General features: G+C 38.8%; 50 protein-coding genes and 1 tRNA gene (2 of these 51 cut by a window edge). 34 read left to right on the forward strand and 17 right to left on the reverse strand.

What is annotated here, in order from left to right; translation table 11 throughout:
- The 5 genes from DK207_RS05580 to DK207_RS05600 form a co-directional block, all read left to right on the forward strand.
- Positions 1-934, forward strand: partial view of an autotransporter assembly complex protein TamA gene (locus tag DK207_RS05580; RefSeq protein ID WP_109440308.1) — the 3' portion only. The gene continues 1,772 nt to the left of window position 1, outside the view; only the last 934 of its 2,706 coding nucleotides appear in the window; its start codon lies beyond the left edge, outside the window; the stop codon is at positions 932-934.
- A gap of 48 nt (positions 935-982) precedes the next feature.
- Positions 983-5,491, forward strand: a complete 4,509-nt coding sequence (locus tag DK207_RS05585) for a translocation/assembly module TamB domain-containing protein (RefSeq protein WP_109440309.1) — start codon at positions 983-985, stop codon at positions 5,489-5,491.
- A gap of 130 nt (positions 5,492-5,621) precedes the next feature.
- Positions 5,622-6,008 carry a hypothetical protein gene (locus tag DK207_RS05590; RefSeq protein WP_171293633.1) on the forward strand — a complete coding sequence of 129 codons (387 nt, stop codon included), beginning with the start codon at positions 5,622-5,624 and terminating at the stop codon, positions 6,006-6,008.
- A gap of 259 nt (positions 6,009-6,267) precedes the next feature.
- Complete coding sequence (locus DK207_RS05595) at positions 6,268-8,907, forward strand: bifunctional aconitate hydratase 2/2-methylisocitrate dehydratase (protein WP_109440310.1); 2,640 nt, start codon at positions 6,268-6,270, stop codon at positions 8,905-8,907.
- A 115-nt stretch (positions 8,908-9,022) separates the two neighbouring features.
- The gene (locus tag DK207_RS05600) at positions 9,023-9,604 is read left to right on the forward strand and encodes a hypothetical protein (RefSeq protein ID WP_109440311.1); all 582 of its coding nucleotides are present in this window, start codon (positions 9,023-9,025) and stop codon (positions 9,602-9,604) included.
- Between the two features lie 149 nt (positions 9,605-9,753).
- On the opposite strand, the gene DK207_RS05605 is transcribed toward DK207_RS05600, so the two are convergent.
- Positions 9,754-11,211 (reverse strand): DASS family sodium-coupled anion symporter, encoded by a 1,458-nt coding sequence (locus tag DK207_RS05605; protein WP_109440312.1) that lies wholly within the window; start codon positions 11,209-11,211, stop codon positions 9,754-9,756.
- Between the two features lie 268 nt (positions 11,212-11,479).
- Between DK207_RS05605 and DK207_RS05610 the strand changes: the two genes are divergently transcribed.
- The 6 genes from DK207_RS05610 (at position 11,480) to DK207_RS05635 (ending at position 17,097) form a co-directional block, all read left to right on the forward strand.
- Positions 11,480-12,454: an ion transporter gene (locus DK207_RS05610; protein ID WP_109440313.1), complete on the forward strand. Its 975-nt coding sequence runs from the start codon at positions 11,480-11,482 to the stop codon at positions 12,452-12,454.
- Between the two features lie 90 nt (positions 12,455-12,544).
- A complete protein-coding gene (locus tag DK207_RS05615) occupies positions 12,545-13,162 on the forward strand; it encodes a LysE family translocator (RefSeq protein ID WP_109440314.1) in 618 nt (205 codons plus the stop codon).
- 317 nt (positions 13,163-13,479) lie between these two features.
- Complete coding sequence (locus tag DK207_RS05620; protein WP_109440315.1) at positions 13,480-14,436, forward strand: ABC transporter permease; 957 nt, start codon at positions 13,480-13,482, stop codon at positions 14,434-14,436.
- Positions 14,426-15,382, forward strand: a complete 957-nt coding sequence (locus DK207_RS05625; RefSeq protein ID WP_109440316.1) for an iron chelate uptake ABC transporter family permease subunit — start codon at positions 14,426-14,428, stop codon at positions 15,380-15,382. The genes DK207_RS05620 and DK207_RS05625 overlap by 11 nt, the downstream gene beginning before the upstream one ends.
- Positions 15,373-16,137 (forward strand): ABC transporter ATP-binding protein, encoded by a 765-nt coding sequence (locus DK207_RS05630; RefSeq protein WP_109440317.1) that lies wholly within the window; start codon positions 15,373-15,375, stop codon positions 16,135-16,137. Before DK207_RS05625 ends, DK207_RS05630 begins: the two co-directional genes overlap by 10 nt.
- Positions 16,138-16,146: 9 nt before the next feature.
- On the forward strand, positions 16,147-17,097 hold the full coding sequence (locus tag DK207_RS05635; RefSeq protein ID WP_109440318.1) for a siderophore ABC transporter substrate-binding protein: 951 nt from the start codon (positions 16,147-16,149) through the stop codon (positions 17,095-17,097).
- A gap of 44 nt (positions 17,098-17,141) precedes the next feature.
- Here DK207_RS05635 and DK207_RS05640 read toward each other — a convergent pair whose 3' ends face one another.
- Positions 17,142-18,362 carry an MFS transporter gene (locus DK207_RS05640; RefSeq protein WP_109440319.1) on the reverse strand — a complete coding sequence of 407 codons (1,221 nt, stop codon included), beginning with the start codon at positions 18,360-18,362 and terminating at the stop codon, positions 17,142-17,144.
- Positions 18,363-18,587: 225 nt separating this feature from the next.
- Between DK207_RS05640 and DK207_RS05645 the strand changes: the two genes are divergently transcribed.
- Complete coding sequence (locus DK207_RS05645; protein ID WP_109440320.1) at positions 18,588-19,379, forward strand: DUF4198 domain-containing protein; 792 nt, start codon at positions 18,588-18,590, stop codon at positions 19,377-19,379.
- Between the two features lie 45 nt (positions 19,380-19,424).
- Here the strand turns inward: DK207_RS05645 and DK207_RS05650 are convergent, their stop codons facing one another.
- Positions 19,425-20,084 (reverse strand): epoxyqueuosine reductase QueH, encoded by a 660-nt coding sequence (locus tag DK207_RS05650; protein ID WP_109440321.1) that lies wholly within the window; start codon positions 20,082-20,084, stop codon positions 19,425-19,427.
- Between the two features lie 244 nt (positions 20,085-20,328).
- On the opposite strand from DK207_RS05650, the gene DK207_RS05655 reads away from it, so the two are divergent.
- Positions 20,329-21,249, forward strand: a complete 921-nt coding sequence (locus tag DK207_RS05655) for a LysR family transcriptional regulator (protein ID WP_162540207.1) — start codon at positions 20,329-20,331, stop codon at positions 21,247-21,249.
- 86 nt (positions 21,250-21,335) lie between these two features.
- Here the strand turns inward: DK207_RS05655 and DK207_RS05660 are convergent, their stop codons facing one another.
- A complete protein-coding gene (locus DK207_RS05660) occupies positions 21,336-21,791 on the reverse strand; it encodes a DUF441 domain-containing protein (RefSeq protein ID WP_109440323.1) in 456 nt (151 codons plus the stop codon).
- A gap of 122 nt (positions 21,792-21,913) precedes the next feature.
- Positions 21,914-22,360: an Rrf2 family transcriptional regulator gene (locus tag DK207_RS05665; protein ID WP_109440324.1), complete on the reverse strand. Its 447-nt coding sequence runs from the start codon at positions 22,358-22,360 to the stop codon at positions 21,914-21,916.
- Positions 22,361-22,466: 106 nt separating this feature from the next.
- Between DK207_RS05665 and DK207_RS05670 the strand changes: the two genes are divergently transcribed.
- A complete protein-coding gene (locus DK207_RS05670; RefSeq protein WP_109440325.1) occupies positions 22,467-23,345 on the forward strand; it encodes an NAD(P)/FAD-dependent oxidoreductase in 879 nt (292 codons plus the stop codon).
- A 62-nt stretch (positions 23,346-23,407) separates the two neighbouring features.
- On the opposite strand, the gene DK207_RS05675 is transcribed toward DK207_RS05670, so the two are convergent.
- Positions 23,408-24,268 carry a hypothetical protein gene (locus DK207_RS05675; RefSeq protein WP_109440326.1) on the reverse strand — a complete coding sequence of 287 codons (861 nt, stop codon included), beginning with the start codon at positions 24,266-24,268 and terminating at the stop codon, positions 23,408-23,410.
- 451 nt (positions 24,269-24,719) lie between these two features.
- On the opposite strand from DK207_RS05675, the gene DK207_RS05680 reads away from it, so the two are divergent.
- Positions 24,720-25,280: a TetR/AcrR family transcriptional regulator gene (locus DK207_RS05680; protein ID WP_109440327.1), complete on the forward strand. Its 561-nt coding sequence runs from the start codon at positions 24,720-24,722 to the stop codon at positions 25,278-25,280.
- 84 nt (positions 25,281-25,364) lie between these two features.
- Here DK207_RS05680 and DK207_RS05685 read toward each other — a convergent pair whose 3' ends face one another.
- Positions 25,365-26,144, reverse strand: a complete 780-nt coding sequence (locus DK207_RS05685) for a ferredoxin--NADP reductase (RefSeq protein WP_109440328.1) — start codon at positions 26,142-26,144, stop codon at positions 25,365-25,367.
- A 100-nt stretch (positions 26,145-26,244) separates the two neighbouring features.
- Between DK207_RS05685 and tsaA the strand changes: the two genes are divergently transcribed.
- The 5 genes from tsaA (at position 26,245) to DK207_RS05710 (ending at position 31,340) form a co-directional block, all read left to right on the forward strand.
- Complete coding sequence (tsaA, locus tag DK207_RS05690) at positions 26,245-26,988, forward strand: tRNA (N6-threonylcarbamoyladenosine(37)-N6)-methyltransferase TrmO (RefSeq protein WP_109440329.1); 744 nt, start codon at positions 26,245-26,247, stop codon at positions 26,986-26,988.
- A 30-nt stretch (positions 26,989-27,018) separates the two neighbouring features.
- Entirely contained in the window at positions 27,019-28,797 is a 1,779-nt protein-coding gene (locus DK207_RS05695; RefSeq protein WP_109440397.1) for a GspE/PulE family protein, read from the forward strand.
- Positions 28,798-28,884: 87 nt separating this feature from the next.
- Positions 28,885-29,250, forward strand: coding sequence for a NirD/YgiW/YdeI family stress tolerance protein (locus DK207_RS05700; RefSeq protein WP_109440330.1), 366 nt, complete (start codon positions 28,885-28,887; stop codon positions 29,248-29,250).
- A 94-nt stretch (positions 29,251-29,344) separates the two neighbouring features.
- Complete coding sequence (locus tag DK207_RS05705) at positions 29,345-30,004, forward strand: response regulator transcription factor (RefSeq protein ID WP_109440331.1); 660 nt, start codon at positions 29,345-29,347, stop codon at positions 30,002-30,004.
- A gap of 4 nt (positions 30,005-30,008) precedes the next feature.
- A complete protein-coding gene (locus tag DK207_RS05710) occupies positions 30,009-31,340 on the forward strand; it encodes a sensor histidine kinase (RefSeq protein WP_109440332.1) in 1,332 nt (443 codons plus the stop codon).
- Between the two features lie 90 nt (positions 31,341-31,430).
- On the opposite strand, the gene hemP is transcribed toward DK207_RS05710, so the two are convergent.
- On the reverse strand, positions 31,431-31,601 hold the full coding sequence (gene hemP / locus DK207_RS05715) for a hemin uptake protein HemP (protein WP_004638676.1): 171 nt from the start codon (positions 31,599-31,601) through the stop codon (positions 31,431-31,433).
- Between the two features lie 176 nt (positions 31,602-31,777).
- Here hemP and DK207_RS05720 point away from each other — a divergent pair, with 176 nt between their 5' ends.
- Entirely contained in the window at positions 31,778-32,689 is a 912-nt protein-coding gene (locus tag DK207_RS05720) for an NUDIX domain-containing protein (RefSeq protein WP_109440333.1), read from the forward strand.
- 1 nt (position 32,690) lies between these two features.
- Here DK207_RS05720 and DK207_RS05725 read toward each other — a convergent pair whose 3' ends face one another.
- Positions 32,691-33,248, reverse strand: coding sequence for a tetratricopeptide repeat protein (locus tag DK207_RS05725; RefSeq protein WP_109440334.1), 558 nt, complete (start codon positions 33,246-33,248; stop codon positions 32,691-32,693).
- Positions 33,249-33,266: 18 nt separating this feature from the next.
- Positions 33,267-35,669 (reverse strand): penicillin-binding protein 1B, encoded by a 2,403-nt coding sequence (mrcB, locus tag DK207_RS05730; RefSeq protein ID WP_109440335.1) that lies wholly within the window; start codon positions 35,667-35,669, stop codon positions 33,267-33,269.
- Between the two features lie 221 nt (positions 35,670-35,890).
- Between mrcB and DK207_RS05735 the strand changes: the two genes are divergently transcribed.
- The 7 genes from DK207_RS05735 to DK207_RS05765 all read left to right on the forward strand — a co-directional run bounded on the left by DK207_RS05735 (position 35,891) and on the right by DK207_RS05765 (position 44,728).
- Positions 35,891-36,799, forward strand: a complete 909-nt coding sequence (locus DK207_RS05735) for an NAD(+) kinase (protein ID WP_171293634.1) — start codon at positions 35,891-35,893, stop codon at positions 36,797-36,799.
- Positions 36,796-37,068 carry a YeaC family protein gene (locus DK207_RS05740; RefSeq protein ID WP_004638685.1) on the forward strand — a complete coding sequence of 91 codons (273 nt, stop codon included), beginning with the start codon at positions 36,796-36,798 and terminating at the stop codon, positions 37,066-37,068. Before DK207_RS05735 ends, DK207_RS05740 begins: the two co-directional genes overlap by 4 nt.
- Before the next feature lie 210 nt (positions 37,069-37,278).
- Positions 37,279-40,128, forward strand: coding sequence for a type VI secretion system Vgr family protein (locus DK207_RS05745; RefSeq protein WP_109440337.1), 2,850 nt, complete (start codon positions 37,279-37,281; stop codon positions 40,126-40,128).
- Entirely contained in the window at positions 40,125-41,723 is a 1,599-nt protein-coding gene (locus tag DK207_RS05750) for a hypothetical protein (RefSeq protein ID WP_109440338.1), read from the forward strand. Before DK207_RS05745 ends, DK207_RS05750 begins: the two co-directional genes overlap by 4 nt.
- A 3-nt stretch (positions 41,724-41,726) precedes the next feature.
- The gene (locus DK207_RS05755) at positions 41,727-42,872 is read left to right on the forward strand and encodes an Imm72 family immunity protein (RefSeq protein ID WP_109440339.1); all 1,146 of its coding nucleotides are present in this window, start codon (positions 41,727-41,729) and stop codon (positions 42,870-42,872) included.
- 114 nt (positions 42,873-42,986) lie between these two features.
- Positions 42,987-44,036, forward strand: a complete 1,050-nt coding sequence (locus DK207_RS05760) for an Imm72 family immunity protein (protein ID WP_109440340.1) — start codon at positions 42,987-42,989, stop codon at positions 44,034-44,036.
- 95 nt (positions 44,037-44,131) lie between these two features.
- Positions 44,132-44,728: a hypothetical protein gene (locus tag DK207_RS05765; protein ID WP_109440341.1), complete on the forward strand. Its 597-nt coding sequence runs from the start codon at positions 44,132-44,134 to the stop codon at positions 44,726-44,728.
- On the opposite strand, the gene DK207_RS05770 is transcribed toward DK207_RS05765, so the two are convergent.
- Positions 44,725-45,723 (reverse strand): glycosyl transferase family protein, encoded by a 999-nt coding sequence (locus DK207_RS05770; RefSeq protein WP_109440342.1) that lies wholly within the window; start codon positions 45,721-45,723, stop codon positions 44,725-44,727. The genes DK207_RS05765 and DK207_RS05770 overlap by 4 nt on opposite strands.
- Positions 45,724-45,968: 245 nt before the next feature.
- Between DK207_RS05770 and DK207_RS05775 the strand changes: the two genes are divergently transcribed.
- A complete protein-coding gene (locus DK207_RS05775) occupies positions 45,969-47,114 on the forward strand; it encodes an acyl-CoA dehydrogenase family protein (protein WP_109440343.1) in 1,146 nt (381 codons plus the stop codon).
- A 56-nt stretch (positions 47,115-47,170) separates the two neighbouring features.
- Here the strand turns inward: DK207_RS05775 and DK207_RS05780 are convergent, their stop codons facing one another.
- Positions 47,171-47,794 (reverse strand): hypothetical protein, encoded by a 624-nt coding sequence (locus tag DK207_RS05780; protein WP_109440344.1) that lies wholly within the window; start codon positions 47,792-47,794, stop codon positions 47,171-47,173.
- 342 nt (positions 47,795-48,136) lie between these two features.
- On the opposite strand from DK207_RS05780, the gene pheA reads away from it, so the two are divergent.
- The 3 genes from pheA to DK207_RS05795 all read left to right on the forward strand — a co-directional run bounded on the left by pheA (position 48,137) and on the right by DK207_RS05795 (position 52,333).
- A complete protein-coding gene (gene pheA, locus DK207_RS05785; RefSeq protein ID WP_004638697.1) occupies positions 48,137-49,246 on the forward strand; it encodes a prephenate dehydratase in 1,110 nt (369 codons plus the stop codon).
- 72 nt (positions 49,247-49,318) lie between these two features.
- Complete coding sequence (locus tag DK207_RS05790; protein ID WP_109440345.1) at positions 49,319-51,568, forward strand: bifunctional prephenate dehydrogenase/3-phosphoshikimate 1-carboxyvinyltransferase; 2,250 nt, start codon at positions 49,319-49,321, stop codon at positions 51,566-51,568.
- Positions 51,569-51,862: 294 nt separating this feature from the next.
- Entirely contained in the window at positions 51,863-52,333 is a 471-nt protein-coding gene (locus tag DK207_RS05795) for an Lrp/AsnC family transcriptional regulator (protein WP_004638699.1), read from the forward strand.
- Positions 52,334-52,377: 44 nt separating this feature from the next.
- Here the strand turns inward: DK207_RS05795 and DK207_RS05800 are convergent, their stop codons facing one another.
- Positions 52,378-53,127, reverse strand: coding sequence for a YebC/PmpR family DNA-binding transcriptional regulator (locus DK207_RS05800; protein ID WP_109440346.1), 750 nt, complete (start codon positions 53,125-53,127; stop codon positions 52,378-52,380).
- Positions 53,128-53,268: 141 nt separating this feature from the next.
- Complete coding sequence (locus DK207_RS05805; protein ID WP_416224659.1) at positions 53,269-53,814, reverse strand: 1-acyl-sn-glycerol-3-phosphate acyltransferase; 546 nt, start codon at positions 53,812-53,814, stop codon at positions 53,269-53,271.
- A gap of 280 nt (positions 53,815-54,094) precedes the next feature.
- On the opposite strand from DK207_RS05805, the gene DK207_RS05810 reads away from it, so the two are divergent.
- Positions 54,095-54,171 (forward strand) — tRNA-Ile (locus DK207_RS05810).
- 254 nt (positions 54,172-54,425) lie between these two features.
- Positions 54,426-54,746, forward strand: coding sequence for a hypothetical protein (locus DK207_RS05815; protein WP_109440348.1), 321 nt, complete (start codon positions 54,426-54,428; stop codon positions 54,744-54,746).
- Between the two features lie 141 nt (positions 54,747-54,887).
- Here DK207_RS05815 and DK207_RS05820 read toward each other — a convergent pair whose 3' ends face one another.
- The 3 genes from DK207_RS05820 to DK207_RS05830 form a co-directional block, all read right to left on the reverse strand.
- A complete protein-coding gene (locus tag DK207_RS05820) occupies positions 54,888-55,181 on the reverse strand; it encodes a hypothetical protein (RefSeq protein WP_109440349.1) in 294 nt (97 codons plus the stop codon).
- A gap of 254 nt (positions 55,182-55,435) precedes the next feature.
- Positions 55,436-56,452 carry a fimbrial protein gene (locus tag DK207_RS05825; protein WP_109440350.1) on the reverse strand — a complete coding sequence of 339 codons (1,017 nt, stop codon included), beginning with the start codon at positions 56,450-56,452 and terminating at the stop codon, positions 55,436-55,438.
- Positions 56,449-57,671, reverse strand: the 3' end of a protein-coding gene (locus tag DK207_RS05830) for a fimbria/pilus outer membrane usher protein (RefSeq protein ID WP_109440351.1). It continues 1,330 nt past the right edge of the window; only the last 1,223 of its 2,553 coding nucleotides appear in the window; its start codon lies off the right edge, out of view; it ends in the stop codon at positions 56,449-56,451. The genes DK207_RS05825 and DK207_RS05830 overlap by 4 nt, the downstream gene beginning before the upstream one ends.

Here is a 57,671-nt window from a genome sequence, read left to right on the forward strand (position 1 = left end):
TGCTTTTGTGAACAAACATGGTCACTCTTTTGATGCCAATATGGAAGTTTCCGAAATTCGCCAATCTATTGATGGTCGTTATAGTATTCCTTATAAACATCCCCTGAATGATTACATTAACCTTGTTGGGGGTTATGAACGTGAGACTCGTGACAATATTGGTCCAAATGTTGGATTGTTAGTTGAGTCTGCGGTTCTTGGTGGTGAGCGCGTAATTAAAAACCCACTGGGTGATTGGCAACATACGTTTGGTCTGCGCTATCGTTTAGACCGCCTTACTGAAAAAGGTGATGTTGATATTTCTGAGTTGCCAGATGCCTTTAAGGCGGCAGGCACAAACTCTGAACAAGAGTCTTTATTACTGGGTTATGAGATTTCTAAAACCAATGCGAATACCCGTTTAAATCCGACCAAAGGCTTTAAACAGACTTACAAGGTTGAGCTGGGTACCGAATCGCTTCTTTCAGATGCCAATATGGCGATTTTGACAGCAGGTTGGCGATTTATTTATTCACTGGGTGAAAACGACGATCATCAATTTGTTGGACGTGGGGATGCAAGTTATATCTTTACGGATGATTTTAATAAGGTTCCATATAATTTACGCTTCTTTACAGGGGGCGATCAATCACTCCGTGGGTTCGATTATAAGAGCTTATCGCCAGAAGAAAATGGTTATAAGATCGGTGGTCAAGCATTGGGTGTGGGGTCTTTAGAGTATAACTATCAATTTAAGGATGGTTGGCGTGCTGCCGTTTTCTCTGATTTTGGTAATGCTTTTGATAAACAATTTAGTAACCCGACTGAATATAGTGTGGGGGTGGGTATACGTTGGAGATCGCCAATTGGACCGATTCGTTTAGATGTGGCATCTGGAATCTCTAATGATAACCGTCCGATTCGACTACACTTTTTTATCGGACCACAACTTTAAAAAACTTTTTAATAGCCCTTTTATGGGAAAAACGATTTCGGGTTGATTATGACGGAAGAAGTAGAACAGCAACAAACACCTTCAACAGGTCCAAAACGGGAACGGCATATTCTTCGAAGTATTTTGCTGATGGTGTTGATCATCCTTTTGTTATTGGTCAGTTCTATACTCGTCATGATGTCGACAGACAAGGGAAGCCGCTTTCTCTTGGATCGTGTTCTACAAAGCCAAAAAATTATTCATTATGAATATGAAGGTGGAAATTTATTAAGAGGTATTATTCTTAAAAATATTCTGGTGCAGTTGAATGAGGTTGATGTTTCTCTTGATCGAGCTGATGTTACCTTAGGATGGCGAGCAATTTTAAAAAAAGAAATACATTTAAATCATGCTGATGTTGCCAATCTTCGGGTTATTAACAAAAAACCATCCTCTGATGAGCCATTTGGATTTAAACCGATCAAATTACCATTTGTTTTACGTGTTGATGAAGCTTCATTAGATCATTTAGAAATTCAAACCAGTACTTCAAAAATCAATTTTGATGATATTTATTTAAAAGATGCACTTTGGTCTGATACTAAACTCAAATTTGAAGACTCTCGCATGGATATGGGGTATTTGGCAGTTAAAGATGCAACTGGTCAAATTGATTTCAATGGTAAATATCCTTTAAATGCAAAAGGCGACCTTATCATTCCCGCATTAAATAGTATTGACATTCAAACCATCAAAGTGGTGGCGACAGGTAGTCTTGACACATTAAGAGTTGGCGTAGCGACACGCACACCAGATATGCTTTCAGGATGGGCAGTACTTCATCCTGTACGTGCTCAAGTGCCGATGCAAGGTGAATTGTTCTTTAAAAATTATCATTTACCTATTTTAAAAGAGCAAAAGCTTTTTGCCAAAGATGGTATTGCAAGATTTAAAGGAAATACGAAAAAACTTTCTTTGAGTTTAGATACGGATTTGAAAGGCGAACAGATTCCAGAGGGACAATATAATGCGCTGATGGAAACCGACCTTACTGATCAACTCAATATTCAGGACTTTAATGGTCAGTTGATGGGCGGGTCTGTCAGTTTGAACGGTCTCGTCAATTGGAGAAATCATGTTTCATGGGATTTGAAAGGTCGTTTAGATCGCTTAAATGCAAAAAATGAAACTTTGCCACAGATTGCTCAAGACTTCCTACCGCCTAGCTTGGATGCAAATATTAGTTCAACGGGTGAGTTGAAAAATGGGATGTCAGTCAATGCGCAACTTGCTTTCGATAAATACGAAACATGGCAAGTCAAAGTGAATCAGGCGCAAAAGAAAAATAATAAATCAGAACCGATGCTATTAGATGTAGCTTGGCAAGGTATCGATCGTGCAGTGCCTTATATTGGATGGCTAAGCAGTGCTGAGGGTCATACCAATATTACGTTAAAAGATGACCAACAAGATATTTATGTCGATACTACGGTACGTCCACATGAACAAGGGCTTTTACCTGCTGGAAAATATGACGCGCGCATTGATTTAAAAAATAATCTTTTAAATGTTGAAAACTTTAGCTATGTGGCCGAAAAAGGTCGTCTCGATGGTCAGGCGAAGGTTAAACTTCCTACCGATAAACAACAACTGTCTTGGCAAGCTCAACTTAAAGCGAAAGATTTTAACCCTCAGACGATTGCTGTAGCGGCTCCAGTGAACGTATTAAACGGGGAAATACGCGCTACGGGTTTTGCTAAACCAAACCAACAAATTATTCAGTTCGAACGTATCGATTTACAAGGTCAGTTGGCTCAAGCAAATCAAAAAGAAACGATAGCCTTACAAGGTAAGGCGACCACTGCATTAACCTTTGACGACGTGCAGACTGGAGGTGGTTTTAAGAGTTTTGCTGTTGAATATGATGGTTCATTAAATGCTTTGAACCAAGGAAATGGCTTATTAAAAGTTAATATTACGGGTACACCAACCCATTTAAAAATTAATGAATTAAAACATGATGGCGTTGCAGGTAAATTATTTGCCACAGGCACAGTGGATTTAAAAGACAAGATAGGCTGGAACTTGGAGACATCCTTGGTTCGCTTCAAGCCACAGTATTTCGTTTCAAGTTTAAAAGGTGAAGTCTCTGGGCATGTTAAAACTCAAGGTGTGTGGTCTGATCAAGTTAAACGTATTGATATTCGTCAGCTCAACGCGGCAGGGTTTTTAAATAATAGACCGATACGCGGTCGAGGCAATCTGTCTTTGTTATTGGATTCAAATCAAACTGGTTTTCTACCACAGCAATTTGAAGCAAATGATTTGTTCTTTGTCTATGGTCAGAATCAGTTGCAAGCGACGGGCAATGCTCAAAGCTTACGCTTTAAAATCAATGCACCTGCTTTATATGAGTTATATCCTGGGTTGCGTGGACGCGCTTACGGTAGCTTAAATGTTCAGTCGCAACCCCGTCTTAGTGCGACTGCAAACCTTGCTGTAGATGGTTTTGGCTTTAATGATTTGGCGAGTATTAAATCTTTGCGCATTCAAGGCGAGTTACCTACGTCTGAAACAAAGCCAACACAAATGACCGCAACTATTGATCAACTGCGGAGCGGTAATCGTCATTTAGAAAATGCAACGCTCAATTTAACAGGTACACGCAGAGCGCATTTATTAAAACTCGAAACTAAAAATACACGAACCAATTTCTATGTTCAGCTTGCAGGTGGATTTAATCAAAACAATGATTGGTTAGGGCAAATCCAAAAAGGCAAATTTAGTTCACAGCGTGTGAGTTTGGCGCAAAACCAAAATACTCCTGTGATTTATACCAAAGCACGGACAGAGTTATACGTTGGACAGCATTGTTGGCAAAGTGCTGAGAGTCAGCTTTGTTTAGACCAACCTGCGAGAATTAGTCCAGAAAAAGGCAATTTCTCATTTATAACCAAGGATCTGGATTTAAAAGATTTTGCCGCGTTTATGCCTGAAGGTATAGCTGTTACAGGTCAATTAAATGGCTATGCAAAAGCATCATGGGCAAAAGGCACTCGACCTAAGTTAGATTCACGTTTAGTAACGCGCAAAGGTGAAATTGGGTTAGCAGCCGAAGACCCTCAAGATCCAGCAACCACTGTAACGTATGATGAGTTAAGCCTGATTGCGAAAAGCATCAGTGATGGTTTGTTATTCCGTGTGGATATGAAAACACCTGATATTGGCACAGGTTATGCCAACGTGGTAATTGATCCATTCCAAACCAATATGCCGATGCGTGGAGAGATTGCTTTTGATGATGTCCAACTTAAGGTCTTTAAGCCATTTATCAAAGATGTACGTTCGATGGCTGGGACTTTAGCACTAGCGGGTAAAATCAATGGCACACTCACACAGCCTCAATTTACAGGCGAAATGCGTTTGAAAAATGGCGCAATAAGCATGATTTCATTGCCTGTCAATCTCACCAATATACAGCTTTATTCTTCTATTCGTCAGGATACCGCAAGTATTGATGGTGCATTTAATAGTGGACAAGGTGTTGGGCGAATAAAAGGCCGTTTTGATTGGAAAGATAACCCACATTTATCCCTGACTTTAAAAGGTGATAATTTATTGATTCGTCAAGCACCAATGGTCACTGCGATTGTACACCCTGATCTGAGTTTGGATGTCTATCCATTTGATCAACGTTTAAGTTTGAAAGGAACTGTAGACGTACCACGTGCAAGAATCTCAATGCCTGAAACGACGGCAACAGTTGTGAATGTTTCGCCTGATGTACGAGTGGTTCATCAAGGTCAAGATTTACTTGCGACATTGAGAGCCGCAAAACCGTGGGATATTCGTGCCGACATGACTGTTACTTTAGGAAACCAAGTCATTTTCCAAGGTTTTGAAAGTAATATTCCTTTGGTTGGGCGATTACATTTATCGCAACGTGGTTTAGAAACTGCTATGCGTGCAAATGGTGCAATTGGTGTGAGTCAGAGAGTAAAAATTGAAGCATATGGTCAAAGTTTGGATCTGAATCGTGCAATTGCACGTTTTAATGGACCGCTGGCAAACCCAACACTAGATATAGATGCCAATAAATCGGTGCAAGGCAGTATGGTGGGCGTGCGTGTAGCGGGTACAGCGACCGTACCAAATGTTCAAATTTACAATGATGCAGGTTTGTCTGAACAGGAAGCATTGAATGCCTTATTAACTGGACGTATTAATGAAGGTGGTAGTGGTTTAAGCAACACTGAAGGATTTAAATCTGATGTTAATAATACGATTGCTGCGGCAGGTATCAGTATGGGCTTGGGCGGAACACGTGCATTAACCAATCAGATTGGGCGAACTTTTGGATTAAGTGGATTGGCACTTGATGCCCAAGGAACAGGTGATGATACGCAGGTGAGTTTAACAGGCTATATCACACCAGATCTGTTTATTCGTTATGGTGTTGGTGTCTTTACACCTGTAAATAAATTGACATTACGCTACCAAATGAATCGCCGTTTATATTTGGAAGCGAGTCAATCATTAGAACGGGCGATTGATGTGTTCTATAACTGGCGATTCTAAGTCTTGAATAAACAACCTGCTTTATGCAAATAAGGCAGGTTTTTTATATCAGTGATTTGTATGTTTTTATTACGAACAAAGCTATTTTCAAGACTTCATTTTGCAAAATAAGTAGCTTTCAGTATGATGTGTGCATCAAATTAATCGCAGTATGATGATGAAAAGAGTTTTGTTGATTGCAATAGGTTTGGTCTTGGTTGGATGTGCAGACAAAAAGCCCTTAACGCCAGAAGAAAAATGGCATGGCTTTTGTGTGAGTGTAGGGAATGCAGCGCGTTCGATTACATTGGATCGTCAAAATGCAATTGAGAAACAACGAGCAATTGAACATGCGGGAAAAATTGAAGATAAGACGATTCATACATTTATCTTGCAAATCATCGATGAAGTGTATGATATTCCAGTTGATCGACTGAAGTCAGATCCAGATGCAATCCGTGATGAAATGAAGCAAAAGTTCACAGATCAGTGTTTAGCGACACCACACGATGAACTGCCAAACTATAAATCATTTTAATGTATTTACTGAAAAGGCAACACCAGTTGTCTTTTTTTATGTGTCTAATTTATTGTTTTACTGGAATTTGATCTAATACCAAAGCGGTATTTAAAAGGGTGCAACATTTCGCTATAAAATAATGGTCATCACGTAGATATACGGCAGTTGCATTAACTTTTATTGCGAAGTCTAGTAAAATTTTGCTGTCCATATTACTTGTAAAGCTTGTAGAAAGCTGGAACTTACTAGTAATTTTTTAAAGAAGAGGAATAACACTGTGCTAGAAGCTTACCGCCAACACGTTGAAGAACGTGCCGCACTCGGAGTCCCACCGAAGCCACTTGATGATGCTCAAACTGCTGAACTAGTTGCATTATTAAAAAATCCACCAGCAGGTGAAGAAGCATATTTAGTTGACTTGCTTGAAAACCGTGTTCCAGCTGGTGTTGACCAAGCTGCTTATGTAAAAGCTGCTTTCTTAGCTGCGATTGCTAAAGGCGAAGCGACCTCTCCACTTGTAACTAAAGAGCGTGCCGTTTACTTACTTGGTACGATGCTTGGTGGTTATAACGTAGCACCGCTAGTTGAACTTTTAGATAATGCTGAACTTGGTAGTTTAGCTGCTGAAGCACTTAAAAAGACTCTACTTGTATTTGATGCATTCCATGATGTTGCTGATAAAGCAAAAGCTGGCAATGTAAATGCAAAAGCAGTATTGCAATCATGGGCTGATGCTGAATGGTTTACAAGCCGTCCAGATGTTCCAGAAGAAATCAAAATTACTGTATTCAAAGTAACGGGTGAGACCAATACGGATGACTTATCTCCAGCACAAGATGCTTGGAGCCGTCCAGACATCCCATTACACGCAAATGCAATGCTTAAAAATGAGCGTGATGGTATCAACCCTGAAAAACCAGGTGAAGTTGGTCCATTAAACCAAATCAAAGAATTGATCGCGAAAGGCAACCAAGTTGCTTACGTGGGTGATGTTGTTGGTACAGGTTCTTCTCGTAAATCTGCAACTAACTCTGTACTTTGGTTCTTCGGTGATGAACTTCCACACATTCCAAACAAAAAAGATGGTGGTGTGTGCTTAGGTTCTAAAATCGCGCCAATTTTCTTCAATACAATGGAAGATGCAGGTGCTTTACCTGTAGAAATCGACGTTGCTAACATGAACATGGGCGACGAAGTTGTATTGAAAATTGATCATGCTGCTGCAAAAGTTACAGCGTTTAAAGACGGCGCTCAAATCGCTGAATCTGAACTTAAAACACCTGTACTTTTAGACGAAGTACGTGCTGGTGGTCGTATTAACTTGATCATTGGTCGTGGTTTAACTGCGAAAGCACGTGAAGAATTAGGTCTTGAGCCTTCTGCTTTATTCCGTACGCCAGTACAACCTGCTGACACTGGTAAAGGCTTCACACAAGCTCAGAAGATGGTAGGTCGTGCATGTGGTCTTCCTGAAGGTCAAGGTATCCGTCCTGGAACTTACTGTGAACCTAAGATGACGACTGTTGGTTCTCAAGATACAACTGGTCCTATGACTCGTGACGAGTTAAAAGACTTAGCGTGCTTGGGCTTCTCATCTGATTTAGTGATGCAGTCTTTCTGTCACACAGCTGCGTATCCAAAACCAGTTGACGTAACAACTCACCATACATTACCTGACTTCATCATGAACCGTGGTGGTGTATCTTTACGTCCAGGTGACGGTATTATCCACTCTTGGTTAAACCGTATGTTACTTCCAGATACAGTAGGTACTGGTGGTGACTCACATACTCGTTTCCCAATCGGTATTTCATTCCCAGCGGGTTCTGGTCTTGTTGCATTCGCAGCGGCAACTGGCGTTATGCCACTTGATATGCCTGAGTCTGTACTTGTTAAGTTCAAAGGCAAAATGCAGCCTGGTATCACTTTACGTGACCTTGTACATGCGATTCCTTATTACGCGATTCAAGCGGGTGACTTAACTGTAGAGAAGAAAGGTAAGAAAAACATCTTCTCTGGTCGTATCCTTGAGATCGATTTAACAGAAATGGAAAATGACTTGACTGTTGAGCAAGCATTCGAGCTTTCTGACGCTTCTGCTGAACGTTCTGCTGCTGGCTGTTCTATCACTCTTTCTGAAGAGAAAGTTGCTGAATACTTACGTTCTAACATCACTATGTTGAAGTGGATGATCGCTGAAGGTTATGGAGATGCGCGTACACTTGCTCGTCGTGCTGAAAACATGCAGAAGTGGTTAGACAACCCAAGCTTGTTAAAAGCTGATGCTGATGCTGAATATACAAAAGTATATGAAATCGATCTTGCTGACATCAAAGAACCAATTCTTTGCTGCCCGAACGATCCAGATGATGCAAAACTTCTTTCTGACGTTCAAGGCGACAAAATTGATGAAGTATTCATCGGTTCTTGTATGACGAACATTGGTCACTTCCGTGCAGCGGGTCAATTGTTAGATAAAGTACCAAGCGGTTCATTATCTACTCGTTTATGGTTGGCTCCACCAACGCGTATGGACGAGCACCAATTGATGGAAGAAGGCATGTACAACATCTATGGTCGTGCTGGTGCGCGTACTGAGATGCCTGGTTGTTCATTGTGTATGGGTAACCAAGCACGTGTAGCACCGAACACGACATGTGTATCTACATCTACTCGTAACTTCCCGAACCGTTTAGGTCAAGGTGCAAACGTTTACTTAGCTTCTGCTGAGCTTGCATCTGTAGCTGCGGTTCTTGGTAAATTACCAAGCCCAGAAGAATATCAACAGTACGCGTCGCAAATCGACAGCGCTTCTGCTGACATCTACAAATACTTGAACTTCGATCAAATGGGTGAATACACCAAAGAAGCTGATCAAGTAGATACGAAGAAAATCCAAGCTGCTCAATTGACTTAATGAGCTAGGATTAAGAAAAGCCGAAAGGCTTTTCCCTAGCGCAAGAACAAAGCTATGCTTTGTTTGAGCAAAAAGCTAAAATAAGGGCTGAGTAATCAGCCCTTATTTTTATAAAATGAAAAGCATTTTAAATTTAAAAGACAATATTCTTGAGTTAGAAAATATTTTTTATAAAGAACAAAACCTTGAAGAGTTAAAAACCTCAATCCAACAATTATTTTCTAAGATATTAAAAGCATATCCTTATCTAAAACTTCCAACCTTTTCAATTATACCCACTAAAAGTCTAGAATTTATCGTTTGGTATCAAGATCCGAATGCTATTACGGAGACATTGTTAATCGAGCAAAATGGTTCAGATGCATATATATGGAAAGGTACTGATCAGAAATGGTATTTGGATGATTTGCATTATGAGCCACATCAAATTGCCTGTAGGTTAATAGAAGTTATTCCTGTATTCCATTCTCTTCCTGAAAATCCTAGAGAGGTAAAGCATCTACTTGACATAGGTATGATGCATTTTGATGTAAATATTTGTCCAAAATTTTCAGAAAGAAAACTAGAAGATGGTAGGGAAGTTCTTACATGGGATGATCGTTTTTTGTTGGTGGGTACTCAACTAAATAATCTTAAACTATATAGTCATAAGGAATGGAACGATTTAATTAATAGAGAAAATTATTATTCAGAGTAAGGTAGTTGTTTGCGACATTTAGACATGATTTTGTTTTGTTGGATAAAAATGAATACTCTTACGATGACTATCGTGAGCTTATAGGTAATAATCCTTATTTAAGTTAGAGAGGAACATTCCTATTCGCATAGAATGTTCCTCAATTTAAATCACCAATAACCCAACACTTTCCACCACAGTCCGCCAATCACCACAAAGATGATGATATTGACGACACTCATGACAAAGCCAGCTTTCCACCATTCACCGAGTGTAGTGTAACCCGAACCAAATACAACAGGGGATGTACCTGTTGCATAATGGGTTAAGGTCATCATGATGCTAGAAGCAGCGGCCATCATTAAGGCAAACAACATAGGCGGTGCACCAAGCGCAATACCCGCAGTATAAAATGCAGCAAACATTGCCGTGATATGGGCGGTCGTACTTGCAAACATATAATGAGCATATAGATAAGCAAGCATCAATAATAAACATGCAGGCATCCAGCTTAAACCTAGAGAGCCAATGCTATTTTCGAGTACACCTGAGAACCATGCAATTAAGCCAAGCTTATTTAAATAAGTCGCCATCATTACCAAGGCAGCGAACCAAGTAATCGTATCCCATGCACTTTTTTGCGTTAGGATATCTTCCCAGGTTAAAACACCTGTAAGTAGCAATAAAGCCAAGCCTATGAACGCCGTAGTGGTTGGGTCAACTACCCAAGATGCCCCAAAAATCATGGCAGGCACACCCGCCCACAATAGAAGCAAGATACCAAATACCACAAGCATAATAATTTCATGGGGACTAATTGCGCCCATGGCTTTTAATTTGTCTTTTGCAAACTGAGTTGCATTCGGTGTTTGTTTTACTTCTGGTGGATACATCCAGTAAATAATTAATGGCATCACGATTAATGCAATCAGTCCAGGAATGAACATCGCCAGTGCCCATGTACTCCAACTTAACGAGATTTCACTATTGGTTGCTTTTGCGACCAGATCCACTACTAACGGGTTAGGGGCAGTAGCAGTAATAAACATGGCTGATGTGATGGGGTTAGCGTGATAGCTCACCAACGCTAAATATTTTCCCATATGCGCTTCAGTGCCTTTCGCGGGATCTGAGTCATAACTGGTTGAAATTGCGCGAACGATCGGATGAATTATCCCACCGCCACGAGCCGTATTACTTGGGGTGACAGGCGCAATTATAAGCTCAGATAGCACCATGCTATAACCGATACCGATAGTTTTTTTGCCCCATACTGCAATAAATAAATAGCCTAAGCGAGCACCAAGTCCTGTTTTCTGCAACCCTTTAGAGATCATGATTGAAATACCAATCAACCAAATCAATGGATTAGCAAAGCTGCTAAGCGCATCTTGAATTGCGCCAGTTGGACTGTCGTTGGTGACACCTGTCACCGCAACTAAGGTAATAGCAATAATAGCGATTGCACCGATTGGCATTGCCTTACCAATGATGGCAGCAATAACACCAACAAACATAGCCAATAAATGCCACGCTTCAGGTTCGACACCAGTTGGCACAGGAATAATGAACCAAATAATGAGAGCAAGAGATATAGCAATAAGTGTAGGGAGAGTTTTGAATCCCATGGGATGTTTCCCCTTGTTGTCATGGGTTTAATCAAATTTATAGTTCTTTATGAATGAATCTTTAAAGAATTAACCGTTAAGTCATAATTATTGATGACTAGAGATTGATAATTCAAAGAGAATTTTGTTGATTGCTTGTGTGATAGCTCAATCAATCGCCATATTTTTGAGATAGTTGTGGAATATAGCAAGAGCGATAGAAATTTTTATTAAATATGGATCTAACATGCTACATTTTGAACTTGCTTGATAAAATTATAAGTACGGTATGACACAACTAAGACGTTTCGTGTATTGCACACTGCATGATGATGACTATCAAACTACTTTTAGTCGAGGCGTTAACTACTTTCTGATATTTTTGATTGTGGCAAATGCTACAGCTGTCATGCTGGAATCAATCGATTCGATTTTTTATCCAAATCAAATGTTATTTGAAACGTTTGAGAATATTTCGATCGTAATTTTTTCGATCGAATATTTATTGAGAGTATGGAGTATTGCGGAAAAAGATCCACAATCCCCCGCTTGGCAGCAACGTTTTGCTTGGATGAAAAGTGGTGGCGCAATCATTGACTTGCTTGCAATCCTTCCTGCGTATCTCAATTTCTTCGTCACGATTGATTTACGTGTCCTCAGAATTTTACGCTTATTACGATTGCTCAAATTGACGCGTTATTTCGTATCGTTGCAGATATTACTACGCGTGATTCATCGAGAAAAAGGTTCTTTTCAAGCTGTTGTTTTTATTTTAATTATCATGATTGTAATGACGGCATCAGGTATGTATGTAGTTGAGAATCAAGCTCAACCAGAAGAGTTTAGTTCAATACCGAAAGCAATGTGGTGGGCGGTGGTGACGTTAACGACGGTCGGATATGGTGATGTAACGCCTGTAACCCATATTGGCAAGTTTTTAGGGGCGATGATTACTATTCTTGGGGTGGGGATTGCAGCGCTTCCAGCAGGTATTTTGGCTTCAGGTTTAGCCAATGAATTAAACTTGCGTAATCAAAAACTAGAACAAGAGTTCCGTGAAGCTTTACAAGCAAAAGGAATTGACTTGTTACATGATCAACGTGAAATTGAGAATATTCGCTTAAAAGTAGGATTACCTAAAGAGCAAACCCATGAAGTGATTATGCAATTGGTGAAGGAAAAAATTTTAGAGGAACAAGAGCAGGCCACCCAGCATAAACAAAAAAGTTTTTGTCCCCATTGCGGAGAGAAATTATCTGAGTAAATTCTCATTTTATTGTATTAATCAATAAAGAGTAGAGAGTATTAACTGTTATAGTAAGTGAAAATTTAAACAAATGAATAATTTTTCTATATGAGTTTACTTACTTTTTTCTCTTTTATTGTGTATTCAACTGTAACCTCAATTACACCTGGCCCCAATAATATTATGTTGGCTGCTTCAGGTTTAAATTTTGGCTTAAAGCGAAGTATTCCACATATTTTAGGAATCGGTTTTGGCTTTGGGGTGATGGTGATTCTGGTCGGTTATGGGATCGGTGCTGCACTGGGTTCTTCGCCTTTGCTTTATGAAATTTTAAAAATCATAGGTATTAGCTACTTATTGTATTTAGCCTATAAGATCTATCGAGCGGGTAGTATTCAAACAGATACCAAAGTTGATAAACCATTAAGTTTTATAGGTGCGGCTTTATTTCAATGGGTCAATCCTAAAGCATGGATTATGGCTATGGGGGCAATCACGACTTATAGCTCTGCTAATAGTCGATTGGTAGAATTTGTTTTTATCGGTGTGATCTTTGGCTTGGTAAGTATTCCAAGTGTTGGAGTGTGGGCATATATGGGCGAAAAGTTGAAAATGATTGTAAATCATCCGCGGAAAGTTCAATTGTTTAATACCGTGATGGCACTGTTATTGGTCGCATCTGTTATCATTCCGATTAAAGATTCAGTTCATTTTTTTCTTCATTAAACTTTTTTAATGTTTTAACGGAACCAACATGTTCTAAATGAATTGTCTTATTAATATTTGTTTTTATTGATATTTTATAAGAGTTAGCTTAGTCTTGGGTAAAAACTAAATTGAGATTTTATGTTTAAAAACAATAATTTATATTAGCATGAATATTGAGCATTTTTTAATATTACTTAAGGTGGTTATAAGTGAGTTTAGCTAATATTAAAAAAAGTTAACAATAATTATTATCATTTATGATACTTTCTTATTTGATGTTTATTGTAATTTTTAAGCATTTTTTAAGGTTGTTTATTAAATGAAATTCTCCCGCCATGATTAAACGGCGCTATTTACTTCTTTTACTCATACCTTTGGTAATGATTTCCCTATTTGTAGGTGTTGGGGATATGAGTGTTGCAGGTTTAATTGCTGGAAATCCGCAAGACTGGCAGCTTTTTTGGACAAGTCGGCTACCACGTCTGATGGCGATTGTTGTTGCAGGTGCTGGTCTAAGTGTCTGTGGCTTGATTATGCAGTCATTGAGTCGCAATCGCTTTGTTTCACCAACCACAGCAGGTCTATATGACTGTGCGCGGTTAGGTGTTTTGATTTCGATTATTTTACTTCCAAGCGCGTCCATTTTTGCCAAAACTGGATTTGCGATTATTGTCACGCTGATTGGTGCGATGACATTTATGAGCATCCTCGCCACCTTAAAGCATCGTGATACGGTATTTGTTCCACTGGTTGGGATGATTTTTGGCAGTATTATTTCTGCATTTACGACTTTTATCGCTTTGCAACTTGATTTGTTGCAGAACTTGGCAGGGTGGTTACAAGGAGATTTCTCGACCATTTTGAATGGTCAATATGAACTGATTTATTTAAGTATTCCTGTGCTTGCACTGATTTATATATTTGCCAATCGTTTTGTGTTGGCGGGTTTAGGTGAAGACTTTGCGACCAATCTTGGTTTGAATTATAAGCAAACGCTTTTCTTAGGCTTATTGCTCGTCTCTGTGATCACGGGTGTGGTGATTGTGACTGTCGGCGCAATTCCTTTTCTCGGTTTAATCGTACCAAATCTAGTCAGCCTTTATTTAGGTGATCATATTCGTAAGACATTATCGCATACAGCATTGCTTGGGGCATTGCTGGTTTTGCTTTGTGATGTTTTTGGTCGTGTGGTGATTTATCCATACGAAGTTTCGGTCAGCCTGATTATGGGTGTAGTGGGTAGTGTGATCTTCCTGTGGTTGTTACTCAGGAGGTATCGCTATGCACAATAAGACAAAGCTGGTTGTGCTTGCGATTGCTGTATTGGTCAGCATAGGACTATATCTCGGTTGGAATCTCGGGGTGGCATGGCAGTATGCACTGGGATTGCGTTTGAAAACGGTCGCTGCAATTGTCGTGGCGGGTGTTGCGGTAGGTGTTTCAACCTTGGTTTTTCATACGATTGTGAATAATCGTGTGGTCACGCCACAAGCCTTGGGCTTAGATAAATTATATGAACTCTCCAAGACCGCGATTATTTATTTTTTTGGTGCCAGTACATTGTTGTCGCTTAACTTTGTGACTGATTATTTGATCAGTTTATTGTTAATGGTGACTTTTGCTTTATTGCTGTATCGCTTCATTTTCCAAAAAGTTGCACAACAAAATATTTATTTCTTGCTCTTGGTCGGGCTGATTTGTTCGACTTTATTTGACAATATGATCACCTTTTTTCAGGTGTTGCTCGACCCAGATGAGTTTCAAGTTGCCGCTTATGCTGGGTTTGCAAGTTTCAATGTAGTGAAGATGGAAACGGTAGCACTATCTTTGCTGACGATTCTTCCTATTCTTTTTTATAGTTTTCGACATTATCACAAGTTAAATGTAATGGCATTAGGGCGAGATCATGCGTTAAATCTGGGTTTGGACTATGACAAAACCAGCCGATTATTACTGATCCTCGTGGTATTGGCACTGGCATCTGCAACAGCACTCGCAGGTCCAATGATGTTCCTTGGCTTACTGGTGCTCAATATAACGTTAGAGCTATTTAAAACCCATCAGCATCATATTTTACTGCTCGGCATTATTTTAGTGAGTGTGCTTTGTCTCATGCTCGGTCAATTTATCGTATTACATGTATTGAATTTCAAAACCACATTGAGCGTCATTATTAACTTTGTCGGTGGAATTTATTTCTTCTGGATTTTATTGAAGGAAAATAAAAAATGGCAATAGAGTTGAAGAACTTACGAAAAAGTTATCATCACCAGTGCGTCGTCAATGAAGTCTCACTCACGATTGCCAAAGGACAATTTACCGCATTTATTGGGCCTAATGGTGCAGGTAAAAGCACGGTGCTTTCGATCATGAGTCGTCTGATTGATGCAGATCAGGGGCAGGTATTGCTGGATGGTCAAGATTTGCGTGATATGAAAAGTGCGGATATTGCCAAAAAAATGGCGATTTTAAAGCAGTCCAATCATACCGAATTGCGGCTTAGTATCGAGGATCTGGTGGCATTTGGTCGTTTTCCTTATTCTCAGGGGCGTTTGACCAAACAAGATCAAGACATTATTGATCGTTCAATTGCTTATATGGATCTGCAATCGATGCGTCATCGCCAGCTAAGTGAGCTGTCTGGTGGGCAAAGGCAGCGTGCCTATATTGCGATGATTTTGGCACAGGATACTGAATATATCTTGTTGGACGAGCCGTTGAATAACTTAGATATGAAGCATTCTGCTCAAATTATGCATGTGCTCAAAGATCTTGCTGAAAATCATGGCAAATCCATCATTGTGGTAATTCATGACATTAACTTTGCCTCGGTATATGCCGATCACATTATTGCAATGAAAAATGGTGAGTTGGTGTACCAAGGGCATCCACAGCAGATGATGAATGAAAGCACTTTAGAAACAATTTTTGATTTTCATATTCCGATTCAACAAATTCAGCAACACAAATTAGGTTTGTATTTTATTAGTTAGGAGTTCGTTATGCTGTTTAAGAAGACATTGCCGATCATGATGTTGAGTGCAGTATTAGCTGCATGTGGTAATTCGAATACGCCTTCTGCCACACATGAAGGAACAACGAATTCACATGAGATGCTGAGTTTTAGCAGCAAAGCGGGGCAGATTTCAATTCCGACGAATTTGTCACGGATTGCAGTACTAGATACCAATGCACTGAATACTATTCATACACTTGGCGCAGATGACAAAGTAGTTGCTTTACCCAAAGGCACACCTTTACCTGAAATGCTAAAGAACTTCAATAATGGGCAGTATCTTGATGTGGGTACAGTCAAAGAACCCAATCTGGAGAAAATTGCAGGGAGTCAGCCTGAGTTGATCTTGATGAGTGGACGTATGGAAAATCTGGTGAATCAGATTAAACAAATTGCGCCTACTTATTTCGTGGATGTGGATTACAACGATCAATTTAATTCTTTTAAACAGCAAACCATGAATATTGCCGAAATGGTCGGTAAAAAAACTGAGGCAGAACAACAATTAAAAACTTTGGAACAAGACATCGCTGCATTAAAAGCAAAGACCAAAGGTAAAACTGCTTTGGTGATCTTGGTAAACAATAGCAAGATAGCGGCTTATGGTTCAGGTTCAAGGTTTGGTAATATCCATGATTTATACGGTTTTACCCCTGCAGATGCTTCGATTAAAGTAGGTTTACATGGGATGGCCATTTCACATGAGTTTATTGCTCAAAAGAATCCTGACTATTTATTTGTAATTGATCGTGGTGCTGCAATTACGGGTAATCAAGAGGGTGCAAAACGCGTATTAAATAACAACATCGTGAATCAATCCAAAGCGGCCAAAAATGGCAATATTGTTTATTTAGATTCAAGCAATTGGTATCTAATGAATAATGGTTTAGGCGGTATGCAAGCAATGGTCAAAGAAGTCGCTGAAGCTGTGAAATAGTTTCAGCCATGATAGCGGGCATATCTATGAAGCAGAATCTGTCGTTAAGCAACGACAGATTCTTTGCGAGCGGAGTATTTTGTGTAAGCTAAAGCGATTAATAGCACAATCAAGCCACCTAAGCTTAAAACGAAACCCACCCAAATTGGGGCTAACCAACCCATATTGTGGCTTAGTACCCATCCACCTAAAAAAGCACCTAGCGCATTGGCCAAGTTAAATGCTGAGTGATTCAACGATGCCGCCAAAGTCTGTGCATTTCCTGCGATATCCATTAAATGGGTTTGTAAGGCACTGCCTAAACCAATCACCGTAAAGCCAATCAAAAATAAGGCTGCGATGGCCGTATAGAGATTCGCCATCATAAAGCTGGCGAGCACGAAAGTAAGTGCGGAACTCATCAAGATTCCAATCATGGTTTTAAATAAATGACGGTCTGCGAGCCAGCCCGCAACCAAGCCACCGATCACCATACCCACACCCCAGATCGCCAATGCAATCGGAACAACAGAAATATCGGCATGTGTATATTCAGTCAAGATCGGGGAGACGTAACTATAAACGGAAAACATACCGCCAAAACCAATTGCGCCAACGGCAAGAGTGAGCCACATATTAATATTTTTTAAGCCTTTTAATTCTGCACGAATACTGGCTGTTTTTTGAGGGCGAATATTAGGTACAAAAAGCCCGATACCAATCAAGGTAATAAAAGCAATCAAAGCTGAAAACTCGAATCCTGTTTTCCAGCCGAATTGTTGTCCAAGCCATGTGGCGATGGGTACACCAATGACATTCGCAATAGTAAGTCCCATCATCACTTGAGCAATTGCGATTGCTCGGCGTTGTTTACCCGCTAGCTCAGCCGCAACTAAAGCTGCCACACCAAAGTAAGCACCATGTGGAAAACCTGCAATAAAACGAGAGACTAACATTGCTTCTGAGCTTGTTGCTAAAGCAGTAGCAGCATTTGCTAGGCCATAAAACAACATCAATGCAAGTAGCAATGTTTTGCGAGGAACTTTGGCACCCAAGATCGCAATAATGGGAGCACCCACCATTACACCGAGTGCATAGGCACTAATGAAATATCCAGCATGAGGAACACTGACATTTAAATCTGTGGCTATTTCCTGGATCAGTCCCATTGCAACAAATTCAGTTGTGCCGATACAAAAACTACCAATCGCAAGTGAAAAAATCACCAGAAATAAAGAATAGTGTTTTGGCGGGGAAGAAAGAGTGGGAGAGCTTGAGGAAGACATACGATCTCAAAATATATAAAGCGGCGATATTATATCGGGCACATCACAGAAATGTGAAAAAGAACACAAATTTTATAAATGTTATCTAAATTTGCAACTCTAGATTTGAATAGTAATACTAAATGTTTATGATAATTATTTTCATTTATGTATAATGCAGTGCATAGAATAATTGGCTGAATCACTACATCAATGATGATGTGGATGAAAGGATAGGAAACAACTGTGAAAAAATTATTGATAGCATCATTGGCTCTAATCTCAGGTTACAGCACGGCACATGAACCATATGTTGCACCTGTAGCATATCAAACCACCAATACGCAGGTCGCAATTTTGGCTGGTTATGCTGAAGAAGCTTTGCAAAGTGAATATGCGCTAAAAAGTCCGAAGTTTGAAATTACTAGTCCAAAGCAAGTCCAAAGCACGGTAGAGCCAGATTCAAAACTGGGAACGGCTACGGTATTTGATTTGAAATTACCTGAAGCGGGGACTTATCGTGTACAAACCACAGCAAGCTATCCGTTGAAATATGTGCAAGATCAAAAAGAATGGAAATTGTTCTTTGATATGGCAGCGGATAAAGCACCTGCAAAATCTGAACGAGATTATTTGATCCCTGCCGATCTTAAAACTAAGAAAATTAATCCAGTGGAAGTTACTCGTGAATGGACCTTATTGACCTACGTGACGAAGGAAAAAGCTTCACCTGTACAGCCAATCGCAGCGCCGATTCAAGTTGAGTTTTCAACACATCCGAATGAACTAAAAGCTAATCAGCCTACAAAAGTAAAAGTTGCGAAAGCAAATCAACCTTTAGCCAATGCAGAAGTTGTAGTCCGTGCTAAGGGTGCAACGGATGAACAAGCGCAAACACTAAAAGCAGGCACTGATGGATCTGTAGATTTAACATTTCCACGCGCAGGTGAGTATCTAGTAGAAGTTACAGAGTCGGTTGATAGCAAGAAAAAACCAAGTAATCAGTTTTATAGCATTATTAGTTTATCTGTAAATTAATCCTGATCATAAGCTGATCTATATGTATGGATCAGCTTATTCATTTTATTCATCATCCATCGCATTGCTGTAAAATTTTACACCCAATTTAATGCGATCACGTCCATTACTCATACGCCAGCGATTGGTGTCTCTTAACGAATAAACACAACCACAATACTCTTGTTGATAGAATTCTTCTCTTTTACTGATTTCTAGCATACGTACTGCACCGCCATGCTTGCGCCAATTATAATCCCAGTATTCGATATTAGGATAATGTGCAGCGGCGCGGAGACCACAGTCATTGATTTGCTGCATATTCTTCCAACGAGAAATACCCAATGAGCTGCTAATCAAGCTAAAGCCATGTTCATGGGCATATAATGCGGTTCTTTCAAAACGCATGTCAAAACACATAGTGCAACGAATGCCTTTTTCAGGCTCATTCTCCATGCCTTTCGCGCGAGCAAACCAATTATCGGTATCGTAATCACAGTCGATAAACGGAATATTATGTTTTTCTGCAAAACGAATGTTTTCTTCTTTACGAATCAAATATTCTTTGACTGGATGGATGTTTGGGTTATAGAAAAAAATCGAAAAGTCGATACCAGATTCGATGAGGGTTTCCATGACTTCACCTGAACATGGCGCACAGCAGGAGTGTAATAGTAATTTATCGTGACCTTTAGGTAAGCTCAGTTTTTGACGTTCAAGAGACATGATCGATAAGAAAATAAGTGAATTGTCGATTATTGTAAAAGTTTTAAGGCACACACAATTCTGAATTTAATGAAAGTTTTTCAGCATAAAATGAAAATGATTTAACTTCAAAAACTGCTAAGAAATTAAATACTTTCTTCTCATACATGATCTATTTAATATGTGAAAGATAAAGTAAAACCATATTGAGGTAAGCTAATTAATTTTATGATAAGATGAATTAAATTCAATTTTGGTTTTGGTTGTGTTAGAGCTTCGTCATTTAAAAACATTGATTGCTTTAAGAGAGCATGGTTCATTAGTTGCTGCTGCTGCGGATTTATGTTTAACACCGTCCGCGATTTCTCATCAACTTAAAGAATTGGATCATTGGTATGGGGTTGAAGTGGTCAATCGTCGTAGTCGCCCCGTGACTTTTTCCAATGTCGGACAACGCCTGCTCAAGCTCGCGGATGATATCTTGCCACAAGTGCAGATTGCGCAAACGGATATTACACGGATTGTGCATGGACAGACAGGGCGGATTATTTTTTCTTCAGAATGTCATAGCTGCTTTGATTGGTTAATGCCATTATTGAATCAATATCGCCAACAATACCCAGATGTGGATTTGGACTTTGCGGCAGGTTTTGAATCTAATCCCCATGAATTGCTGCAAAATGCTGAATTTGATTTATTGATTACAGCTGATCCTATCGCTTTAAAAGGGATCGAATACTTCCCAATTTTTGAATATGAATCGCGCTTAGTTTTATCCAATACCCATCCACTGGTACGAGCTGAACAAGTCACAGTGCAAGACTTAGCCGAACAAACATTGATTACTTATCCAGTCGATAAACATCGTTTGGACATCATGGCGCATTTGTTTATTCCTGAGAATATTCAACCTAAACATATACGAACAACAGACTTAACCCAAATGTTAATCCAGTTGGTTGCGAGTGGACGTGGCGTAGCGGCTTTACCTGATTGGGTTGTCAATGAATATGAACAAAAAGGTTGGGTCGTCAGCCGTCGTTTGGATTGTGTGTCACCACAGGGTTTAAGGCGTACCCTATATGCAGGCTATCGAACTGAAGAAAAAGAGAAAAATTATTTTGAGGGCTTTTTAAAGCAATTAGAAAAATTTTCAAAAAAACGTGCAGTGTATTACGAACGCTAGCTTATGGTGAATTAAAGATAATCACTTAGAGACTGAATCGTTTCTAGGTGATTTTTGGCTTTTTCATTATCTCTATTTATTGTTGACTAAGATTTTCCAATTAAAAGTGAAAGGATACCTGCTGCGATTAGAGGTCCTACAGGCACTCCGCGGAGTAAAGCGACACCTGCCACTGTCCCAATCAACAAACCTGCAACGACATCCGGTTGATGAGTCATGAGTTTTACACCACGGCCACCCAACCATGCAACCAATAATCCTATGGCAATGGCAATTAAAGATTTCACGCTGATGAAAGATTTTAAAATGTTATCCCCACTGATCTTGCCGCTCGCAATGGGAGCGAGGACCCCAATCGTCAGAATAATAATTCCGATATTCAAACCGTGTTGCTGGATATAGGGAAAAAACTGATCCAATGGTGTGAGTTTCACCACAATCAAGACTGCGGCGGCTACAGTAACCGCCGTATTATGACTAAAAACACCACAAGCCAATAAGATGATGAGGACCATCAAATTAACATCAAGCTGAGACAACATATCGAGAATATTGAAAAATAAAGTTGAATTGTACCGTAATTTATGAGGTTGCTCTTCAATAATTTACATGATCGCAAAATAATCAGGTTTATGACTAACTTTATCGCAACATCATTAACATTTTACACATGGTGTTCATGCATTTTTGCTTGATAAAGTTGATCGAACTCGTATGCAAGGTCAGCAAGTGTTGTGGCTTTTAATTTGGCTAGAAGAATATCTTGTGCTTGTTGCATTGCATCTTCCAGTGCAGCATTTACAACACGTTCAACACCGCATTCAGGATTTTCTCGTTCGTTACCGATTGCAAAAATAGTCGGTTCACCCACTGCCTGATAAATATCTAATAATGTGGTTTTTTCTAAGTCAGCTATAAGATGCCAACCTCCTTTAGGACCTTTTGCGGATTGTATAAATCCTGCAGTTTTTAATCCTACCATTGTACGTCTGACCACGACTGCATTGGTCGAAAGCATAAGCGCAATCTCTTCCGATGTGAAAATCTTATTTTGTCGAGCCATATGGAGTAACACATGGAGCATTCGAGAAAGTTTACTGTCGGTACGCATAGGAGCTAGAGAAGTTTAGGCTTGATATATTAATGTAACATTAAAAGTTGCAAATATAAATAAAAAGCGTTAGTGTAACTTTAAAAGTTACTTATTGGTGTTTAAAATGAATTATGATGTGGCAATTATTGGTGGAAGTTACGCAGGTTTGGCAGCAGGCTTGCCATTAGTTCGTGCAAGAAGAAAGGTCGTGATGATAGATGCGGGGCAACGTAGAAATCGTTTTGCAGATCACTCCCATGGTTTTCTTACACAAGATGGAACTCGTGCCAGTGAAATAGCTCAGGTAGCCAAGCAACAATTACTTCAATATCAAACTGTGGATTGGGTCGATGGAACAGTAAAGCGGATAGAAAAAAGAGATGATCTTTTCCATATCTGTATTGATGGTACCCATGCGGTGAGTGCGAAAAGAATCATCATTGCAACCGGCGTACAAGACCAGCTACCTGAGATAAAAGGCCTTGAAGAACGTTGGGGTAAAAGTATTTTCCATTGTCCATACTGTCATGGTTATGAACTGGATCAAGGAAAAATTGGATTGATTGCAAATTCTGAGCATTCAGCACATATGGCAATGTTATTACCAGAATGGGGAAGTGTGACTTTCTTTTTAAATGGTCAACCTTTAGCCGCCGAAACAGAAGCACAACTCATTGAAAGAGGTGTCTTAATTGAAAAAAGGCTTGTTTCAGAAATTATTGGAAACAGCACAGTTGTTCTTTCTGACCAAACGCACATCACGTTGGAGGGGTTATTTGTCACACCACAATGTGTAATTTCTCAAGATTGGATACATAAGCTAGCCTGTGATGTGGAGCAAAATCCAATGGGAGAAATGATTAAAACTAATGACCTAAAAGAAACGTCACTCTCAGGTGTTTTTGCTTGTGGAGATGTAGCCCGATTAGGTGGATCAATCTCATTGGCTGTAGGCGACGGGGCGCTGGCTGGGGTTGCTGCCCATCGATCACTGATTTTCTGACACAAAATAAGGTTTAAAGGTCATATTCACACCGAACATGTGGAAATGACCTTTCATCCACGTCAAGCGAGTTTTCGATATGCTTCGTACTGGTAACTAGAAATTTGTTCATCCCAAAACATTTGCCAAAGATTACAATACTCTAAGCAAAGATCACGGATTAAGTCATAATCAGATTCGACGCAAGCCTGAGCCAACACAAACCATAAATCATCTTCATGGTCATCATCAGCAGCTTCAGCGGATGCATCATGTGATACACCGTGTACATAGTAATAACCACTATCTACATTGAAACCAACAGCTTTAGTCGCTTGACGTAATGCAGGGCTAAATAGAATAACCTCTTCTTCAGCAACGGCGAGTAAAGCGGTCACAGCTTGATAATGATCAAAGGTATTTTCTAGGAAAGTACGAACTTTTTGCGCAATGATAGAAGGTTGATAATTGTTGCGCTCTGATTGCGTTAATTCAAAATCATCAAGCACATCTTCAAATAAAGGATAGTGCGCGTATTCAGGGTTACCTGAATAATACTGATTCTTGTCTAAAGCGGGACGGAAACCAAACTCATCCAGAATATTAAGATTTAATAAAAAACGTGGATACATTTTAGAACCTGATAGGAGTCTAGGTTCTAACTGTTTTGTTTGGAATTGAGCCATCAGTAATGCATCAGTAAAAACTTGTACGATTGCATGTCGATATTCTAAGTGGATATGTTTTAAGGTTTCTTTATCAATCAAACCGTCATTAAGAAGTTGAATGGCTGGATGCTTTGAAACAGGATGTTTTGAAATTTCTGCTCTTAAACTGTTCAGAAAGTTCAAATTTTTGTTCCAGGCTTCTGCAGAAATACTATTTTTCATACCGTCTATAGCTTTCTGCCTTGGGTTGTCAAAGTTTTCAAATATTTTTGGCATAGTTTTTTACTCAATGAATTAATAAATATTATTGCTTTTCCAATGATATAGTTCGATTTTTTTTGGTTGTTTATGAATATAACTATTGGTCCAACCAAAGATCTTTTTATTGGATAAAATAAATATAAGGTGATTTAGAGGTGAAATCAATTTATTAAACAAGCTAAAAAATAATTATTCAGATTGTTAATTAATCAAAAGATAAATAAAAAGTGATTTATTTCACATTAACAATTAAGTTTTTTTAAAATGGAAAGAATTTTTTACAAATTAGCTTGTTTGCGCGCTTTTTTTTGCTTAACTTATAATAGTGAACTTGATGGAAAGTGCTATATTTTCTATAATGTTCATAAAGTATATGGACATTAGCATAGTCGCCAGAGTTTATTAGCCCATAAACTATGCCTAAATAATATATTAAGTTTATATTATAATTCTAAAGGATAATAAAATGTCAAAAAAAGAAGATATTATTGCAACGGCCATGAACCTCTTCAATCGTCACAATTACAGTTCTGTTGGGGTGGATCGAATCATCAGTGAGTCAGGCGTTGCAAAGATGACGTTCTATAAGTATTTCCCATCTAAAGAAAATTTGATTGAAGAATGCTTATCACGGAGAAATAAAAGTATTCAAGAAGCCATTGAGAGTGAAGTGAATCAGCTCAGTGAAGAGGATTATTTAGGTAAGATTAAAGCAGTCTATTTTTGGCATTTGTCATGGTTTAATTCTGATGATTTCCATGGTTGTATGTTTCAAAAAGCGTCTTTGGAAATACTACAACAATATCCGTCTATTATTCGTCCAATTGTGGCATATAGAGAATGGTTGATGGCATTAGTTGGGGATTTGTTTGAAAAAGCAAAAGTATTTCAACCCCACGTATTGACAGCTATGTATATTAATATATTGGACGGTATGACGGCCTATGCCAAAGTAAATAAAGATCATTCTGAAATAGAAGAGTGCTGGTATTATATTGAACGTTTGATAGATTTAGAGGCAGCTTAATACTGTATTTTAACTATTACATTATATTGTTAAAAAAACCGAGTAAATTTATTACTCGGTTTTTTATTGGGTAAGTCTTAAAGCTTATTTTTCAACGAAAGCACGCTCAATCACATAATCACCCATCACACCCATACGTGGTGATTCAACTAAGCCGTGTTGATCGAGTAATGCAGCAACATCTTTTAGGAATGCTGGACTACCACAAAGCATTGCACGGTCAGTTTCACGATTGAAACGAGGTAAACCAATTTTTTCAAATAATTCGCCAGTTTCGATTGCAGTTGTTACACGACCTTGAGTGTGGAAGGGTTCACGCGTCACAGTTGGGTAGTAAATTAATTTTTCTTTAATGCCCAATTCTTCAAAAAACTCGTGATTTGGAAGTTCATTCAGGATCAGATCTTGATAAGCAAGTTCTGAAATATAACGTGTACCATGAACCATAATTACTTTCTCAAATTTTTCGTAAGTTTCTGGATCACGAAGTAAAGAAAGGAATGGTGCAAGACCAGTACCTGAAGATAAAAGATATAAGTTTTTACCTGGTAATAAGTCGTCATGGACTAAAGTACCTGTTGGCTTTTTAGAAATCAGGATTTCGTCACCTACTTGTACTTTTTGTAAGATAGAGGTCAAAGGACCGTCTTGTACTTTAATTGAGAAGAATTCGAGTTCTTCTTCATAGTTCGCACTTGCAATCGAATAAGCACGCATTAAAGGCTTGCCATTCACTTCAAGTCCGATCATCACAAACTGACCATTTTTAAAACGTAAGCTTGCATCGCGTGTGGTTTTAAAGCTGAAAAGTGTGTCATTCCAGTGGTGAACATGAGTAATGCGTTCAACGTTAAAAGCAGCCATTAAAGGTCTCGATCACAGATAAAAGAAACAGATTGCTATTCTAATCTAAAATCATTCTCGATAAACTGAATATATTTAATTGTGTTTATAAGAAAAAGTGATGATTGACGCTGTAACGATGCCGATTATTGGCTATATGCATTCTCCTTATCGTGAAAAATTTGGAATTCCTCGACAGCCAAATCTTGTAGAAGTCGAATGCTTTATAGAGATGGTAGAACCTTATAATGATTTGCTGGCATTTGATGGTTTGGAGAATTTCAGTCATTTGTGGTTGCTGTGGCAGTTTCACGATAATAAAAATAATGATAACAGTTTGAATCAACAGCCTAAATTTCGAGCACAAGTCCGTCCGCCGCGTCTAGGAGGTAATCAAAAAATAGGGGTCTTTGCTACAAGAAGCATGTATCGTCCTTCGCCGATTGGTTTATCTGTCGTACGTTTCCTACGGGTTGAAAAACATGCAAAGACAGTCCGCTTGTATGTCTCGGGAGCTGATTTACTAAATGCCACGCCGATTTTAGACATAAAACCTTATATTCAATATTCCGATGCAATAGTTGATTCGACAAGTGGTTATGCACAAGAACAACCTGTGCGAAAATCCGTGCAATGGACGCAAATTGCACAATCACAGCAACTTGTATTACTCAAGCAAGGGATTTTAAATAAAAGAGTATTAGATGAACTCGAACAAGTGTTATCTTTAGATCCTCGTCCTGCATATCAAGATGATTCGGAACGAGTATATGGAATGAGTTTTGCAGAATTAAATATTCAATTTACAGTGGATGAAAGCACGGTGTCGATTGTAAATATAGAGCAAACAAACTTAAAAATATAAATGCGTTATAACTTTGGGGAACTGACGGTGATGCAAGCGCAAGCAAAATTTGCAAATTTTTCTTTTACAATTGATGTGACGTGGTGCTTAGAGCAATTACAAAAAGATGGGCTTATTACTGAACGAGATAAACTACTAATTCAGACCACACATCGACAAAAAGAACAGTTGAAGTGGCATCCATTACAATGGATTGCGAACTTTAAGCTCAAAGATCAGTTAAACCCAACCACTACTTTGACGCTGAATCGCTTATGTCAGTGGCTTGCTGAAAAAGCTGCTGTTTCATTATTCGTAATCGATCCTCTAAAGGCAGATGTAACCGCTTTAACCAGTGTGATGTCACAAGAGTTTGCGGTCAGAAACCATATTCTTGCAGTTGAAGTTCATGCCGATCGTATTTTGATTGGAACAGATCAACCATTTTCGACAGAGTGGCAAAATAACTTAGAGCGAAGTCTTGCGCCGAAAAGAATAGAAAAAGTTTTATTAAACCCCGAGCAATTACAACGGTATTTGCACGAGTATTATCAAGTGAGCCGAGCTGTCAACTCCTCACAAAATACCAGTGCATTTGATCGTGATAATAAAGGCGTGGAAGCACTGTTACAGCTAGGTGATACTCAAAACCCAGATGCAAATGATCAACATATTGTTAAATTGGTTGATTGGGTACTGCAATTTGCTTTTGAGCAAGGTGCGAGTGATATTCATCTTGAACCACGTAAGGACAAGGGTAAAGTACGTTTCCGTATCGATGGGGTATTGCACACGATTTATAATATGCCTGCAAATACACTAACAGCGGTGATTTCTCGGATCAAGATTCTCGGTCGGATGAATGTCGCCGAAAAACGTAAACCGCAAGATGGACGTTTAAAAACACGTACTCCGAAGGGACAAGAAACCGAATTGCGTCTTTCTACTTTACCGACTGCCTTTGGCGAAAAGTTAGTGATGCGTATCTTTGATCCAGAAGTGTTAGTACGTAGTTTTCAGCAACTTGGTTTTGAAGGTCATTTATTACAGAGTTGGCAACAACTCACTCAACATAGTCATGGGATTATTTTAGTCACGGGGCCGACAGGTTCTGGGAAAACTACAACACTCTATTCATCGCTAAAACAATTGGCGACTGAACAAGTGAATGTCTGCACCATTGAAGATCCGATTGAAATGCTTGAGCCAAGTTTTAACCAGATGCAGGTCAATCCAAACATTGAGCTGGGTTTCGCTGATGGGGTTCGTGCTTTAATGCGCCAAGATCCTGACATTATTATGGTTGGTGAGATTCGTGATCATGATACTGCGAATATGGCGATTCAGGCAGCACTGACAGGACATCTGGTGCTATCTACCCTTCATACCAATGACGCACCGTCGAGTTTGACACGTTTACATGATCTTGGTGTACAGCCTTTCTTAACTTCAGCTACGATTTTAGGGGTGTTAGCACAGCGTTTAGTACGTCGATTGTGCCCACATTGCAAGCAAGAAACGGCGATTAATGAGCAAGAGTGGGAACATCTAACCTTTGATTATATGATGGATATGCCAACCACAATGTTCAAGGCAGTAGGTTGTGAGGCATGTCGTCATACAGGTTATAAAGGCCGTGTGGGTATTTATGAGTTTATGCCTGTGAGTTTAGAGCTAAAGTCTGTGATCAGCGCGCATGGCACGCTGAATGATCTGCGAACCCAAGCCAAAAAAGAAGGCGTTGAACCATTGCGAATCGCGGGGGCTCGTAAGGTCATCGAAGGTGTGACAACGTTGGAAGAGGTCTTGCGGGTTGTTCCACTCAGCTAGTTAATTTTTTCGATCTTCAGATTCACCTCATCTTGGTTTGTTTAAATAACCTCATCGAAATGATGAAATCAAAATGAGGAACTGAACATGAACGTATTTTCAAAAGTTGCAGTAATGGCAAGTTTGATAGGTGCAACCACTATGGTTGCTGCAAATACAGGTGCAGTTAATCAACAGGCTTTGGCACCCACACAGATAAGTACTGTGCAGCAAGCATTGACCTTAAAAGATGACACACCTATAAAACTGAAAGGTTATGTGGTTAAGTCAATTGGTGATGAAAAATATCAGTTTAGCGACCAAACAGGCAGTATCACCGTCGATATCGATGATGAATTGTGGCAAGGTAAGCCAATTTCAGCTAAAACACCCGTGACCCTCATTGGTGAAGTTGATATAGACTACAAACCTAAGAAACGTGTTGAGATTGATGTTGATCAAGTTCAATTCTAAGCTGTAGCGTGAATATAAAACCACATGATTTTTTCATGTGGTTTTTATTTGCTTTAAGATAAACCTTAAAGATCAAAAATGAGAGCGTTTATTGATGCGGATTTTATTGGCAGAAGACGATGCTTCACAGGCGGAAAGTATTAAAGACTGGCTAGAAATGGATGGTTATAGCGTTGACTGGGTAGAGCGTGGTGACCATGCAATTTTAGCAATTGAACAGCATCAATATGACTGTGTATTGCTCGATCGAGGTTTGCCACAAGCATCGGGTGATGAGATTCTAAAATCTATTCGACAACTGAATTTAAAAACGCCTGTTATTTTTATTACTGCAAAAGATCATATCCATGATCGGATTGAAGGCTTAGATCTAGGTGCAAATGATTATTTGGTCAAACCCTTTAACTTAGAAGAGTTATCTGCAAGAGTTCGCTCACAACTACGCCAGCATCAGCTTGACGCAGGTCAATATCTTAAATTCGCTGACTTAACACTTGATCCTCAAGCAAAAACATTGATTCAGGCAGGGCAGCCAGTCAATTTAACCGCAAAGGAGTTTCAAATTTTATATAAATTAATGCAAAAACCAGATCATATTTTGACGCGCGAACAATTAGAAGAATCTTTATATGCATGGGGAGATGAAATTGAAAGTAATGCAATTGAAGTCTTTATTTATCAAATTCGCAAAAAAATAGGCGGACAGTATATTAAAACCGTTCGCGGACTTGGCTATCGAATGCATAAGGAATAAAGCGATGAAAGTTGTGTCTTTGCAAACGAAACTGATTAAAACTTCAATGATGAGTTCGATCGTTGTCGGCTGTTTGGCATTACTTTTATTCGTCATTGTCTCTAGTTATCAAACCATGCAAATGCAAGATGAGATCATGGATGAGATTTCAGATATGTTGTTGATCTCAGATTTGACCACGACATCTGGACAGCAAATAGATGAGCTTAGTGATCAGTTTGATATCCAGTATCGGCTAAGCAATCAGCAGTATGTACTTACTCAGTCCGAGGAATTCCAACTTGATCAACACTATTATAAGTTTGCAATAACGCGCGATGATTACGGTTTTATCTGGCAGGATCAGCAGTTGTGGCGAAGTTATACGGCTAGGGATACTCAGTCGAATATGCAGGTGTTGGTGATACAGCCTTTAGACGAACGCTTTAAGGCTCTATGGCATAGCGTCGTTGGCTACACCTTAATTCTGCTTTTGGTCTGGGCGGTACAATGGCTTATTTTATATTTGCTCATCAAACGTCAATTTAAAATGATCCATCAATTGTCAGCGCAAATTTCTGCAAAAAATGCTGATGATCTCCGTCCGATACAATCGGGCGAAATTGAACTCAAAGAATTGCAACCTATGTTGAATCAATTGAATCAATTGTTGCAACGTTTGGACCAGTCCTTACAAGCTGAACAACGTTTTACAGCGGATGCATCACATGAACTAAGATCACCACTTTCAGCGATTCAAATGCGTTTGCAATTATTACACCGTAAATATCCAGAACGTGCGGCTGACTTTATCCATATACAGCAAGATGTGAGTCGAGGAATTCAGACTTTAGAAAACTTACTTTTACTGGCACGTTTAGATCCTGAACATGCTGATAATCTTCCCAAAACACATTTTTCACTCAATGAATTGATTATGGAAGTGATGCAAACACAAGCATTATTTGCAAATGAAAAATCAATACAATTCCATCCTCAGCTTAGCGTGACAGAAGGTAGTGAGGTTTTTGCAAATCGTCAGTTAATGTTTAGTTGCATTCGAAATATTGTGGACAATGCAATTCGGTATACGCCAAAACAGGGAAATGTTTATATTCAGCTTGACCAATCTCACAACTCAGTTGAACTGATTATTGAAAATGAAGGGGAAATGATAAATGAGGAAGTACTGGCACGCTTAGGTGAACGTTTCTATCGGGCCTTAGGAACGAAAACACAGGGTTCAGGGTTGGGTTTATCGATCTGTAAAAAGATAATTGAGCTTCATTATGGGCGAATTGAATTCTTCCAATCGAAATATGGAGGTCTAAAAGTGGATATTAAATTAAATAGATAAGTAGAACTCTAAGTATCTCAAAACTTAAAAAAGCAGTACGCGCTGACATACTGCTATTCCCACGATTATTATTATCCGATTCTTATTATATTACTTTGTTAAAATCAGGCGATTATTGCGAGTTAAACGCAAACGATATTCTTCTCCAGCGTGCATAATGCGAATTTCACGGCCTAGGGCAAAAAGGTTGTTTGAATGTAGCATTGGTAAAGATTGAGCTGAGTCTGTGCTACGAGTAAATAAGTTAAATGGTGCGTTCATTTGTTATGCTCCGTGGTGTGTTTTTTAATGTTTTAAATGATAATCATTATCGAATACACCTGTCAACGAAATTTTTGCTAATTTACAAAATCATTTATTATTTTTTATTAAGGATATGTAATTGAAGTGTTCAGTTCCTTATACTTTTGATGAAATCTCAGGGAAATTAAACTGTTATGGCTAAAGCGATTGTTGAAGTTGCAATTGCAATTTTATTGCATAAATCAAAAGTGCTTGTCGGATGGAGGCAAGCCGATCAACATCAAGGCAATAAATATGAGTTTCCTGGCGGCAAAGTCGAACAGCATGAAACACCTGAACAGGCTTGTCGCAGAGAGATCTTTGAAGAGGTGGGTATAGGCTTAAAAGATTGGCACAAATTCGATGTCATTCAGCATGAATATGATGATTTGATTGTACGGCTGCATTTATTTCATGCATATGTTCCTGATGAGTTGTTGAATTTAATCCATCAACCATGGACATGGTATAACCGAGATCAATTACGGAGTTTGAATTTTCCAAAGGCGAATAAGACGATCATCGAGCGATTGGTATGGTCGCATCTGATTAAGATCAGTGATCGTTTGTCTGCATTGCCACAAAGTGATGCGCAGTTTTATTGGCGTAATGAAAAGCTAAATCTTGTGGAAGTCCAACAACAATTATTGACATTGTCGGATGATCAACTTAACAAATTAATTATCAATTTTAGTCTATGGCAGCAGCTTGATTCTGAATTGCAAACAAAAATTCAGACGATTCATTTAAAACAGTCGCAACTGATGAGCTTCCATAAAGGTGAGTTAATTGTCGGGAAGCGTTTCATCGCAGCTTGTCATGATGCAGTCTCTTTAAAACATGCCCATGATATAGGTTGTGATGCTGTGTTTTTAAGTCCAGTGAATCCTACAGAGACACATCCAGAAGCCAAAGTGTTAGGTTGGGATGGCTTTTCTGAATTGGCTCAAAACAGCGATATTCCGGTATTTGCTTTGGGAGGAGTGAAGCTTGCAGATATGCAACAAGCCCAAAAACATGATGCTTATGGGCTTGCTGGGATTCGTCAGTTTGACGCGATAGAGTAGTCTATAGAGAGCGAATCATTCTTCTCGCTTCATCTGCTTTTACGTTGTGATTTCGCGCTTCACTGGCGCGAAGCACGATTGTCCAGAGTTGCTTTTTCATTACATTACTTTGTGCATAACTCAAACCACGACGAGCAAGCGCTTCAGCATTGGCATATTGCTTGCGTTGATCAGCAATCAATGCCAGATATAAGTAGGTTTCAGAAGCCTGAGGTGCAATACGTTGCGCTTGAAGTGCAAAACGCTCAGCATCGGCAAACTGTTTTTGCTTATACGCTGTTTGGGTTTTTTGCATCAGGGTTTTAAATGCAGGTAACTGCGCACCATCATTGCTGAATTTTTGCTGAACTTTTTGTTCAGGCACCACGACTGGCACAGTTTGGCGTTTAATCTCTTTGTGTTCATAAGGTGTGATTTTAACACCAGAAGGAGGCTGAGTACCTTTTTTCTGGTTATCTGTTGTCTTAGGTGGTGGTGTTTGCGGCGCAGGGCGCTCTGGAGTCGTGCTACAGCCAGCAAGTATCATTACACCTGTTAAGAATAACGATTTTTTAATCATTTCCAATCATCCTATCACTTAGTTATTGCCGCTGTAACTACCGCTAGAGATAATGCGTGTAGAAGTTTGATTGGATAAATCTGTATCCATTTGGCTTTCAGTTTCACGGATATAATTTCCGATGCTGTCATCATTTCCATCATCATAATCATTCTGAGGAGTATATGTTGGTTCAACCTCATAATGAGATTGACCACACAGCGTTGCACGACGTGGCACAGTTTGGCGAAGTAATGGAATGTACATTGCTCCTTCACAACCTTGCGCTGAAAGATCACCTGTTGTGCGATCAATCCATTGCCATTGGACATTATCCGTTTGACGTAAATTGACTGGCTCTTGGCGAAGTTGTTTCATGACATTAGTCCAAACTGGTAATGCCCCTGAAGAACCCGTGAGTCCTGTAACCTTATTATCATCTAAACCTAACCAAACTACGGCAACATGATTTCCTGAATAACCTGCAAACCATGAGTCACGTGTATCGTTCGTCGTACCTGATTTACCTGCGAGATTTAAAGATTCAGGTAAGCTATTGTATGCAGAACGTCCAGTACCCGTACGCATAACCTGCTGTAAGCCATAATTCAAGATATAGGCTGCTGCCGGATCAATGGTTTGTTGAACATTTAAACCAAATCGATCGAGCACGCGACCCTGAGCATCTACAACTGAACGAATTGAGCGTGTTGGATATTTAAAACCACCCGTTGCGAAGTTTCCATAGATTCCGAGAACTTCCATAGGTGACATGTTTACTGCACCAAGGTAAATAGAAGGGTAGGCTGGAATATCAGAGTTTACGCCAAACTGTTTGAGTTTATTGCTAAATGAAGAAAGACCAAATTCATTTGCTAAACGAACAGTTGAGAGGTTATAGGAATTAGCCAGAGCTTGCTGCATTGGCACGATACCATTTTCATTGCCACTATAATTTTTCGGTGACCAGCTTTTACCACCATCAATTGGAATATTGACGGCTGTGTCTTCAACTGGGCTAGCCCATGTATAGCGACCAGATTCAATGGCATTTAAGAAAATGACTGGTTTTAATAAAGAGCCAACTTGACGTTTTGCGTCAATAGTACGGTTAAAGCCAGTAAAATCTTGAGTGGAACCCACTGCTGCAATCAACTCACCATTTTCAGGATGAGCAACCAAAATAGCACCCTGTAAATCTTTAAGTCGTGCAGGATTGCGTTGAGCTAAGCGTTCAACAGAGTTTTTAAATACAGTTTGTACATTGGTTTGCGCAATTGGATCAAGCGTGGTGAAAATTCTCAAACCTTGATTGGTTATATCACTTTCTTGGTATTCGGTACGTAATTGACGTCGAACAATATCGAGGAAGTCAGGGAATTTGGCTGGGCCAACAGTTGGTTTACTAATGACATTAAGCGGGCGTGCAATCTCATCTTGATATTCAGCTTCTGTTAAATAACCCATCACCATCATATTGTTTAAAACAACATCACGACGTTTTTTAGCTGCTTCAGGGTTTCGCCAAGGATTGTATAAAGAAGGACCTTGTACTAAGCCGACTAAAAAGGCTTGTTGTGAAATGTTGAGTTCACGCAGAGGCAAGCCAAAGTAGAACTGTGATGCAAGTCCGTAACCATTAATTGAATAATTACCATTTTGGCCTAAATTTACTTCGTTTAAATAAGTCTCAAGAATTTCATCTTTACTGTAATGAAATTCAATCAACAACGCCATGAAGGCTTCATTCACTTTACGTTTAAGTGTTTTTTCAGGAGACAGGTAAAAATTCTTAACGAGTTGTTGCGTCAAGGTGGATCCACCTTGGCGTTTACCACCAGTGGCATTACTTACTAAAGCACGAGCTGTACCACGAAGTGAGACACCATGATGATGATAAAAATTACGATCTTCTGTTGAAATTAATGCTTCAATCAGGGTTTTAGGTACGCGATCCAGTTTGATCAGTACACGGTCTTCATTATGTTGCGGATAAATGCCGCCGATGAGCAACGGTTCTAAACGAGCAATACCTGTATTTGAAGGTTTGGTTGAGCGAATATCCCCAACACGACCCTCAGAAAAACCAACTTCTAATACTTGTTCAGGTTCAGTACTATCCCCATAGTCAAAACCACGCGTATGCACATAAAGTTTATTTCCTTGTGTGACATAACTTCCTGACTTTTCGTAATTGGCGGTGTTTTTATAACCCAGTAATTTTAACTCTTGGATGAAGTTTTCTTGAGTAATTGGTGCATTCGCATACACCTCTAATGGTCGAGCGAATACTTTAGCAGGGATGTCCCAACGCTGACCTTCAAACTTATTGCGAATAATATTATCCAATCGGATCAGATAGATACTAAAGGCAATAAATATACCAATCACTAAAATTAAAAAGATTAGGCTTATAAAACCGATACCACGTTCACACTTCATAGATTTGCGTTAAAACAAAAACAATGTGGCTAATGATGCGTAGCTTATGCGTATTTTGCAATCACAAAACTGTGAATAAATAGCAACATGCAACAAAATCTTTCAAAACAGGTGGGGAATCACTGTATTAAAAACACAGAATCTACATTTTTATAGTTTTTAATCAATCATCAACGAATAATGATATGATAGGCGAGAATCGCAACGGAGCCACATTTTTCGTGCAAATTTCACATAAATCCTTTCGAAATATTGGTCTAATTGGGCGACCAGATAAGTATTCTGTTGTAGAAACTTTGTGTCTCATACATGATCATTTGATTACTTTAGGATTAAATCCTGTTTTTGATCAAGAGACATCACAGTTGGTCCCTTACAGCCACGGACAAACCGTAAGCCGTAACTTATTGGGTGAGGTGGTTGATCTTGTCGTCGTTGTGGGCGGGGATGGATCTTTATTACATGCTGCTCGTGCTTTGGTTCGCTATAATACCCCAGTGATTGGTATTAACCGTGGGCGATTGGGCTTTTTAACGGATATAAAGCCTGCAGAAGCTATTTTTAAACTGGATCAAGTATTACAAGGTCAGTTTCAACTAGATCGCCGTTTTTTATTGGAAATCGAAGTTCGCACCAATAATGAAACCATCTATGATGCCATCGCTTTAAATGACGTGGTATTACACTCAGGAAAATCGGTTCATATGATTGATTTTGAACTGAGCATTGATGGACAATATGTGTATCGTCAGCACAGTGATGGTTTGATTGTGTCGACACCTACAGGCTCAACCGCATATGCATTGTCAGGTGGTGGTCCGATTTTACATCCGAGTATGGATGCGATTGCTTTAGTTCCAATGCACCCACATACATTATCATCTCGTCCGATTGTTGTGGGTGGTCATAGCGAAGTTAAAATTACGATTCGTGAAAATCGTGTTTTACCGATGGTAAGTGCTGATGGACAACATAGTGTTGCATTAAATGTTGGTGATACTGTGCATATTCGAAAACATCCATTTAAACTAAGCTTATTACATCCGCCTGGTTATGACTTCTATATGGCATGTCGTACTAAACTAGGTTGGAACCAAGATTTCGAATCTTTTCAACAGGATGAATCATGAATATTGAACAAATGCTCGCTATTTTAAATCCTGAGATTGTTGAGCGATTAAAAACAGCCGTTGAAATCGGTAAATGGCCAAATGGTGTTGCCTTGACTAAAGAGCAACGTCAAACATGTATGCAAGCTGTTTATGCGTGGGAAATAGAAAATCTCCCAGAAGAGCAGCGTAGTGGTTATATTGATCGTGGTAGTAAGGAAGAGGGTGAAGAGTGTGATGATGATCATCATAAAAATGAGCCTGAATTCAAGCCGATACGTTTCGTATAATCGCGCGTAAAAAAAATAAATGTCTCGATTTTTTCGGGACATTTTTTTATCGTTTGATTGAGTGATGATAAATAGAGGAGAAATAATATTATTAATATAGATTGCAATAAAATAAGACAAAAATTGTCACAAATAGACGAAACGGTCTGAACATCTGGTCGAATTTTCCTGTAAAATGCCCTCACGTTTAAAAAAACTCAATAAGAAGCGATGTTCAAGACTATTTATGCTGCATTAGAACAACTTGGCTTAACCGCACAAAAACGTGCGATCCACATACAATTTGCCAATCCGAGCTTAAATCAACAAGTCTTCCTCCAAAAAATTCAAGGTCAACATGCCATTAATCAGGGCATGACCGCAGAACTGATCTGCCTATCCACTAACGCCCACATCCCATTAAAACAATTCATCGGCTGTCAGGCAGCAATAGATCAAGTTACCGATACAGGCACACTCTTTAGAACCACAGGGATCATCACTGAAGCTATCCAGGGACAATCTGACGGTAGTCTCACCCTCTACAAACTAAAACTACAAGATGCAACCGCACTGTGGCATAAACGCCGAAACAGCCGCGTGTTTATGAATAAAACTGTACTCGACATCGTACAAACCCTATTCAAAGAATGGCAACAACGCAGCCCGCTATTTGCATCAAGTCTTACACTCGACTTGGGTGGGATCAAAGAAAACTACGACATCCGTCCCTTTGTGATGCAAGCCAATGAAAGCGACTACGACTTCATTACCCGACTGCTGCGAAGCGAAGGCATTAACTGGCTCATCGACGAAGCCCAACTCAGCGTTGCCAATAGCAACAACCCCATCCAAGCCCAAAAACTCCGATTGATCGATGACAACAGCCAATACCAAGCCCTAGAACGAAGAACAATACGCTACCACCGCAGCAGTGCCACCGAACAATACGACAGCATGACGAGTCTGGTTGCAGAACGTTCCCTACAACCCACAGCAGTACATATCCAACGCTGGCAAGCCGATGCCTTAGAACAAGAAGATGGGGCAGGCAGCGTCCAAAGCAAACACCAACATAGCCAACAACACGACAACGCTAGTCTAGGGCTCGAAGATGCATGGCACTTCACTCCAGCATGGATGCAAGACCTCAACGGTGAAGATGGTGCAACCGCTTCAGGCAACACCCAAATCGAAAAACTGAACCAACACCTCAGTCACTACCATGATGCCCAAGCCAAACAATTTATCGCCAGCACCACCGTACGAGATACCCAAGTGGGCTACTGGTTTAAACTCAACGAACACCCTGAAATTGATCAACACAGTGGTGCAGACCAAGAATTTCTAATCACTGCTAAACACTACTACAACCAAAACAACCTTCCTAAAGATTTAAACCAACAAATCCAAAGTTTGATCACACAAAGCCAATGGCAAGATCACCAAAACACAAATAGCGTAAATTCAGAAGAACGCCAAGCTAACCAACTGACGCTGCAACGCCGCAACATCAAAACTGTACCCGAATACCATCCACTGCAACACCGCCCAGCCGCTCACCCACAACGCGCAAGAGTAGTGGGACCTGAAGGCGAAGAAATCCATGTCGATGAATGGGGACGAATCAAAGTCCGTTTCCTGTTTACCCGCAATGACGACCATAGCCACGATGGTGGAGCAGGCAGTAACAACAACGATACCGACTCAGCTTGGGTGGATGTACTGACCCCGTGGGCAGGCGAAGGCTATGGTGCACGCTTCCTACCCCGCATTGGAGAAATCGTCGTCATCGACTTCTTTGATGGCAACATCGATCGTCCTTTTGTCACCGGACGACTCCACGAAGCACAACGCAGCCCAAGCAAATTCGACAATGCAGGCCAACTGCCGGACACCAAAAAACTAGCAGGGATCAAATCCAAAGAATACCAAGGCACAGGCTACAACCAACTACGCTTTGACGACACCACAGGACAGATTAGTGCACAACTGCAAAGCAGCCATGCAGCCAGCCAACTTAATCTCGGTAAACTGAGCCATCCCAAAGCCCAAGCAGAAAGTGAAGACCGAGGTGAAGGCTTTGAACTACGTACAGACCAATGGGGTGCGATCCGAGCAGGTGAAGGTTTACTCATCACCACCCATGCACAAGCGCAAGCCGAAGGCGAACATCTCGAAGCACAAACAGCCAAACAACAACTGGAAGGCAACCAAAACAATGCCAAAGCCCTGAGCGAAGTGGCAAAGAACCAACAAACGGATGAATTAGAATCGGTAGAGCAACTTAAAAACTTTGCAGAAGAAATTCAGCAAGATATAGCCAAATTCAACAAAGCCTTATTACTACTGAGTTCGCCAAATGGGATTGGACTCAGCACCTCAGACGACATTCACCTATCCGCGGATGGACAACTGAACCAATTTGCAGGGGATAGTATTAACCTGACCACGCAAAAGAACCTGATTGCCCAAGCCAGTCAAAAGATCAGTTTGTTTGCAGCACAAAATGGAATTAAACAAGTTGCAGGCAAAGGTAAGGTTGAGATACAGGCACAAGGGGATGCTTTAGATATATTGGCGAAAGCAGGAATACAAATCATCTCAACAAAAGATACGGTTTATTTTAATAGCCCGAAGGAAATTGTATTAAAGGCAGAGAGTTCTGAGCTCAAATTGAATGGTTCAGGGATCTTTCCAACGACAGGTGGAAAGTTTGAGGTGAAGGCAGGACAGCATTTGTTTGTGGGGGGGCAGAAAGTACCCATAGATATCCCTTTGATGCCAAATGAAATTAGAAAACAACTGTTATTACAATACCATGATCAAGAACCAGTTCAGGGCGCAAATTTTACAATTAAATATGCAAATGGGCAGCGTTATTCTGGAATAACGAATAACAAAGGAATTGCAGATATTCAAGATGCACCAGAAGGTGAAGCGGTTGTTACTTTTGGTGAAGATCAAAGACCATATCAGGTCATAGCTATAGCAGATGAAAACCCTGAACATAAAGCAGACTGGGCAATGGATGATTTTGAAGCCTCTTATCAGCAAGCACTGAAGGAAAAGAATAAATGAGTAGTGCAGAGAAGAAGATAGCAATCATTGAAATCGGCTCAGACATTTGGAGTAGAGCGACGCAAGCTGGTAACCAAATTGTAGGTGGTGCGAAACAGGTTAAAGATGGCGTAGTTGCTGGAGGAAAATGGATTGGTGGTGCTTTACAGGGAGAGTTTAACGATAAAGCAACTGTAGGTCAGATTTTTACTGATGCTGCAATAAGTATGTTTCCTGTAGCTGGTGAAGTAACAGCTGCACGGGACTTGGTTGCAATTTTAATGAAGATGGCAGATGACAAAAAAGAAGCCTCTGAAGTGATTAATTGGGTCAAAATCATTTTATGTTTATTGCCAATTATTCCGATTTTTGGAGGTATTTTAAAAGGAATTGGTCGTCTCTTAATCACAGTGATGAAAGATGCAACAAAGGTTGCAGAGGTGGCTGCTGCTATACTCGCCTTTTTAAGAAAAATGGGTTATGGCAATTCGGTTCAATTCATTCAAAAACTTAATTTCGCCCAATACCAAGGTAAAATTTTGTCTGAATTTAAGAATGGCCTCTCACGTATGAAAGATGGCTTTGCTTTTATTAGCCAGAAAATGGGTGGAGCATTACCAGAAAGTGTCAGTGTTTATGTGAATTCAATGGGGCCAAAATTAGATGAGTTGGGACGTCTTGCAGATAAGATGATTCCTTCAGCTATTAAAGAGTTGGATCAAGCCTTAAATAAAGTTCGTACTGAGATCATTCGTCAAATGAATGAGGCAGGTGCGAAGATTGGCGGTACTCAGACCAAAGTGATGACCACTGAAGCCCGTTTAAGTTCAACTGCTTCTAAAGTGATTGCAAGTAAGGGGCATACACCTGCACCTTTGAGTCATTATAAACATAAAGAAGGTTGGCCTGATTTAAAAAGTTATAAAAAACAAGTTATTATTAATGATGAGAAAGTTACTATTTATCCAGATATTCACTCTTTTAGTAGTAAAGCTCCGATTCAACCTAAATTATTGAAAGCAGGATCAAAAGTTCCTTTATTTCGGGTAGTGGAGCAAGTAAATCCTGGGAAATCTGGGGGGTATTGGGCAGAAAAAATGTCTGAAAATGGTAAGGCATGGCGGTTGGATTGTGCTGTAAAAGGTGCATGGAGTACTAATGGTGCATATGTGGTATTAGACCATGTGCCTACTGTTGCTGAAATGAGAAAGCTAGGCATAACTGTACCTGATAATTGGGATGGTTTACGTGTCTGGCGTGGAAAGATTGCAGAACAGCTTGATAATGAGAATAGTTTAGAAAGAGGACATCAGGCCACTAATTTATTACTGCCAGGTGGTGATATTCAAATTTTTATTAATTTTAGAGATCCTCATCATACACCTGTAAAAGAATATATTGATAAAATGATTAAAGAAAAGGCGACAGGTTGGACAGATGCTAAAATTACTGATGATGTGGAAACAATGGTTGAATATTTAGAAAAACGTGAACGATCAGCAAAAATTGTACAGCAAAGTGAAAAACTGGGACAGGTGTTACGGTCAACTACTTCAACAACACGTTCAGGCGTGGAATACCAACAGCAGAGACAATCACAAACTGAGAAACGTTAATCTATGTTAAACCCTAAAACGATGTCACCAATGCAAGAGCAAGAAGCACGAAATAAAGCATTTTATTTAATTAAAAAGTACACAAGTTATACTTTTTTAGATCAAGCTCGTAACTTATATCAGCAATTTTTAGATGCTTTTGAAAGGCAGTTACGAAATCCCCCGAAAGAAGTGTTACGACACCAATATGCAGAGCATTTACAAAAAAGGCATGAGGGTGAGTATGTTCATTACCTAAACAAAATAGTTGAGTTAGAGAAAGGTTTGACACTACTTAGAACGACTAAACATAAAAGAGAAGCATATAATAGTTTTTGTAATGTCGATTTTACAGATTGGTTATTTGATCGATATGCTGATGAAAATATAATATATGATGATCCATTTTATATCTTATTGGGTCTAGGTATTTCCAGATCAACTGATATTTTTGAACCAGTGAATTATAATACTGACCCACTTGGGCGAAAAGTAGACCATACTGGTTCTATACGCTTACTATTAATTGCATTAGCCTATCGTAATATTTGTATGCAGAGTTATTTAGCAGGTAAGGTAAGTGAGCCATTTGCATATATTGATAAAAATACAATACGAAAATCTCAAAAATGGTCTTATGAGACTATTTTTTTCTCTAAAGAATGGCCACCGTTAAGAATTTACCCTGAACCGATTCCAATGTGCCCACCTTTTAACCTAAATCCAATTGGGCAAATAGCTACAGGTGAAGAAGTAACAGTTACGGGTATTTATGAGCCATGGTTGCCAATTAATGGAAAAGTGGGCTGTCCTAACTATTTCTTAGATGGCTCGAGAGCAACAGATTATCAACTAGAAGGCACTGATGAGTGGGTAGATGTCAAATGGCGTTTAATTTGGGAAGATAATCGCTATTTAGATGGAACAATACCAAAAGAAGAGAAAGCTTATATCTTTGATATTGAAAATATTGGTATCAAAGGTTCCCAGACCGATGCTGAGTCTATTGAAAAGTTGAGTATACGAGCAGGTCAAGTATGTCCAAAAACTGGCTATTGGTTTACAGTTGCACAAGAAAATTCACGTCAATATTTTAAACAAGGTGAGGTCTTACCTGAAATTAAAAATCAAGATTGGGGCGACGTATATTGGCAGTTTGATGGCAGATAGATGTTAAATGATCAAGTTATTCTACCAGCAGAAGAAAAATAAGCTGGTAGCGAATTATATTATTAGGTGATAAGTATGTTCTTGAAATTATGAGAAATAGATGGAGAAAATAATATTAATATAAATCAAGCAGTATATTTGAATAAGATATACTCAAGTTATTCTTTTTTTAAGAAAATATATGATCTACATGCTGACTTTGTTAGAGAGTTTGAACGACTTTTAAGAAATCCTACAAATGTGATTAAAGAAAATTATAGTGAAAACTATGAGAAACAATACGTAATGTATTTAAATGTATTGAATAATCAAGAAAAAGCGTTAGAACTTTTTTTTAGAACACCATATAAAAATGAAATATATCCTTTGTTTTTTGAAGGCGGAATAAAAGGATTAATATTTGGCCGTTATGGAGATGAGAAAGATTTAGCTAATGATCCTTTGTATATTGAACTAGGTATACGTGGGAGAGATGGTAGTCTATTTGAAGAACCATATCATATTGGGGCTATTAAAAAGCTTCTTATAGCATCTGAAATGCTAGATATAGCGAAAATTACAGTTTCATCAGATTATAAGTATGCACAATATTTTCTGCCTAAAAATTTAGATAAATTATTTCAAAAATGGAGTTTTGAATCATTGTTTGAATTAAGTTATTGGCCTTTATATAAAGAAAATATTATAGATAAAGTGAGCAGCCCATTAGAATGCAAGAGTTTTGACACAATTGTTGTAGAAACCGACCATGAAATATCTATAACTGGCATTTATGAGGCAAAACTAGATGGTGGGGATAAAGGCTGTCCTAATTACTTTTATCAAGGAACCATTGCACCAAAATATAGTAATGGAGATATACAGAAATCTAAATCTACCGAATGGAACTTAATTTGGGAAGATAAACGTTATTTGGATGGAACGATTCCAGAAGAGGAGAAAACATATATTTTTAATATTGAAAATATTAATGCCAAGGCTGATACCAACATTGAAGCTACAAAGAAACTGAGTGTACGAGCAGGTCAAGTATGCCCAAAAACTGGTTACTGGTTTACAGTCGCACAAGAAAATTCACGACAATATTTTAAGCAAGGTGAAATCTTACCTGAGCTTAAAACTCAGGATTGGGGTGAGGTATATTGGCAGTTTGATAGCGAATAGATGGAATGTTGGTTGAATTTGGGATGGAAATAATACACCAATTTTAAATTTGCCCTCAAAAAATATTTAATTGAATTTTATTTTGGGGGTAAGTCATGCCTATAATTTATTTTATGTGTTTTTTATTAAGTGTGCTCAGTTTTTCTCATTTTAACCCGTTCATATTGTTGGTTTTTAGTGTCATTACACTCAGTTTTTATTGGTTTTGTTATTACTTAAAATTGAGCAAAATTCAGATTTGTTTATCTTATATTTATGGAGGTCTAGTAATAGGGTTGCTTTTAAGGTTAACTATCTATTTTTGGCTAAGTAAAAATTATCATTTGTTTATATTGCTGCCAATTATTGCAGTTATTCTAATTATTGTTTATGAAGAGTTATTTAAAAAGAATTATTCACTGAATCCTAGTTTTTTTTCTGAGGATAAAAATTTTGAAATAGTCAAAAATAAACAACAGATTGAAGAGTTTTTTAGTAATCCAGAGCGGCTTATTGGTACCTCTATAAACGAAATAGAAAAACCCCATAATGCAGGACTTTGCAATCTGTTTGGGAGTTATGACTTTGGCATAGCTTATCATGAGTGGTATACAGAGAAGCATAAGATAGAAGTGATAACCAAAAATGAGATCTGTATTGAAATTTCAGTGATTAAAGGCGACTTCACTGAGAAATCGCTTCACTTATCTTAATTTAAACGACTATCCCAAAGAACTTTAGCTTTCACCATGGCTTCATCGTAGCTGTTGACAGCGCCCATTGTATAAAGTGCGATTCCCATAGTCTCTATGATTGCCATTTCACCATATTCATGTGTTTGCTCACCGAGCCAAACAGCTTTAAATACTGCTAGATCAAGTTCTTCTTCGATTGGGCTGCGATCAGGTGTCAGTTTTGGTAATTCGTGCTCATATAACTCCCCATTTTTTATTCCACAAATAAGTGTCTTGGCATCAGGATTACGCTCAAACTCCCCACCTTCACCCTTAATCACTGCACTATTTTGATAACCTAAACGAAAAGCGGTTTGCTGGTGTGAAGTGCGATAAGCAGGGTGGAAAATAGCTTGCAAAGTTGCTTTTGCATTGAATGGATTAATTAAACGCGCAAGTGTGTGAATTGGAGAGCGTAAGCCCATCACGTTTCTCAGTGAAATAAGCTCACTTAGAATTGGTGAGATGACTTCCAATGGCAGATAGGCAAAATTATGTTGATTGAGTTGAGTGCTGACATCTTGTTCATTTTGGCAAATAGAATAGCCTAAGTATTGAAGAACTTGCTCAGTATAAACACGGTTAATTGTATGACCTGATGCACCATGCATAACGATCTTGTAACCATGATGGGCCAAAGTTAGTGCTGCTAATAAAAACCAAGGATAGTGTTTACGTTTACCTGCATACGATGACCAGTCTAAATCGACATCAAGTGGGGCAAAGTTCAATTGATCACGGGTTGCTTGAACAAAACCAGCAAGTTCATCTACGGATTCCTCTTTAACACGTAAAAGCATTAAAAAAGCACCAAGCTGTACATCAAGCACTTCATCTTTCAAAATCATGCTAAACGCTTGATAAGCTTCTTCATAGCTAAGTGAGCGAGAACCTGTTTTGCCTTTCCCTAAAATACGGACATATTGTGCAAAGGGATGTTCAGCGGTTTTATAGATATTTCGTTTTGTGTTCATGGTCAGATTTGAGTCATCGCTAGCAGTGAAATTAATATGACATAAAAGCGGCGTATATAGCGTAAAAATTCAATTATGCTGTTTAATCATTAATCAATTGCACATTCATTTACACGATTGCAAATAAAATAATTGACCGAATGAGTCTAGTGATTTGATGTAAACGGAACATGACATCTAACCGAAAAATCATTAGCATGACGTCGAAGTAATTTTTAAAAAAATGAAATCGAAAGGAAATAATGATGTTAGCTTACGATGCAGATTTGGAACTCTTCCGCGATAACTTTAAACGTTTTATGAGCGAACATATTGCACCTCATTATGAACAATGGGAACGTGAAGGACTTATGCCTCGTTCTGTTTGGACATTGTTGGGTGAAAATGGTTTCTTGTGCGTAGATGTGCCAGAAGAATATGGTGGTTATGGTGTACCAACGCATTACTCATTAATGTTAGTTGAAGAATCTGCACGTGCGGGTTATTGCGCATTATCTACCGCGATTTCTTGTCACTCTGAAATTGCAGCACCATATATTCAACATATTGGTACGGAAGAGCAAAAGCAATACTGGCTACCAAAAATGGTATCTGGTGAAGCTGTTGGCGCGATTGGGATGACTGAACCAGGTGCCGGTTCAGATTTACAAGCAATGCGTACGAGTGCCATTTTACAAGATGATCATTATTTATTGAATGGTTCTAAAACTTTTATTTCAAATGGTCAACATGCCGATGTCGTTGTTCTAGCGGTAAAAACTGATCCACAAGCCCGTGCTAAAGGCGTATCTTTATTGTTGGTCGATACTCATCTTGAAGGATTCAAGAAGGGTACAAATTTAGACAAGATCGGCTTACATTCCCAAGATACTTCAGAATTGTTCTTTGATAATGTAAAAGTACCTAAAGACCAATTACTTGGTAATGCAGGTTCAGGTTTTGCATATTTGATGCAAGAATTACCACGTGAACGTACAGCAATTGCATCAACTGCTTTAGGTGCAATTCGTGGAGCAATTGATTTAGCGACGACCTACGTCAAAGAACGTCAAGCCTTTGGTCAAGCAATTGCGCAATTCCAAAATACACGTTTTGTGTTGGCTCAAGCGAAGATTGATGAATTAGCAACAGCTGCTTTTTATAACCAAAACGTGGCGTTATATAACGAAGGTAAATTGGATGTTGAAACTGCTGCGGCATTGAAGAGCTTCAGTACTGATATGCAAATGAAAGTTGCAGATAACTTGCTTCAACTCTTCGGTGGTTATGGTTATATGACTGAATACCCAATTTCTCGATTCTTCGTAGATGCACGTATCCAACGTATTTACGGTGGTACCAACGAGATTATGAAAGAAATCGTAGCACGTGGATTGATTGGTAAATCTTAACTTATCCAGATTATTCAGCCTGCTTTTGAGCAGGCTGTTTTTTTATCTAAATAATATTAGTTGGTCGTTTTATAAATAACAGGATAGCTTTGTTGTCTCGGTAGTTTGTGTAAGGCCTTGTTGATCTTCATTAAAAAATCATCTGCTTGATCTTGGTTTGGCCAATCATTGTTGTATTGACTCCTTTTTTGTATATTTACCCCGCAACCACGTATTTCCATATTTTCAGGGTTAAACGACCAATCATTGGGGTTCGTTAAAGTAATATCCAAAGCGCTTCGACAACTTTGCCATAATACGACAAATTCATTGGTCGATTGAGGGAACAATCCCTCCGCAGGATAAACTGAAAAACCTTTCATTTCTGAATTGAAAAATTTTATAAACCTATAAGAAGGCATATCACCCCAGAGTATTGCAGTATCGGGAGGTAATTGAATAGCGGTCAGGTTTTGTTCCGCTAAAGCATGTGTTTGTTGCTCTTTTTGAAATGAGTGCTTTGTTTGGTATTTCAACTTAGTTTGAGCTGGAATTGTGATGCCGCGGACTTGAGTTGTAGTCTGAGTCATATAATAAGGCGATGTATCACGGCTACAACCTGTAGGATTATAGCAACCAATACAGCCAGTCAAAAGAATACTGCTTAGACCGAATGTTGTTATCAATAAGATTGTATTCATTTCAAGTTACTATTCTTATTTCATTTAATTTCATCATAACTCAAGAACGAAGCAGCAGTATTCAATTGTTACGCGGTCAGTGCGTAAAAAAGCTGAACATCAGATATTATGTCTCTGTGCTGCTCATCTATGCCCACTGTCGTCATGCATAAGATTTAGCTGTTTATAGGCTTGTTTAACCAATTTGCTTGGCGATCAATGCCTAATCAATAAATCATTCATAAAAAGAGTTAAAACACAGCGTGTTTAATAACATAAAGTCTTGTTATACTAGCTCGGGAAATCAATTCATAGATGAATTGTAATCCATTTTTATAGATGATTTTGCTGAGGCTACATTCAATGGTAAACGATGGACAGAACACATCGACGTCACTTAACTTAGAACAAATTCGTAATGATATTGATAGTGTTGATCAACAAATCCAAGAATTACTAAATCGCCGCGCTTCGTTGGCTGAGGCAGTAGCTAAGGCGAAATTTGCAGCAGAAGAGAATCCATTATTTTATCGTCCCGAGCGCGAAGCGCAAGTATTGCGTAAAGTCATGGAACGTAATCAAGGTCCTTTATCTGATGCGACGATGGCTCGATTATTCCGAGAGATTATGTCTGCTTGTTTGGCGCTTGAAGCACCGCAAAGCATTGCATTCTTAGGGCCAGAAGGAACATTTACGCAATCGGCTGTTTTGAAACATTTTGGGCAAGATGCGATCGTGCGTCCGTTACCAACCATTGATGAAGTGTTCCGTGAAGTTGAGGCGGGCAGTGCGCATTATGGTGTAGTGCCAGTTGAAAACTCATCTGAAGGAATCGTAAATCATACGCTTGATTGTTTTAAAGCATCTACTTTAAATGTCATCGGTGAAGTGGAACTTCGGATTCATCATCAATTTCTTGTATCCGAAAATACCCGCAAAGATAGTATTAAACAGATTTATGCGCATCAGCAGACTTTAGCACAGTGCCGTAAGTGGTTAGATGCACATTATCCAGGTGTGGAACGTGTTGCCCTAAATTCTAATGCAGAAGCTGCACGACGTATTCGTAATGAATGGCATTCTGCTGCGATTGCATCTGACATTGCGGCAAATATGTATAATCTTGAGATTTTACATAGCAATATTGAAGACAATCCTGAAAATACGACACGTTTCCTAGTGATTGGTCGTGAAAAAATTCCTCAAAGTGGTAATGATAAAACCTCTTTATTGATCTCAGCTCATGATCGTGCAGGTGCATTATTAGAGATCCTTGCACCGTTTGCAAAGCATCAAATCAGCTTAACCAGTATCGAAACGCGCCCAGCTTTACCAGAAAAATGGGCTTATGTGTTTTTCATCGATCTAGAAGGTCATATTGATCAAGAAAATGTAGCTGCAGCCTTAGATGAAATTCGTCCAATGGTCAAAGAGTTACGCGTACTCGGTTCTTATCCAATCGCTGTTTTATAATTTTTGACTGTATGGGTAGATGGTTTATACATCTATCCATATCAAAATCGTCTTATTAGGCAAATATGTTTTATGTCTCAACCATTATTTAAAAAAGTTGCATTCATTGGGCTTGGGCTGATTGGGTCTAGTCTTGCTCGTGTGATTGTGGCAGAACAACTTGCATCTGAAATTGTCGCTTCTACACGCTCAAAAAAAACATTAGATGATGCAAAAGCATTGGGTATTATTCAGGAGGGTTATTCAAATCCTGAAGATGCTGTGCAAGGGGCAGACTTAATTGTTTTGGCATTGCCTGTCCGCGCAACTCAAAAGGTACTCGAACAGATCAAACCTTATCTCGATGATAATGCCGTTATTACCGATGTGGGAAGCACCAAAGGCAATGTCGTTGAGGCTGCAAAAGCCGTGTTTAGTGAAGGTTTACCTGTTGGTTTTGTTCCTGGGCATCCTATCGCAGGAGCTGAGCATACAGGCGTTCATGCAGGTAAAGTTGATTTATTTGCAAATCATAAAGTGATTTTGACTCCTCTTACGACGAGTGCTGAATGGGCCGTTGAGAAACTAATTCAGTTATGGTCCGCTGCGAAAGCTGAAGTCATCTGTATGGATGTGACCAAACATGATGAAGTGTTGGCGCACACCAGTCATTTACCACATTTGATGGCTTTCAATCTGGTAGAGCAATTGGCAAATCGTGAAGATAATTTAGATATTTTCCGTTATGCTGCGGGTGGTTTTCGAGACTTTTCTCGAATCGCAGCCAGTGATCCACAAATGTGGCATGATATTTTTTTCGCCAACAAAACTGCAATTTTGAATGCTGTAGAAGGTTTCGAACAGCAACTTTCAGTGTTAAAAAAACTGATCGAACAAGAAGATTCACAAGCGTTGATGGGATTACTTGGGCACGCCCAAGCTGCTCGTCAACACTTTAACCATATGTTAGCCAAAAAACCTTTGATGGAGAAAAACAAGGTGACACAGCAATTTAGTATTTTACCGGGAAAGAAAACATTTACAGGTAAATTCACCGTACCGGGTGACAAGTCTGTGTCGCATCGCTCAATCATGTTTGGCGCGATTGCTGAAGGCACAACCCATGTAACGGGCTTTTTAGAGGGTGAAGATGCATTAGCAACTTTACAGGCATTCCGTGACATGGGCGTAAGCATCGAAGGCCCAAAGAATGGTGAAGTGACGATTCATGGCGTTGGAATGCAAGGCCTGAAAGCACCAGCAAGTGCTTTATATATGGGTAACTCTGGTACGAGTATGCGTTTGTTGTCTGGCATGTTGTCTGCACAGAAGTTTGATTCTGTGATGACAGGTGATGCGTCATTGTCTAAACGCCCAATGGAGCGTATAGCCAAGCCCCTTCGTGAAATGGGTGCACAAATCCAAACCACAGGCGAGAAAGGTACGCCGCCAGTAAGCATCACAGGTGGTCAAGTTTTAAAAGGTATACATTACGATTTACCGATGGCTTCAGCACAAGTGAAATCAGGGATTTTACTAGCAGGATTATGGGCAGAAGGCGAGACTTCAGTAACCGAGCCTGAACCAACTCGTGATCATACTGAACGCATGTTACGTGCTTTTGGGTATGAAGTGAAAACTGAAGGCAATAAAATCTCTCTTGAGGGTGGCGGTAAGTTAGTGGGTACGAATATTCAAGTTCCTTCTGATATTTCTTCTGCAGCGTTCTTTATGGTCGGTGCTGCGATTACTGAAGGTGCGGATGTGGTACTAGAAGCGGTCGGTATCAACCCAACACGTACGGGTGTGATTGAAATCCTGAAACAAATGGGTGCTGATCTGACTGTTGAAAATGAACGCATTGCAGGTGGTGAGCCGATTGCGGATATTCATATTAAAGGTTCTCGTACACTTAAAGGCATTCATATGCCAGAAGATCAAGTACCGTTAGCGATTGATGAATTCCCAGCATTATTCATTGCTGCAGCATGTGCGGAAGGTCAAACTGTTTTAACGGGTGCTGCTGAATTACGTGTCAAAGAATCAGATCGTATCCAAGTGATGGCGGATGGTTTGAAAATTATGGGCATCGACTGTACGCCAACCGAAGATGGCATCATTATCGAAGGAAAGGGCAAATCAGGCGATTGGTCTGCAATCTTCAATGGTGGTGAAATTGAGTCGCACCATGACCATCGTATTGCAATGAGTTTTAGTATTGCAGGTCTGAGAACTGCTGGTGCGATTACGATTCATGGTACTGAAACGGTTGCAACAAGTTTTCCGACATTTACGGAACTCGCAAATACCGCAGGTCTTGATTTGAAAGTTGTAGATGCTTAAGCAATTTTTAATTGCGCTATAACTTAAAATGAAATCTATTTAAAAACGAGCTAAGCTAAAACTTGGCTCGTTTTATCATCTACAGTGAAAATAACTTAGACTCGAATTGGAAAAAATAAGTTTAATAGGTCAATATGTGGGAAATAATCTGAGGATATGGGTTTTTATTCAAATAAAATTAAATAAAAACATTAAAAAATGGAAATTGTTTTCAAATACACTTTTAAAAAAATGTAAACAGAGAAATAATAGGGGGCTAGGTTTCCTATATTGCATTGAAAAAGGAATAATAAGATGGAATTAGATCGTTTCGATAAACAGATTCTTGAGATCTTAACGCATGAAGATGTGAACCTGAATGAGTTATCAGAACGTATTAATCTGTCTGTGAGCTCGGTGCATCGTCGGATCAAAAATCTGATTGAATCTCAGGTGATGGGGCAGCTAAAAAGAGAAATTAACTTTAATAAGCTTGGATTCAGTTTACATATCTTATTGCAAGTTTCCTTGAGTAAGCATGATAGTGAAACATTTGATAAGTTTTTAGAAGAATTAGAAGACATTCCTGAAGTGACCAACGCTTTTTTGGTCACAGGGCAAAGTGCGGATTTTATTTTGGAACTTGTTGCGCGGAATATGGATGATTATAGTGAAATATTATTACGACGTATTGGTAAAATCGACAGTGTTGTCGCGCTGCATTCCAGTTTTGTAATCAAAGAATACAATGTTTTTAACTGCTACAAGCTTTTAAATAAGCTATAAAAAATGCATCTAAAAAAGATGCATTTTTTACTCATCTTGATTGCTTATGCATCAAGCTGTTCCAAAACTTCTTCAGAGAATTCAACGTTGGTATAAACGTTTTGAACATCATCAAGATCTTCTAACATATCAATCATTTTCATGATTTGTTTCGCTTGATCAACATCAGTAATTTCAGCCTTAGTTGATGGGCTCATAACCACTTCAGCATTATCAGATTTTAAACCTGCTGCAGTTAGCGCATCTTGAACCTCACCAAAGCTTTCTGGGCTGGTAATGACAAGAATGCTATCTTCATCAACTTCGATATCATCAGCACCTGCTTCTAAAGCGACTTCCATGATTTTGTCTTCTAATGAGACATCTTCGAAAGAAATTTCACCACGTTTAGTAAACAGATAAGCAACTGAACCATTCGTTCCTAAGTTGCCATTGGTTTTACTAAAACAATGACGAACATCAGGTACAGTACGGTTTAAGTTATCAGTCATCGTTTCAACGATAACAGCAACACCACCCACACCATAACCTTCATAGGTTACTTCTTTTAGATCATCATTTTCTTCACCACCCGCACCGCGTTGAATTGCACGGTTAATGGTGTCACGTGTCATATTGACAGAAAGTGCTTTTTCGACAACAGCACGTAAACGAGGGTTACTCGCTGCATCAGGACCGCCTAATCTTGCTGCGGTAACAATCTCGCGGATATATTTAGTAAAGACTTTACCGCGACTTGCATCTTGTTTCGCTTTACGATGCTTAATATTGGCCCATTTAGAATGACCCGCCATGGAAGTAACTCCAAAAAAATAAAACTCAAAAAGTGCGTGAATATTAGCATAGCAAGGGTTTTGTTGAAAACTCTCGCCGCTAACATTCAAAATATAAAATTATGATGAAATCATAAAACTTGATCAGCTAATCTTTACGGCCTAATTTATTTTGACATCAATGTCATATTCGGAATAAAGGGATTTAATTTTTTCTAGATCTTGTTGTAGATCAGTCGGATAGATTTTTCCTAAAATTCCACCTTTCTTAGTGCGTGCATTGGCATACATTAAAATGATTGGAACGTTCGCTGCTTTAGCAATATGCCAAAAACCTGTACGGATTGGCTTGCGTTCTTCACCATCCTTTGCTCGAGTCGCTTCAGGTGCGATGACAAGATTAAACTGCTCATTCTGATTAAATAGCTCAACCATTTGAGTCACAATATCTTTGCTTGCCTTACGATCAACAGGAATGCCCCCTAAGCGTTCTAGAACGGGTTTTAAGGGACCTTTAAAAAGCTCTTTTTTAATTAAAGTATGAATTTTTAATTGTAAAATCTCAAATAGGGCAAGTGATAAGATCGTATCAAGGTTAGAGGTATGCTCAAAACCAATAATCACTTGTTTCTTTTCTAAAATAGTTGGATCTACTTTGTACTCCCAACCTGTTGCTTTAAATATAGTTTTTCCTAAAAATCTTCTCATGGTCACAACCATTACAACTGAATGACAGCAGTGTAATACGAGTTTTGTAGAAAATACATATCTGGAAAAACCAGTTTGAATGAAAATTTGGATGTCTCTTAAATGATCAAAAAAGCACAATATATACTTTACTGATTGTGTAAAGATCAGATAGAATCAGCGCAGTTAATGATTTTACTTACAATTCTGTATGTTTGATAAAATCATCTGCTTGTAATTTAAGTTAAATTTAACTAAAATTTTGCAGAATTTAATCATAATAATATGATTTAAACTTATAGGGCCTATAGCTCAGTTGGTTAGAGCAGCGGACTCATAATCCGTTGGTCCCGTGTTCAAGTCACGGTGGGCCCACCATATAAAACAACCACTTAGGTGTACTAATCCTAAGTGGTTTTTTAATATCTAGATGTGCGTAGTCTCGGTGTATCTGGATTTATTTCATATAAAGTAAGTTGTAATAAAAATATTTGAAAATTATTATAATTATTAATAACTTAATTTTTATAGTTGCGTATTTATTTGGTAAGTCAGTTTTGCCTTTCATTCTCCTTGATCACTTTTTATGATTTAATAAATTTATGAACAACAAAACAAAAAGAGAGAAAAACATGAGAATAGCATATTTAGGTGGTTTTAAGGCGGGTGAAGTTCTCACACTTCCTAGTGAGCACGGTGACCCTGTGCAATTAGAATGGATGACTCGGTATGAAGACAAGGAAAAAGCAGAGCAAGATTTAACGGATCATTCACAGCGAGATTTTGCGGTTACATTGAAAAAATGTGTAGTGAATTATCGTTTAATGGTACTGAAACGAAATAAAGAAATGCGTTTATTTTATGTTGAAGACGGATTATCAAAAGAGAAAACTTTTGAGCAAATGAATCATTACTGGAACAAATCCGATACGGTTGGTTTTGACTTTGATTGATCCTAGTCTGTATGTTTTATATCAAACTTTTAAAACTGGAAAGGGAATTTTTCATTTCATTTTTGTGCTATCAAATATTATACATTCTTGAACCTAATATGTTATTTAATAGCACAATAGGGGTTAACGATTATATTGTGATTAATAGTAGTTGATAATAACAACATTATTATTTTTTTCGGGTCTACTTTCAATCTTAATTTCAATCGTATTGTTTTTTTGTGATTCAGTTATTAAATCATTTAAGGTTATTGAATTATTATTTATTTTTTTACTTAAATTGTTGATGAATTCACAGTCTTGATTCTGGTGTTGCTGAGAACAAGAATCTTCAACGATTTGCCCGTTTATTTGTATCGTATTCGCTGCATAGCTCGCCGTGGCCAAGACTGTTAATGATGTAAATAATATGAATTTATATATTGTCTTATTCATATTTATATTCCTTTTATAATGAATTAATTATTTATTAACATATAAATTATTATAAAGGCAATCTTAAATATAAGGTGTTGATTAAAAAAGTTATTAAAATGTGATAGGGTTTATATTTTGATATAAAAATGATAATTTATTCTATTGTAGATATACTGTCTGTATATTTTCAATATTTTTATTAATGCGATTTTTTTAGTGCTTCTTATTCTTTCTATAAGAAATAAAAAACTCCCACTAGGGGAGTTTTGAAATTAATCATATTCAATAGTGACGGTTGCCATTGCTCGAACTGTACCCGCACTTACATTATTCGCAGTTTGATAATATTGTGCTGTTAATGGAACATTGTATTGTACAATCTCGTTGGATTTTACTGTACCAATTTCTAATTTATCACCTTTTTTAATTGTTTGATTTTTATTTTGATAATTCCAAAGTAATTGTACGCCGACACCATTTGCTCTCGTTGCAGCTGGGGCAGTATTAGAGAGCACCTGATTATTTGTTCCATCCTGAATATAGTCAAAACTTAGACTAATTATATTTTTTTCTTCGTAGCCTGTCGGGTTCTGACCACCATTACATAGTATGTTGAGATCAAAAGCTTGGGCACCTTGTGTTGAACCAATGCCTGTAAACCCTGATTTTGTCACGGTTGGCAGAGTAACAACTTTATTGATGTTACCTTGAATTTCACATGATGACGAAGCAATTGTAATGGCATTTCCATAAACAGTACTCGTCAAGAATGGACGATTGGCATGACCTGTCACATAATAGCTACTATATCGCCCAGGTACTAATGTTCCAGATCCTGTCTGAGCAGCTGTTTTGATAATTTCTACAACAAAATAACCTTGAGCTAAATTATAAGTTGTTCCAGTACTGAGATTTCTAGAATAGGGATAATAACCAGAAAAATTGGTAGCATTTTCAGCTTCACGATACAAACGAATACCAATACCAGGAATATTTGTCGTATAAATACTATTCCCTAAGATGCTAAGAGGATAGTTTTGAGTTAAGTCAGCATATATGCGATCTGAACTTGAATTACATCTAAGCGTTGAACCATTTGGATTAATAGGGAAGGTTGCTTTACGAAGAATAGTACCTACTGTATCACTAGGACGTACCACGACTCTCCCTACAGCCATAGAAATATCTACGGTAGTGAACCCTGAACTAAGCGTACATGCCGCATTTGCCTCGCCATACAAACCAAGACCAGCGGTGAGCAAAACACTGTTTAAGAGTAATTTTTTCATTTACAAACCGCCTCAGTCATTATTAAGTTTTGTTGATCTTGCGCAAGCTGAGCTGTTACGTCATAAGTAATCTCACATTGCTCAGCGCTATCATCACCCCATTTTACATACAGTTGATCATGTGCTTTTTGGGTACGTAAATACACCATGCTGCCTTGAGCAACAATACCAACAGACTCATTATTTTGATCAAATACTTGAGCTGCAAATGGCAGATTTTCACCAGTCGATGTTTTAGCAGCAATATAAATTGCATAACCTTTCTTCGTAGAAAAGTCTACTTTAGTGATAGCACCTGCGAATGGGGCAATGCGTTGGCTAGTTTCTTCAAGTTCAACATTTGTAGACATTTCTTGTGGATCAAGTGTGATGTCGTTTAAACGATATGGTGTTACATAAGGAATAACAGCATAGCCATCCTTATTGACACTTAAACCAGTTGTATTATTGACTTTGGCACCCGCTGCATCAGGAGCATAAACCAAGACCATGGTTTGACCTTGTTCAGGACCGAATAAGATACCCTCACGATGCGCAACAATATTTCCTGTTAAACTCACCATAGCTTGTTGATAGGTATCAGCAATACTATAAGAACCACCAACAGTCGTGAAATTGGTGCGATAGCGACCATTTACGTTGAATGTTGGATTGTTATTGTCTTGGTGTGACATAGATGAGCCATAGCTAAAGCGATCGCCAACAGTACCACTTACACCAACAGTGCGGTTATTTTGCGATGCGTTTGCATTCACATTCATCGAATGCTTTTTAAAGCTCAATGGGAAGGAGAGCGTCATCAAATATTCAGTGTCGCGTGTACGATTATTCGAGCTATAGTCAACTTGTCGCTTGGTTGCAGATAAACCATAAGTTAAACCATGGTAATTATTGCTATAACCGAATTGGTACTGTTTACCGCTTTCATTACGATTCCAATAATCAACCCATGAACCGACCATGTAGAAGTTACCCCAACCATCAGGAAGGCCTTGATTTAAGGTAATTTGAAATTCACTACGCTGTTTACCTACAGCATAGCTATTGATACCTTTATCTTCTAAATCACGGATTAATAGTGCATCACGTAATTTGTAATAATTTTCAGTCGAGTATCGATATGCCGCCAAGGTTAAATTGGTACTTGTCGGAGAGATTAACTTACTATAGCTCAAGCGATAACTTTGACCAGATTGAGACGCTTTTTTTTCAAAATCAG

It is taken from the genome of Acinetobacter haemolyticus (genome assembly GCF_900406815.1).
GTDB lineage: Bacteria > Pseudomonadota > Gammaproteobacteria > Pseudomonadales > Moraxellaceae > Acinetobacter > Acinetobacter haemolyticus_A.

Coding starts and splice junctions, on each gene's coding strand:
- DK207_RS05585 (WP_109440309.1), top strand. CDS start 983: ATGACGGAAGAAGTAGAACAGCAACAAACACCTTCAACAGGTCCAAAA.
- DK207_RS05600 (WP_109440311.1), top strand. CDS start 9,023: ATGAAAAGCATTTTAAATTTAAAAGACAATATTCTTGAGTTAGAAAAT.
- DK207_RS05605 (WP_109440312.1), bottom strand. CDS start 11,211: ATGGGATTCAAAACTCTCCCTACACTTATTGCTATATCTCTTGCTCTC.
- DK207_RS05610 (WP_109440313.1), top strand. CDS start 11,480: ATGACACAACTAAGACGTTTCGTGTATTGCACACTGCATGATGATGAC.
- DK207_RS05615 (WP_109440314.1), top strand. CDS start 12,545: ATGAGTTTACTTACTTTTTTCTCTTTTATTGTGTATTCAACTGTAACC.
- DK207_RS05620 (WP_109440315.1), top strand. CDS start 13,480: ATGATTAAACGGCGCTATTTACTTCTTTTACTCATACCTTTGGTAATG.
- DK207_RS05625 (WP_109440316.1), top strand. CDS start 14,426: ATGCACAATAAGACAAAGCTGGTTGTGCTTGCGATTGCTGTATTGGTC.
- DK207_RS05630 (WP_109440317.1), top strand. CDS start 15,373: ATGGCAATAGAGTTGAAGAACTTACGAAAAAGTTATCATCACCAGTGC.
- DK207_RS05635 (WP_109440318.1), top strand. CDS start 16,147: ATGCTGTTTAAGAAGACATTGCCGATCATGATGTTGAGTGCAGTATTA.
- DK207_RS05640 (WP_109440319.1), bottom strand. CDS start 18,362: ATGTCTTCCTCAAGCTCTCCCACTCTTTCTTCCCCGCCAAAACACTAT.
- DK207_RS05650 (WP_109440321.1), bottom strand. CDS start 20,084: ATGTCTCTTGAACGTCAAAAACTGAGCTTACCTAAAGGTCACGATAAA.
- DK207_RS05660 (WP_109440323.1), bottom strand. CDS start 21,791: ATGTTGTCTCAGCTTGATGTTAATTTGATGGTCCTCATCATCTTATTG.
- DK207_RS05665 (WP_109440324.1), bottom strand. CDS start 22,360: ATGCGTACCGACAGTAAACTTTCTCGAATGCTCCATGTGTTACTCCAT.
- DK207_RS05670 (WP_109440325.1), top strand. CDS start 22,467: ATGAATTATGATGTGGCAATTATTGGTGGAAGTTACGCAGGTTTGGCA.
- DK207_RS05675 (WP_109440326.1), bottom strand. CDS start 24,268: ATGCCAAAAATATTTGAAAACTTTGACAACCCAAGGCAGAAAGCTATA.
- DK207_RS05680 (WP_109440327.1), top strand. CDS start 24,720: ATGTCAAAAAAAGAAGATATTATTGCAACGGCCATGAACCTCTTCAAT.
- DK207_RS05685 (WP_109440328.1), bottom strand. CDS start 26,144: ATGGCTGCTTTTAACGTTGAACGCATTACTCATGTTCACCACTGGAAT.
- tsaA (WP_109440329.1), top strand. CDS start 26,245: ATGATTGACGCTGTAACGATGCCGATTATTGGCTATATGCATTCTCCT.
- DK207_RS05695 (WP_109440397.1), top strand. CDS start 27,019: ATGCAAGCGCAAGCAAAATTTGCAAATTTTTCTTTTACAATTGATGTG.
- DK207_RS05700 (WP_109440330.1), top strand. CDS start 28,885: ATGAACGTATTTTCAAAAGTTGCAGTAATGGCAAGTTTGATAGGTGCA.
- DK207_RS05705 (WP_109440331.1), top strand. CDS start 29,345: ATGCGGATTTTATTGGCAGAAGACGATGCTTCACAGGCGGAAAGTATT.
- DK207_RS05710 (WP_109440332.1), top strand. CDS start 30,009: ATGAAAGTTGTGTCTTTGCAAACGAAACTGATTAAAACTTCAATGATG.
- hemP (WP_004638676.1), bottom strand. CDS start 31,601: ATGAACGCACCATTTAACTTATTTACTCGTAGCACAGACTCAGCTCAA.
- DK207_RS05720 (WP_109440333.1), top strand. CDS start 31,778: ATGGCTAAAGCGATTGTTGAAGTTGCAATTGCAATTTTATTGCATAAA.
- DK207_RS05725 (WP_109440334.1), bottom strand. CDS start 33,248: ATGATTAAAAAATCGTTATTCTTAACAGGTGTAATGATACTTGCTGGC.
- mrcB (WP_109440335.1), bottom strand. CDS start 35,669: ATGAAGTGTGAACGTGGTATCGGTTTTATAAGCCTAATCTTTTTAATT.
- DK207_RS05740 (WP_004638685.1), top strand. CDS start 36,796: ATGAATATTGAACAAATGCTCGCTATTTTAAATCCTGAGATTGTTGAG.
- DK207_RS05745 (WP_109440337.1), top strand. CDS start 37,279: ATGTTCAAGACTATTTATGCTGCATTAGAACAACTTGGCTTAACCGCA.
- DK207_RS05750 (WP_109440338.1), top strand. CDS start 40,125: ATGAGTAGTGCAGAGAAGAAGATAGCAATCATTGAAATCGGCTCAGAC.
- DK207_RS05755 (WP_109440339.1), top strand. CDS start 41,727: ATGTTAAACCCTAAAACGATGTCACCAATGCAAGAGCAAGAAGCACGA.
- DK207_RS05765 (WP_109440341.1), top strand. CDS start 44,132: ATGCCTATAATTTATTTTATGTGTTTTTTATTAAGTGTGCTCAGTTTT.
- DK207_RS05770 (WP_109440342.1), bottom strand. CDS start 45,723: ATGAACACAAAACGAAATATCTATAAAACCGCTGAACATCCCTTTGCA.
- DK207_RS05775 (WP_109440343.1), top strand. CDS start 45,969: ATGTTAGCTTACGATGCAGATTTGGAACTCTTCCGCGATAACTTTAAA.
- DK207_RS05780 (WP_109440344.1), bottom strand. CDS start 47,794: ATGAATACAATCTTATTGATAACAACATTCGGTCTAAGCAGTATTCTT.
- pheA (WP_004638697.1), top strand. CDS start 48,137: ATGGTAAACGATGGACAGAACACATCGACGTCACTTAACTTAGAACAA.
- DK207_RS05790 (WP_109440345.1), top strand. CDS start 49,319: ATGTCTCAACCATTATTTAAAAAAGTTGCATTCATTGGGCTTGGGCTG.
- DK207_RS05795 (WP_004638699.1), top strand. CDS start 51,863: ATGGAATTAGATCGTTTCGATAAACAGATTCTTGAGATCTTAACGCAT.
- DK207_RS05800 (WP_109440346.1), bottom strand. CDS start 53,127: ATGGCGGGTCATTCTAAATGGGCCAATATTAAGCATCGTAAAGCGAAA.
- DK207_RS05805 (WP_416224659.1), bottom strand. CDS start 53,814: ATGAGAAGATTTTTAGGAAAAACTATATTTAAAGCAACAGGTTGGGAG.
- DK207_RS05815 (WP_109440348.1), top strand. CDS start 54,426: ATGAGAATAGCATATTTAGGTGGTTTTAAGGCGGGTGAAGTTCTCACA.
- DK207_RS05820 (WP_109440349.1), bottom strand. CDS start 55,181: ATGAATAAGACAATATATAAATTCATATTATTTACATCATTAACAGTC.
- DK207_RS05825 (WP_109440350.1), bottom strand. CDS start 56,452: ATGAAAAAATTACTCTTAAACAGTGTTTTGCTCACCGCTGGTCTTGGT.